The following is a 55017-nucleotide window of genomic DNA, read 5'->3' on the forward strand; positions in this document are numbered from 1 at the left end:
GACATTCTCGACAAGGTCCGTCGAGGGAAACAAGTGTTGGAGTCAGAACACTAGATCGAGAAGGGCTCGCTCCATTTGCCGGAGCGCCTGAGGGCTGGGATCGAAGCCGAGCAGTTCCGAATTGGCTTGCAGGAGGCCATCCAAGGTAGAGGAGTTGAGGAGCGGCCAACGCAGCAACGCTGCCACGGACGGAAGCATGCTGCCGGTTAGGGCGGTGGCGGCGTGCCGGTGGCCGTCTGGACAATCGGCTTGTTTGGCAATCATTCAGGCTGCGGACATCATGTGATTGAAGCTCATCAAGGACGACGGCATCCGGCTCGACTGGATTCGGGCTTTCTGGTCTAAAGGCGGAACGCTAGGTTTCCGCTTTCACCTCACTCAAGCGGTCACACAAGCGCTTTCGGATCGTGTCCGCGTGTGCCTCGACCAACTCGATCAGTGCAGCGTTCCTCCCGTGCTGCAACGCGGCCATGCCGGTCGTACCGGTGCCCGCGAAGCAGTCGAGCACCCAGGAGCCCGGCGGCGACCCCGCCAGAATGCACTTCGCCGCCAACTCGACCGGGAAGGTGGAAGTGTGGTCGCCTTTTCCGCTGGTTGGCCGGATGGTCCACACGTCCCGCCCCGTCCGCTGCCCTCCATCCACCGATCTCTCGCGCAGCGCGGATGCGTCAAAGTAGTAGCGCGGGCTCTTGGTCAACAGCAGGATGTGCTCATACGAGTGGACCGGTCGGTCGCCGACCGGCGCGGGAGCGAAGTTTGGCTTCACCCACACGATCATGGATCGAACCCACCAGCCGTCAGCCTGTAGTACGAGGGCCAGCCGCTCCGGGATGAGCATGCGGTCTTTGTCCTTTAAACCGTGCTTGGCCATCCGGCTACTGTAGAGCGTTCGACCATCGGCCGCGGCGTCCCTCCAATGTCCTTGCGAGTTCTGGCCCGAGGCCATATCGCGCGCCACGCTTCGCTTGCCGTCTGGCCGGATGGCGCGTCGGGTGCAGTAAGTGTCGTCGATGACGATCCAGACCGTGCCGTCCGGATGGAGGACCCGTCGGACCTGTCGGAACACGCCTGTGAGCGTCGCCACGTAGGCGTCAGGCGAGTCCTCAAGGCCGATCTGGTCAGCGTGGCGCTCGTCCCGGAGCCAAAAGTACGGCGGGCTGGTCACGCAGCAGTGGAAGTGGTTACTGGGCAGGCGGCGTAGCAAATCGCGGCAATCGCCAACGTGAAGGATTGCTCGGCCGCCGTCCCGGCCCAGTGTGGGGCTCGGCTTCTTTCGCGGAACGTCACGCGGCGGAGGCCCACCGTCGATCCACGCCTCTACCTCCACAAGCGTCATAGCGTATCCTTCCGGACTCCGCGGCCCGTCCACAGGGACGATCCTGTAGAGGCCGAAATCCAAAGCGCGGGCGTCGCGGCGAGGCGACTTTTCTAGGCTGTACCCCATACGGGCGAGCACGCGCCGGGCTCGGTTCTCGCGCACCTTGTATCCGGCTTCTGCATCGTCGCGCATCCGTCCAACCCGCTCGCCTTGCATATCCATGCCAGAATCGATGCCCGGACGCATGCGGGGAGGAGTGCTGCAAGACCAGTCAGAATACATCGTCGACCCCGCCACTTCACGGTCCTCGTCCTTCGCCTCATCCTGGCCCGCGCTAGTGGCCTTGGCAGCCTCGTCGACTGGGAATGATGCCGTCGTCGCGGGTGCGGTGTTGGCTGTGTCGCCCGCCGCGTCCCGATCGTCGATCACTACCGGACTGGCGGTCGGCTTGTTGGTCGTGGTGGTGGCCGACTTATCGGCGGCCGTGCTGATGGAATATTCGCCGTTCGGACGCTGAGCAGCGCTCAGGGTTTTGTCGTTGGTCATAGTTCACACAGCCTCTCTCAATCCGCTGTCGCACGCGCGCAGCGGAGGGGTCGGATAGGATTGGGGGGTCGGCGCAGGGATGACCCCGCGAGGGGTCAGGTCTCCCTAGGCTGGGGTGGTCAACGCCGCGTAGGGATGGCGATGCCCGCTTTCTTGTCTCTGCTGCTTGTCATGCTGTCCCTCTAGCTATGCGCTGGCGCATTAGTGGAACAAGGCAGGACGGCGTGCCAGGGAGGGGCGGGTCCGAGACGGGGCCTGAGCTTCGGTTGAGGGTTCGTACTCGCTGCTAGCATGCGCGGCTGCTGCCGTTGGGGAGAGTATATTCAAAGACTTAGATTGGATTCTATAACTGCACGCAGCCGTGGCTGATGTGGAGGAGAACGGATAAGAGCGGCGCCCGCACCTTCCGTTGTTGTTCACCTCGGCTTTCGCGGTCACGCTCGGGACCCTTTCCGACGGTACGTATCGTGGTCAGCGATGCGTCGCTCGTAGCGAGGAGGTGGCTGTCGTGGCCGAGCAAGTTTCCCGTCGCAACGCAGAAGCGTCGCGCTAGGCCTCGCAACACTCATGGCGGTCGGAGCTACGTGATGTATGAGACGCGCCTGAACCGTCACCACATGACGCCTGAGAGCAGACTCTAGGACCGCGACTGCCTCGGCGGTCACGCCTCTGCACCGGATCGACATCAAAGCTCGGGGCTGGCCAGCGGTGCCCCATGCGCTTCTGTGTCGGGTTCGGCCACAGACGTTGTGCAGCTCACCCTCTCTTCGTTGAGGAGATCATCTGGGAACAGCAGCCCCGCGACACCGATCAGCAGGTACTCGGCGAAAGGCAGTGGGCAGGCGCCGAACTCCCGCCAGATGTTCGGCGATCGTGGCCCCTAGGCTGCGCAGCAGAACTGCGCCTCCACACCGGGGTGCAACGCCGCGCCAGGACCCGGTGGGTTGGCCCTTGCCGACGCTCCGACCATCGGGGGGACGGGGGCCGGTCCCAGAGTGATCCCGCTCGAAGGTGGAGGCGCCACTGACCGCGGAACAGCCCTAGGAGAACGGCTTTCGCATGGCCGCGGTGAGACGACGCGAAGTCGGGTGGCTGGCCTGATGCACCGCTTCCCCCCTCGTGAAGCGAAACTCCCTCGACGAAAATCCCATATTGGTACCAAATGCCCTTCCAGGGACACCTTCCAGGGACACCATGCGGCACAGCGAGGAGCAGCAGGCCAACACAGCGGAGCGGCGGGTTCGGCGAAAGGCCGGTCGGAACAAGCTCCTTCTCTCGCGCAGCCGATCGCGCACGCAGGGGAGCAGCGACTACGGCCTTTACGAGCTTTCGGACGAAAGTGGCCAAATTCTCGCACGCGGCTTGACGATTCAGCAGGCCGAGGAGTGGTTGGAGAAGCCTCCGGAGACGACGCCGCTGCCCTTCCACTACCACACCGGCCATGCCCTCGACCGTTTGCGCCGCATGCCTTCGGACACTTTCGACTGCTGCGTGACCTCGCCTCCCTATTGGTTCTAGCGTGACAATCACCACAAGCGCCAGATCGGCCTTGAGCGCACAGTACAGCGGCACATGGCTGAACTGTGCGAGGTGTTCGACGAACTCCTCCGGGTGATGAGTCCGAAGGGGACGTTGTGGCTGAACGTCGGCGACAGCTACTCAACGCGTCGCAAGATCAAGGAGCATCGCCGCAAGGGTCAGCATCTCTCCTGGGCGGAGCAATCAAAGCGCGGCTTGACGATTAGCGGTGCCTTGGGCTTGCCACAGAAGAACCTGTTGCTTCTGCCGGAGCGCATCGTCTCCATTCTACAGGAGAGGGGTTGGACGCTGCGGTCGCGCATCACTTGGGTGAAAACGCACACGTTAAAGGACCGTGATGATGATCGACCGCGCCGCGTCACCGAGCCGGTGTTCCTGCTGACCAAGCAAGCTAGGCACTACCACTGGCGTACGGTCCGAGGCTGTGAGACCGATGTGTGGACCATCCCTCCGGCGAGCGGCCAGGACGATCACTCAGCGAGAATGCCTTTGGAGATGGCGCTGCGGTGCATCCAATGCGGCTCCCCTCCGGGCGGGCACGTCATCGACCCCTTCGCCGGATCGGGAACGACGGCCGTGGCGGCGGCGCGGACCGGGCGGGAGAGCACCAGCATAGAAATCAACAAGCGAACTGCGCAGGCCGCCCGGACGCGGTTGCGGGCGTTGATAAGCGCGGTGGCCCCACCATAGAACGCGCGTGCTCGGTTGCGCCTTCGACGCTGCATGGCCAAGCAACGCAGACGCATTCAGATCGCCCAACTAGCAGGCACGATTATAGCCCGGCCGGGCAAAGCGATGCGGGTTGGTGCGGATGGCGGAGCCAGAGCGGACGTGCCGCCCAGGCTTCCCGATTCAAAGCAACGCCGCGCGGCCCCGCTCCTCCAAGCAGTGCATCATGTGAAGCGGGCCTTCGGCGTCCTAAGGCTTCGCCGCTAGGGCCGGATCAAGGCAACGGCTGTCTAGCTATGAATCTCTTTGCCAGTTCTGTCTCGACGAGACATCCGCAAGGACGAATATCGCCACCGAGATGAAACAGCTAGCATCGTACCCTTACGGCGGCTTGCCCCCCGGACGAAATCGGAAGGCACAGTTCGAGGTAGGGATGGCAAAGGCGCGGAAAGCAGTCACCAGGGGCGTAGCAAGATCGTTTTCGGCCATGTGCAGCCAAAGAGCGCCGCGCATTGCGAGAGGGCTGGACGATTGTGCGAGGGTCAGGGAGTACTCGCCCAGCCATTCAGGACATGCCGCCATGACCGATTATTCCGCTTTCAACAGCATCGATGACGACATCCCCGGAAACGGCAATGACCTCTTTGATCACGTGGTCAAGATGCCCAAGACCATCGCCATCCTGCACGTCATGCACGTTGCTGGGTTCGTGCCGTGCGGGCTCGTGCAGCAGAGTTGGAGTTGTCGGTCATGCCTTGCACAGTGCATCACGAAGACCGGGCGAGGGCTGCTGTGGTCGTGGGCCAGAGGGGCGGCAAGACCGCGCAGCCAACCTTTAACTTCACTGCTGTGTTGGAGGGTTGCGAGGGTGTGCTGATCCTCTCGCCCTACTGGGGCAATGATGTCTGATTGAGTGATTCGATCCTCATTAGCCGGTCTCCTGAATGGTGTAGGGAGACGGCACGCACATCGCGGTGGAAACCTGACAACGAAGCTTCATAGGAGACGAGGTGACGGGAGGGCCACCTAAGTCCAAGACACTGCGGTGCGGCATCATGCGTCAGCGGCGTCACGCCTGCTGCCCGCGCCGATGTCGATCACGGCCGAGGGCGCATCCGGGAGCAGATCGCAGAGCCCTGCGTGCAGGATCGTGGGGTCGATCGCCTCGTAGTGCCACACGACCGAAGCGGCGTTGGTTAGGTACCAGTCGCGGGCATGATCCGGTGAGGAGTCGGGGCGCAGGAGAGTAAGACATCACGACGATCGTGGTCTCGCGGCCACCGGGGTAGAGCCTCGGTCGGCCGCGCAAACCTGTCCGCTGTGTGTCGGGAGGACCTGTTGCTCCGGCGGTGAGCGCAACTTCTCCTCCCAATCGGCATCCGGCTTGGCACTCGATCACGCATGACAGCCTGCCTGTTGGACCCAAGCACGAATGCGAAGTCACCGACACGACGGGCACGCCGAGCGGCGGAGCGGGCGACGCCGCGGGGCGAGGCGTAAGCCCGACCCTGTCGTGTCTGGCGCTTCCTCGGGTGGAACGCGCCTTGGGGCGCGTTGCCGCCCGCGTAAGACCGATTAGTTGTCATGCCAAATCGCGGCTCGATGTGGCGGTCCGGTATGCCAACCCATGTTGTGATCTATGCGGGACGGCGTGCTGTATGGCGTGCGGATGTGCGGTCCGTCAGGCGTATCACTATGGAGGTCAGGTCCGGCGCCGAGATTCGAACCCCCTTCAACAAAACTGCTGTAGATTCGAACCCCCTTTAATAAAAAACAGAGAAGAGTCGAACCCTCCGCAAAGAATGAGTGCCGTTAGTGAAATGACAAACGCACCATTCTCAAGAATCTAGTTGTGTCTTTTTGTTTTTTGGACCTAGAATGCTGGTCTGACCAAGCAGGATGATGCGACGTGCTGCTACGTCCGTTCCCTTGGTCCCGTCTGGTTCTCGCTTGATCGCACGTCGCTTCGGCTGTTCGCCTCGACGGGAACATCTAAATCACCCATGACGCGGTGCGTTCAGGTACCGGGCCATTGGGCGGCATACTCAACCGGCATGGTGGGAGAAGCTAGAATGACCGAATACACCGACGCTCAGGAATTGGCGGAGCAGCATGGTGGGGCCTGGGGCGAGCATCCCCAGTATCTCGTCAGCGATTGGCAGCACGAGGTCGCGGAGGGGAACACGCGGCTCGGCTACTGGGTCTGGGTGCTGCACCGCATCGAAGCGGACGAGGACGAGGACGAGGGCTAGCCGACATGGCGTCGAGGCATGACGCAGTGCGTTCAGGTGCCTGAACACTAGAGAGCCAAGCTCACTTCGTTCGCTCGTCCTGCTGTATGCGATCTCTCACTCACTGTCGCTCGCTAGAACCGATCACACGCAGCGATCAGACGGAAGAATCTCCAAGCCCTGCTCAGAGATGAACAATTCATCACAGGATTTTCCTCAAGGCTTGGCAACTGGAAAGGCGTCGCCGATCAGCGACGCCCTGGGAACAGGACTGCGGCATCATCCGGTGCCGCCTCTGTCGCCCGCCGCCTCATCGCCACAGAGATCACCGCCTACGCGGCAGCCCATCCCCCGGCGCCACTCACGACGAAGCAGCGCACCGCATTGCAGCGTCGTCGAGCGTCATCTGAGGGCTGACATGGCGAGCAGACTCGATTGGGGCCGGTTGGGGTATAAAAGACCTTGCCGGAGACCCGCTACCTCAACGGGCTGATGGTCAGCCAGAAGCCATGGTACGGCCCGGGAGACACCACCAAGCCGCCCGTCAAGACCTTCGCCCAGGAGGAAATCGCCGCCAACACGGCAGCCAACCGCCTCCGCCCGCGCCGAAGCGGAGCAGGGGAAGTGACGCCTGCACAATCCGCCTATCGAAGCCGTCAGGCCGAAGCCAAGGCGGCACGCATCGCCCGCCATCAGGGTGGGTTGGCATGGCTCCCCTTTGCATAGCCGCCGACGGCTCAATGACCACGACCTCGTGGCCGAGCAAGGCCAGCCACGCGGCGTCGCGCCCACTGCGCGCGATGATGTCGATCATGGCCGAGGGCGCATCCGGGAGCAGTTCGCGGAGCCCTGCGTGCAGGATCGCGGGGGCGATCGCTTCGTAATACGGCACGACCGAGGCGGCGTCGGCTTGGTCCAGTTGAAGGGCATGATCCGGTGCGGGGTCGGAGCGTCGGAGAATAGCACATCTCAACGGTCGTGGGCTCGCGTCCACCGCGGCAAAAGCTTGGTCGGCATGCAAACCTGTCCGCTGCGTGTCGAAAGGACCATTGCTCCGGCTACCATGTGAGTCCTTTCTTAAATCGGTCTCTGGAATGGCATTCGACATGAGGACGAGCGCCTGCCTGTGGAACCCGAGCGCGAATGCGTAGCCATGGACACGACGGAAACGCCGAGCGGCGGAGCGAGCGACGCCGCGTGGGCGAGGGCGTAAGCCCGCTTCCCGTCGTGGCTGGCGCTTTCTCGGGCGGAACGCGCCTCGGGCGCGTTCCCGCCCGTGCAAGACCATCTGATTGCCCAGACGAGTCACGGTCCGATGTGGCGGTCTGCTATGCCAACTCATGTCGTGATGTGTGCGGGACGCCGTGCGGATGTGCTGTCCATCCGGCGTATCACCATGAAGGTCAGGCCCGGCGCGGCAGCCCGCGCCCGGCCTGCGCCTGACCTCTCGGCCACCGGGCGCTGCGCGCCCTCGCTCCGGCGCGCAAGGCACGCCATCGCGTGCCCGGTCGGTCAGGCCGCGTCGCATCTGTCGTGACGAAAAGGTCGATTTCAGACGCATTGATCAGGTACAATGCATACGTGGCCACGTAGCGGACGCACTCGTGCACGAACGGCCGAATAAATACGTCACGAGCAATTCCTATATAAACACGCGTCGGACACACTATCCGACTCCACCACATTTCAGCATGTCGAGGTCACCGCGCTCGCCTGGTGACCGCATTGGAGAGAAAATTTGATTCGAGTAGAGGTGCTGGTCGGCCCGCCCGGCTGCGGCAAGACCAATGAGTTGTTGTTCGAGATGACGGCCTTACCGAGCCGCTATGTGTTCGCGCTGCCGACCACTGAACTGATCGACGAGAAGCTGCTGGACCTGAACCGCGAAGCGGCAAAGTCCGGCACCGAGCCAGTGATCAAGGCCATCCACAGTCGGGTGGCGGGCCGCCGGTCCCTAAGTGTCAGCCGCGAGATCACCGACGCCATCGACGAGTACTCGTCGCTGCCACACGTCATTCTCGTCGTAACGCATGAAGCCCTCATGCAGACCGATTTCACCTGCGTAGCGGAGAAGCAGTGGAATGCACGGATTGACGAGGTGCCCTCCGCGACCATCGCGGGCGAGTTCTGCATCCCGTCGTCGTCGCGCTTTTTCGAGGCGTGCTACACGCTGTCGGCGGTCCAGGGGACGGAATGGCACCGGGTGTCGTTGGGCAGCAACGCGCCCTCGATGAAGGACATGCTGACCGACGATCTGGTCAAGAGTCTCGCAGCGTTTCATAAGCGTGCCAAATCGCCGCACGGAATCTTCGTGGACGTAGCTGACTGGCGCGATGCGCGCGACCGCAGCGTGCGGTGGTGGTCGGCGTGGACGCCTGCTGAGTTGGCGCCTTTCGCCACATCGGTGATGGCCGCGTCGGGCTTCTTCCACAGCCTCACCCATCTGGCGGCCCGGAAGTGGTTCGGCGACGAGGTGGAGTTTGTACGTCGAGAGATCAGTGCCACTGGCTCTCGCAGGATGCCGAAGGTACACATCCGCTACTTCACGCGCTGCCACAGGGCATCGACCGAATGGTGGTTCCCCAGCGACCTCAAGAAGTCGCGCGAGGGCAAGCGCTGCCTCGCCGCTGTCTGCCGCTACCTCGAAGGGGTAGATGACCTTGGCTATTGGAGCGGCAACGCCGCCGTCGTCGATTACTTCGAGGAGCGGCTGTCGGGCGAGCAGGTGCGTCCAAAGGTGGCGGGCTCCAACAGATACCGGGGCCTGACCTCTTGCGCCTTCATCTACAGCAGCAAGGCGCGCCCTGAGGACGCCATCCTGCTGGACGTGTTCGGGCTGACGTGCGAGGAGGTTGAGCGCGCCCGCGAGCGGGAGGACATCTGGCAGTTCGTCATGCGTGGGGCGATCCGCATGGCCGAGTTCGGTGGCACCTACACGGTCCACCTTTACGATCTCTGGCAGGCCGAAGCGCTGGCGCGGATGCTCGGCGAGGAGGGCATCACAGGCGACGTGGTGCTTGAGCCCATTGAGGCGGCAGGCATCCTCGGAGTGGAGCGTCCGAAGCCCGGACCGAAGCCGGGCGCCCGGGCGGCTGCATCGGACAAGTCGTTCGAAGAGCGGGAAGCGGAGCGCCGGGTGGCCGACCGGGAGAGGAAGCGTCGCCAGCGCGAGAAGGAGCGTGCCGCGCAGGAAGCTGACGGAACCCTGCGGAGCCGTGGCCGCCCGAGAACGAACAGCGGCGCGGAGGCGAGCCCATAACGGTATAGCAGCGCGCATGGGATCGCCGCGAGGACGGTCAGTACATCTCCCTCCCGATCTCGCGGCGCGACCTCGACAAGGCACCGGCACCTCCCGGGTTTCACATTGCGGGCTCCCGGTCGCCGTCGGCCGCGCAGTCGTCCCTCGTCCAGAACACAAAATTGAACCGGCAAGGGAATGGATTGACCGGACGTGGGCTGGCGACCGATATTCGAAACGTATCGGTCGTCAGGGTCGCAGATGAGCGGAACTCCATCAGGAGCGGACGGGGGTCATGCGGCGGATGACCCGACGCTCCTGGCACTAGCCGATGCCTCCGACGGAGCACGGACGGTATCGCCGCAGGCTTTGATGGCGTGGGCTCGGGCCGAGGACTACGCCCGGGCCTCGCGCGCCTCCGCCACCCGCCGCGCCTACCGCTCCGATTGGGCGCACTTCGAGGCGTGGTGCCGGACGAACGGTCTCGCCGCCCTTCCGGCTCCGCCGCAGACCGTCGGCGCCTACCTCGCCGCCCATGCTGACGCGCTGGCCCCGACGACGCTGAGCCGTCGGCTGTCGTCGATCGCCGTCGCGCATCGTCTCGCCGGGTTTCAACTCGACACCCGGCACCCCGCAGTGCGCGACGTGATGGCGGGCATTCGCCGCGAGCGCGGGACTGCACCTCGCCGCGCCGCCCCCGCGACAACGGACATCATCCGCCGCACGGCCGCAGCCTGCGATGTGCGGACGCCGATCGGGTTACGCGACCGCGCCCTCCTCCTCATCGGCTTCGCGGGCGCGTTCCGCCGGTCCGAACTCGTCAGCCTCGACCAGCGCGACCTCGCCTTCGGACCCGAGGGCGTGCGGATCACGCTGCGCCGCTCCAAGGCGGATCAGGAGGGCGCGGGCGAGGTGGTCGGGGTCGCGCGGATCGACGGCTCGCCGACTTGCCCGGTAGCGGCACTGGAAGCGTGGCTGACTGCGGCGAGCGTCCCCGAGGGACCGGCGTTCCGATCTGTCGATCGGCATGGCAGGGTCGCCGCAACGGCGCTGGACGACCGCGCGGTCGCTCGGGTTGTGCAGAAGCTTGCCGCAGCGGTCGGGCTCAACTCATCGGCCTACAGCGGCCACAGCCTGAGGGCCGGGTTCGCCACGAGCGCCGCCATGCACGGCATTGAGGAGCGGCGCATCGCCAAGCAAACGCGCCACAAGTCGGCGGTCGTGCGCACCTACATCCGCGACGGCGAGGTGTTCGTGCGCAACGCCTCGTGTGAGGTTGGTCTTTGAACGTGGTTGAAGGAGTCGGGGACACCGGCGGCAAGTCCGGTCGGCAATTCCATGGAACACGATCGGGGCCGTGCTCAGGAATTCAATATACACGCGCTAAGAATCTCAGGGCGGTGCTGGGCAGGGGAATACCCAGGGGGCGGCACCCTAGGGTCTGGACAGCCCTGCGCGGGCAGCGCGGTCAGCTATAGCGCCGGGCGAACGCGATCCGGCGGTCGGGGAACCGCTGTCCAAGGGCAAGCGAGTAGCGTTCGAGCAGCGGGTCGGCGGTGTGCTGTGTTAAGCGGCCATCAGCGTGTTGCCAGAGCCAGTTGCCACACAGGTCTGAGTATCCCGAGAACGTCCCGTCCTCGGCCGAGATCACCGTGACCTTCGCACCGCCGCCGATCCAGATCATCGTCGCGCCCGGCGCGAGGGCGATGCTGTCGATGATGGCCCGCAGGGCTCCGTTGATCTCGGCCCTTGCCTCGGCGCGCTCCTGCCCCTCGTCAACGCTGGTCGCCATTGCGCACAGGCGCCGCACCGCCTGGATGTGCTCGCCCGCTCCGTTGGCGTTGGCCTCGGCGCGCTGACGCTCCTGGACTGTGAGGAGATCACGGTTCAGCGCGGCCTTCTCCGTGCGCCACTCGGCCAATTTGTGAGCGATGTCCTCCTCCGTAATATCGTCGCGGTCCAACAGCGCCGAGGACCGCTTGGCGATAAAGTTAAGCCGGGCGGTGATGCGCTCAGTTTCCTCCGCGATGGTCGACTCGCTCGATTTGGGAGCGAGACTTCCGGGCTCGAACAGCACACCTGTGCAGGCATCGAGCACCTGACGCTCGATCTCCAAGTAGCGGATCACCGCCTTCTGGACGCACCCGGTGCCGTTATCGGCGGACCGGCACCGGAGCCAGTGATAAACGGTCTCCCGGCCGGTCGGCCGGTGCCGCCGGAACACCATCGGACCGCCACAGGCGGCACAATGGACGAGAGACGAGAGCATGTTCGGGAACCCGTCGCCCCGCCGCCCGCCATGACCGGCCCGCCGCCCGCCGCCGAACTGCCTGCGCCGGGCTGCGATGGCCTCCTGGGCGGCCTGGAAGCGCTTCTCGGTCATTCCGGGGACCACGGGGTAGACGACATGTGTCTCGCCCTGGCGCTCCACCAAGGCGCCGGTTTCGCCATCGACCTCTGTCCATGTCAATTCGCCGAGCAGCCGCCGGTCGTGCAGCAGCGACGCCACGGTGGCGACGGACCATCCGCTGGACCCCCGCTCAGTCCTGAGGCCCCAGGGCGCGCACCGCTCGTCACCCGCGAGCCAGTCGCGGTTCAAGCCATTCACGATCGACCAGACGCCCTGCCGGTGAATCTCTCGAAACACCCGGTCGATCACGTATAGGGGGCCAGGGAGGAAGTCGTAGGTGCGCTTCGGATCGCGCTTGTCGCCGACCGTTACGAGCCAGCCCGGCGTGTTGGCCGTCGCGGGCCTCCCGGTCTCAATGGCGAGCTTCTGTTTCTCGCGTTTGGCGAACCGGACGTTGCGTGACTTGGTGGCCGACTCCTCATGACCGATACCCAACTGGATCAGCGCGAACGCCAGGATGATCGAGCCGCCCGGTCCGTCGATGACGGCGGCATTGATAAGCTGGTTCGACTTCTTGATGAAAAAGCCGATCCCCGCGTGAATCAGGTCGCTGAACAGCCGCTCGGCCCTGGAATTCTTCATTCGGGTCAGACGGGTCCATTCGTCGAGGATGATGACCACTCCGCGCGGCACTTGATTGAGGGCAATCCGCTTGAGCAGCTTGCCCATCTCGCCTCGAAAGACATTCTCGCCGCTGTAGCCGGACAAGCCGTGGTCCACCAAGGGATGGGGGTGCAGGGGCAGACCGACCTGTTTGGCGATGTCGGCGTCCGGCTTGGAGCGCTCCTGCCGGTCGAGGCCAGTACCCTCGATCTGGATGGCGGTGCTGACCCGGCGGTAAGGCTGAGCGTAGGGACGGCAGGGATCGAATGTCAGGGCATCAGCAGGCATGCGGCCCGTCATAACGATCCCTGCTGGTCTCCACAATCCTCGTTGCCTTGTTGAAGCAACCGAAGGTGACGGTGCCGCCAGCGAGCGCCGGCAGCGGCGCGACCGGCGGCGCATAGGGCGGCGGCAGGTAGCATACATAGCCGTCCGGCAGCCGCAGCAGGCGTTCGGTGTAGTGCCGCTCGAAGCCGGGCGGCGTTTCCCAACGGTCGGTCAGCATCCAGTCGCAGGCGGCGAGGCCGAGGGTCGAGAACTGCGCGCCGACCCATTTCACCTGCACCGGCGCCGGGCGGTGCGGCAGCACGAAGGGCCGGCCGCCTTCGCCGTAGCCGCCGAGTTCGATGAGGATGTCGATGCCGTCCGCAGCGATCTGCGCGGCGATGTCGGCATCCTCGAGCGCGCCGACCTCGCGCCAGCGGGCGCAGCGGGCGCGGAAGCGGGCGGCGAGCGGGTCCGTCCGCGGCTTCAGCGAGTAGGCGGTGATCTCGAAGTCGCGCTCCGGCAGCGCTTCCACCCCGGCCAGCGTCAGCCAGCCGACCGGATGCTGGCCGAGGCCGCCGGAGAGCAGGCCAAGCCGCAGCCGCCCCTCGCCCCGCCGCCGGCCGGCGACGAGCGGCGCCGCGGGCGGCAGCGCCGCGCCGATCGCCTCCGCAGCGCGGCGGAGATTGGCGGCCGTGCCGGCCTCGGGATGATAGGGCAGCACCGCGATGCGGTTGACCAGGGCGGCCACCCCTCCCCCCGCCAGCGAGGCATCGGCAGCGGCGAGCGCGGCCTCCTGCTCGCCGAGCGTGTTGAGGGCAAGGGCCTGGTTCAGCAGCAGCGTGGGGTGCGGGCCGAAATCGGCGATGGCGGCGGCGAGGATGTCGAGCATGGCCGAGAGACGGTTGGCCTTCCACAGCACCGTCGCCAGCCGGTTGCGGAGATCGAGATCGGCGGGCCGAGCCGCGATGGCGGCGCGGAGCGTGGCCTCCGCCTCGGCGCCCCGCCCGGCCTCGGCCAGGGCATGGCCGAGGGCGGCCAGGATATCCGCCTCGCCGGGTGCCAGGAGATGGGCGGCGCGCAACTCGGCCAGCGCGGCGGTGGGCCGTCCGGCGGCCTCGTGCAGCCAGGCCGCGGCGAGCGGCCAGCCGGCGGCGAAGGGCTCAGCCGTCGCGCGGGCGGCGATTTCGGCAAGGGCCGCCTCGGGGCCGAGCCAGGCGAGGCTGGCCTCGCCGAAGAGGCGGGCGGCGGCGGCATGGGCGGGGCGGGCCGCGAGGACGCCGGCCGCGCCGGCCGCCGCGGCCGCGGCCTGCCCCCCGGCAAGGTCAAGGCGGCCAAGGGCCAGGATGAGCTCCGGCTCGGCCGGATCGATTCCCCGCGCGGCACTCAGCAGGGCGCGGGCCTCGGCGGTGTCGCCGAGCATGCCCGCAAGGGCGGCATGGGCCGGGACGTGGCAGGGGTCGCGCGCCCGAGCGGCGCGGAACAGGGCTTCGGCGCCCGCCCTATCGCCGCGCAGCCCGGTGATGGTGGCGAGGCGGAAGGGCGGCTCCGCCTGCTCGGGCAGCGCCGCCATCGCCGTGCGCAGATGCGGCTCCGCCTCCGCCAGGCGACCGAGGGCATGCAGGGCGAGGCCGAGATTGAGCCCGGCCCAGGCGCCCTGGTCCGGGTCCGCCAGCGCGGCGGTGAGCGGGGCGAGCGCCGCTTCCGGCAGGCCGGCCCTGAGCGCGTCGAGCCCGGCCCGATAGGCGAGCGCGCCCATCAGTTCAGCACCGGCCGCACGAGGAGCAGCATGCCCTCGACCGCATGGTCGCTCTCGAGGCGTAGCGCCTCCGCGCGCTGCTCGATGACGGCGAGGCCGGCCTCGGCGAGGCACCGGGCGACGTAGTCGGGCGCGTGGGCGTATCGGCCGGAGGCGCCAAGCCGCCATGGCCCCTCGCCCGGCGGCAGCCGCTCCAGGCTGAAGAGCAGCGCGCCATCCGGCGCCAGCGTCGCGCGGCAGAGGCGCAGCGCCTCCTCGAGCCGGCCGAGATAGATGAAGACATCCGCGGCGACGATCAGCGCCTGCGGCGGCAGGCCCTCGCGCAGCGCGGCGGTGATCTCGGCCTGGCGCAGCTTGGCATAGAGATGCTTGGTCGCGCCCTGCTCCAGCATGCCGCGCGACAGATCGATGCCGGTGAGTGGACCGCCCAGCAGATCGGCAAGGGCGACGCCGACGAGGCCGGTGCCGCAGCCCAGGTCGAGCACGGGGCCAAGCTTGGCCGCGCCTGCGGCGACGTCCGGCCAGTGGCGCTCCACCATTCGCCGCACCAGGCCGGGCACGCGGTAGCCGAGGCCGAGGAGCGATTGCTCGAAGCGCGGCGCATAGCCGTCGAACAGGGCGGCGACGTAGTGATCCGTTGCGCGCTCCGTCCCCTCCCCCGTTGCCGCGGCGGCGAGATGGGCGAGGTAGCCGTTGCCGGGCGAGAGCCGCGCCGCGGCGGTGAAATGCGGCCCGGCCTCCTCCATCCGGCCGGCGGCGACCAGGGCATGGGCGAGGACGCTGTGCAATGAGGCGTCGGGGATGCCGGCGGCGAGGCCGGCTTCGGCGAAGGCGATGGCAGCGGCGGGGTCGCTCGCGAGCAGGGCGTTCTGCGCCTGCAGGGCGGCGAAGCGGGGCTGATCCGGCGCCTGGCTGCGGCAGAGGGCAAACGGCTCGGCCGCAGCCTCGCGCCGGCCAGCCAGCATGAAGGCCTGGCCGAGGTGGGCGCGCAGGCCTGCATCGGCAGGCTCGGCGCGCACGGCCTCGCCGAGGAACCAGATCGCCTCGTCGAAGCTGCGGATCTCAAGCAGGGCGGTGCCGAGCATGGCCTTGGCGGCGGGGTCCCAGGGCGTCGCCATCACCGCCGCGGCGGCATCGTCGACAGCGCCCCTGCCGTCGCCGCGGGCGAGGCGGATTCGCGCGCGAAGCCGGCGGGCGGCGGACCACTCGGGATCGGCGGCGACCGCCGCATCGGCGGCCGCCTCAGCCTCGGCCAGGCGCTCCAGCGTGGCGAGCGCCTCCGCCCGCATCAGCGCCGCGGCGGGGGCTAGGCCGGGCAGGCGGGAAAGGCGGTCGAGGATCGGCAGCGCCTCCTCCGCCTGGCCGTCCCGCAGGCATTGGCGGGCGCCGGCATGCAGACGGGCGCCGAGCAGCGCATCGGGCGCGGCGGGAACGGTCATCACATCCCTCCCCTCAGCGCCAGAGGGCAGCGGCGAAGTGGTCGTTCATCTCGGCGACGAAGTCGAGGTCCGGCTGCTCCGCCCCGCATTCGCGCAGCACCGCCATGGCGACGCCGGCGATGCTGGCGCGCAGCTCGGCCGGCAGGGCGTTGGTCGGATCCATCACCGATGCCTGCACGGCATCCCAGAGCCGGCGGTTGTCGGCGACGGCGCGGGCGCGGGCGAGCGGGCCGCCATCGCGGCCTTCGCGGATGGCGCGGTTGGCGCGGGCGAAGACCTCCGCCTCCATCTGGCGCGTGGAGAGGCGGCGCCGATAGGCGGCGGCGCCGCGATTAGCCTGGGTCTCGGTCTCGGGGGTCATGCGCAGCACTCCTTCCTGGAGGGGTGCGCGGTCTCAGCCGATGGCCGGCTTCCTGCCGGCCCGGCCGCCGCCTGGCTTGGCCTTGCGAAGCGGGGTGGCGCCTAGGGGCTCCTTCGCCCTTCGGCGAGCCGCTTCAGCGGAACAGGCTCAGCAGCGTCTGCGGCGCCTGGTTGGCGATGGAGAGCGCCTGGGTGCCGAGCTGCTGGCGGATCTGCAGCGACTGCAGCGTCGCCGACTCCTTCGCCAGGTCGGCATCGACCAGCGCGCCGAGGCCGGTCTGCTGCGCGTCCATCTTCGCCTTGTTGTAGTTGATCTGGTTGTCGATGTAGCTGGTGTAGCTGCCGAAGCTGTTCAGCTGGCTGAGCGTATTGGTGATCGCCTTGTTCACCGCGCCGGTCTTGGTCAGCGCCGAGGAGGCGTCGCCCCGCGTCCAGGCATTGGCGCCGGAGACGGTGTTGAAGATGTTGGTGATCGCCTTGTAGCCGCTGAAGGTGTAGAGCTCGCCCGCGCCGTTGCGCACCACCTTGTTGGCGAGCGTGGTGGGGTCGTTCAGCACGTTGGTGCCGTTGTAGCTGGCGTCCTTGATGAAGGACTGGATGTTGCTCGTCAGCTCCTTCGCGCGCGACTGGTACTGCGTGCGTTGCTCGGCGGAGATGTTGGCATCGGCCAGCTTCACCGTCACCGCCTGCAGGCTCTGCAGCGCGTCGGAGACGTTCTTCAGGCTGGCGGAGGTCACCTCGAGCAGGCCTTTGGTGCCGCCCAGCTGCTCGTTGGCGGAGGCGGTTGCCGCGATCTCGCCGCGGACGCGCTCGGCCACGGCAAAGGCGGCGCCGTCATCCTTCGCGTCGGCGACGCGGTAGCCCGTCGAGATGCGCTTCTGCGTGGCTGCCAGCGCGTCGGAGGTCTTGTTCAAGGAGGCGAGCGCCACCTGGGCGCCGGCATTGGTGTGGACGGAGTTCAGCGGCATATGGGTTTTCCCTTTGGTCGCTGGCCCGGCTCGTCCGGGACCATGCGAGCAGTCTCCGCTCCGGAAGTGAAAAGGCGGTTAAGGCGCGAGGCGAAAACGCGCGCCTCATCCCGGGTCGAAGGCATGGGCGGCGAGGTCGATGGCGAGCATCGCCGGACCGGGCGCGGGCCTCGGCGTCAGGAGGGCGAGGGTGCCGGCGCTGCCGGCCAGCTCGTAGTGGCGCAGCAGCGGGCCGCGATAGGCGGCGCGGCTCCAGAAGTCATGCACGAGCACCAGCGCGCCGGGGGCGAGGCGCGGCAGGCCGGCCAGGGCGCAGGCGACGCGGAAGCGGCCATCGACGAGCACGCAGTCGACCTCGCCGGCGGCCTCCCAGGGGTCGCGCCAGTAAGCCGGCCAGCGGGGCAGGCTGGCGGCATCGCCGGGAAAGCCCCAGGGGCCGGTCGGGCCGATATCGACATGCAGCAGGCGCAGCCGCCCTTCCGCCATGGCGGCGGCATTGGCGGCGGCGACGCGCTCCAGCCAGGCGCGGTCGCTGTCGATGGAGAGCAGGCGGAGAAGGCCGGCGGCGAGCAGCAGCCCGGTGCTGCCGCCGCAGCCGAATTCCAGGCCGGCGCGCCGGTCGGCGACGGCGGCGAGCAGGGCCTGCTCCGCCGCCGTCATGGCGGGTTGCAGCCCGGTCTCGGGGATGGCGTTCACGCGGCGGCTCCGTTTTGGGGCGCCGCCACTCTGGCTCCGCAATGGTTAGCGAAGCGCGAAGATCGCGGGGCTCAGGCGAAAAGAATGTCGCCGGGCGCGAGCGCCGCGCTGCCGGGCAGGACGGCCGAGGCCGTCACCGGGGCATGGATGGTGCCGTCGGCGGCGAGCCCATGCGCATCGACCCAGATGGGCATGCCCTGGTCGTCATAGACGGCATGGCCCTGGCCGCTGCGGTCGGCGCCGGCGAGGCGGCCGTTGCCATGGCCGTAGAACAGCCGCGCATCGGCCGGCAGCGGCGCGGCGAAGTCGAGCTGTAGCGTGCCGGGGCCGGTGACGGTGGCGGCGGTCGCGGCGGCCCTCGCCCCCGTCGCCTCGCTGATCGCGGTCCAGCCGGTGCCGCGGGCGGCATCGGCATCGAGCGGGGCAAGGCCCTGCGCCGCGTCATGCGCGACGGTGAGGGCGAGCTGGCGGTCGCCGATGCGGCTGGCCTGCACCACCTGCGGGCCGAGGTCGTCGACCTGGCCGCCGGCGAGCGCCACGGGCGAGCCGGGCCTGGCATGCTCCGCCCAGTCCTGGGCGAGCGAGAGGGCGAGGCGCTCGCCGGTCTGCATCCCGTCCGCGTCCGACTGGTGCGGGCCGCCATAGTCGAGGGTGCCCCAATCCCCGTCGAGGTTGTTGAAGCTCATGTCGGTGTCGAGGGCGCGGGCGCCGATGCGGGCGTTGAAGGCCGGGTCGGCGGCCAGCTCCTCCATGCCGATGCGGATGGCCTGGTGGCCGGCGCCCGTCCCCTCGGAATAGGGGATGGCGCTGACGAAGTGATAGGCCAGCGCCCCCGCGTCCTGGCCGAAAGCGGCGCGGAGCAGGGTGGCCTCGCCGCGGACCGCACCCTCCCATTCCGCGGGCGTCAGGCCGGCGTCGCGGCTGTCATACTCGCTGTGGAACCAGACGACGGCGGTCGGCGCCGCCTTCTGCGCGGAGGGGAGGTTGCCGACATAGTTGAGCAGGCTCTGCTCCAGCTTGGCCTCGCTCCAGCCCTCGCCGTCGGTGTCCGGCTTCAGCCATTCGCCGAGCAGGGCGGTGCCGCTGAAGACGGTGTTCGCGCTGCGCCCGTGGGCGGAATATTCCAGGCTGACCTTGTCGCTGACGCCGTCGAAGCCAAGCAACTGCTCGACCCGGTCAATCATCGCCTGGGCGCTGCCATTGTACTCGCCCATGAGCTGGGCGTTGGACTGGCCCCGGAGCAGGACATTCAACTGCAATGCAATACCTCACGATGTACCCAATTCTGGGCTGGAACGGCCCGGATGGGTGTCGTGATGGATCAATACTGCCGCGGGTCCTACACGCGATGCAGTGAGCGATTCAGGGTTGCAGCGCGGCAGAGAGGATCGCTCGCGGCGCCGCCTCCCTGCCCTCCTCCATGCGGAACAGCAGCTCGGCCGAGACCCAGGACAGGACCAGGGCCAGCATGCCGGCGAGGCAGGCCTCCTGCAGCGGCCCGAGGCCGATCACGGTGATGCGGAGGCCGCCCGCCACGGGGCCGGGCTTGGGACGGCCCGGCGGCGGGGGGATGTGGTTCGGGTCCAGCGGGGCGATCGTTGGCATGCCCCGATGAGAACAAATCCCGAACCGTGAATCAAGGATTAATGTTCGCGAGGCGTTCCCTCACTTTCCTTCGGCAGGCGGATCCCGGTCAAGGCCTGATAGGCGCGGATGACGAAGGCATCGTCCTTGCCGCCATGCCCCTGCGCGCTCGCCGCGATGAAGAGCTGCTGCGCCTGGGCGGCGAGCGGCGCCGGGAAGGCCACCTCGCGGGCCAGCTGCGTCACCAGCCCGAGATCCTTGACGAAGATGTCGACGGCCGAGCGCGGCGCCTCGTCGCCCTCCAGCACATGCGGCATCCGGTTCTCGAACATCCAGGAATTGCCGGCCGCGTTGGTGACGACGTCGAACAGCGCCTGCGGCTCGATCCCCGACTTGATGCCGAGGGCCATCGCCTCCGCCGCCACGGCGATGTGCACGCCGGCGAGGAGCTGGTGCACCACCTTCATCGTGCTGCCGAGGCCGGGCGCCTCGCCGAGGGTCCAGACCTTCTTCGCCACGGCGGCGAAGATCGGCGCGGCCCTGGCCATCGCGGCCTGGCTGCCGGAGGCCATCACCGTCATCGCCCCGGCCCGCGCCCCGACCGCGCCGCCGGAGACCGGGGCATCGACATAGAGGAAGCCGAGCCCCTCGGCCCGGGCGGCGAGGCGGCGGGCACCCTCGGGCGCCATGGTGGAGGAGACGATGAGCACCGCGCCGGGCGCGAGGCGCGGGGCGGCGCCGTCGGGGCCGAACAGCGCCGCCTCGGCCTGCTGCGCGTTGACGACGAGGACGAGCACGGCCTCGGTCCCCTCCGGCAGCTCCGCGGCGCGGGCGGCGGGGGTGCCGCCGGCGGCGGCGAACTCTGCCCGCGCCGCCTCGCGCGGATCGACGCCGGCGACCTCCATCCCCCCCGCCTTCACCAGGTTGAGGGCGGCGCCCATGCCCATGCTGCCCAGACCAATGACCCCGACGCGCATGGCGCTGCCTCCCTCTCCGCTGCGGCGGCGAGGCTCGGGTGGCGCGCGGGCAGCGTCAAGCGCTAGCCTTCCCTCGACGAGGGAGAGGAACGGCCATGAACCTGCATGCCATGCTGCGCCGCCGGGCGGCGGAGGGGCGTCCCGTGACCGTCGGCGTCATCGGCGCCGGCAAATTCGGCTCCATGTTCCTGGCCATGGCGGTGCGGATGCCGGGCGTGCAGGTGGCCGGCATCGCCGACCTCTCCATCCCCCGCGCCCGCGATGCGCTGGCCCGGATCGGCTGGGAGGCGGAGCGCCATGCCGCGGCTTCGCTCGACGCCGCCCTGGCGACGGGGGGGACGCATCTCACCGAGGATGCGATGGCGCTGATGGCGGAGCCGCGCATCGAGGTCATCGTGGAGTGCACCGGCCATCCGGCCGCCGGCATCAGCCATGCGCTGGCGGCGATCGGGCATGGCAAGCACATCGTCATGGTGAATGTGGAGGCGGACGTCCTCGCCGGGCCGCTGCTCGCCGCCCGGGCGCGGCAGGCGGGCGTCGTCTATTCGCTGGCCTATGGCGACCAGCCGGCGCTGGTCTGCGAGCTGGTCGACACCATCCGCGCCATGGGCCTGCCCGTCACCGCCGCCGGCAAGGGGACCAAGTACCTCCCCGCCTATCACGACAGCACGCCGGAGACGGTCTGGGGCCATTACGGGCTGACGGAGGAGCAGGCGCGGCTCGGGGGGATGAACCCGCAGATGTTCAACTCCTTCCTCGACGGCACGAAGTCGGGGATCGAGATGGCGGCCATCGCCAATGCCACCGGCCTCGCCCCGCCCGAGGACGGGCTCCGCTTCCCGCCCTGCGGCACCCACGACCTGCCGCGCGTCTTCGCCGGGGCGGGGGGCGTGGTGGAGGTGATCTCCTCGCTCGAGCGGGACGGGCGCCCCGTGGTGGGCGACCTGCGCTGGGGCGTCTACGCCGTCTTCGAAGGAGAGACGGACTATATCCGCCGCTGCTTCTCGGAATACGGGGTGCATTGCGACCCCTCGGGCCGCTTCGCCGCGCTCTGGCGGCCCTATCACCTGATCGGGCTGGAGCTCGGCGTCAGCATTGCCTCGGCGGCGCTGCGGCGGGAGCCGACGGGGGCGCCGGAGGCCTGGCGCGGTGATGTCGTGGCGACGGCCAAGCGCGACCTGGCGGAGGGCGAGGTGCTGGATGGCGAGGGCGGCGCCATGGTCTGGGGGAAGTGCCTGCCGGCGCAGCGCTCGCTGTCGCTCGGCGCGCTGCCGATCGGGCTTGCGCATGGGGTGCGGCTCAGGCGGGCGGTGGCGCGCGGCACCGTCGTCGGCTGGGCGGATGTCGCGGTCGACGAGGCGAGCGAGGCCGTCAGGATCCGGCGGGAGATGGAGGCGATGTAGAGCCGGGGAAGGCGCTGCCTTTTCCGGACCGCATCCGCCGGGCCGGAACCCGGCCTGGACCGGTCCGAGTTCAGGCCTGGAATGCCTCGAAGAGCGTCGAGGCGTTCGGGATGCGGTCGGGGTGGCGGGCCATGGCCCACATCCCCTCCCAGCGCGCGCCATGGGTCGGCTCGACGCTGCGACGGAATTTCTCCCGCAAGGCCGATTCCGGCAGGGGCCGGTCGGGGTCGCCGGGCGTGCCGCAGACGACCCGTTCGCGGACGCTGCCATCCGCCATGCGCAGCGTCAGGCGGCAGAGCCGCTCGGCCGGCAGCCGCGCCGTGTAGGATGGGTCCTCGGTGACGCTGACCTTCGCCGCCAGCGCCCGCGTCGCCGGATCGGCGATGGCCTCGGCCGAGAAGGCGTCGATCCAGGCATGGCTGCGGAGGAGCCGCGTCGCCACCGTGAAGGGGATGGAGAAGCGTCCGGCGATCGGCGCTGCGGGCGTGCGCTCCGCCAGCAGCGCGGCCGAGGCGAAGGTGGCGACGTCGATCGCCGCCACCCAGCCGGGATCGATGCCGCTCTCGGCCAGCAGCAGCTCCACGGCCTCCAGCGCCCCCTGCGTCTCGCGGCAGCAACTCGCCTGCTTGAGGAAGCTCTCGAGGATGAACCAGCGCCCCTCCGCGGCCGCATGCGCAGCCTCGTCGAAGGACGAGCCGATGACCTGGCCGAAGACCACGGGAATGCCGCCCGGCTCGCCGGTGACCCCGGTCTCCAGCAGGTCCACGGCCAGCACGCCGTTCTGCGCCGCCGCTCCGGCATAGGCGTTGCGCACCGAGCCGCCGCGGAGCGAGGCCGTGGCGCTCGTCGCCAGGCCGAGGCTTGCCGCCAGGTCGAGCGCCGCCCGCGTCCGGGCGGCATTGTAGCCGCGCAGGCTGGCGACGGCCGCCGCCGCGCCGATCACGCCCCAGGTGCCATGCGGGTGCGCTGCCGGCCGCAGCCGCATGGCATGGCCGACCCGGGAGCCTGCCTCGTAGCCAGCGATGACGGCGGCGAGCAGCGCCTCGCCCGAGGCGTCGCGCGCCGCCGCCTCGGCCAGGGCCGGCGCCACGGCATGGATCGCCGGGTGGCCGCCGGCCGCGTAGTTGCCCTCGTCCAGCTCCACCGCCGTCCCGGCGAAGCCGGTGAGGAAGGCCGCCATCGGCACCGGCGCGGCGAGGCGCGTCCCCAGCAGCGGCACGCCCCCCGTCGCATGCCGCGCGGCCATCGCCCGCACCTCCGGCTGCGCCTGGCCGGCGAGGATGGCGCCGAGCGTGTCGGCAAGGATCAGCCCGGCATGGGCGCGGACATGGTCGGGGATGGGCATGGGGGCGGTCCTTGGGGTACCGGGTCCTGATGAGGTTCAGAAGGCGAGCTGCACCTTCATCGCCCGGCTCCTGTCGGCTGCCAGCTCGAAGGCGGCGACGGCATCGGCCATCGGCATGGTCGCGGTCAGCAACGGCGTCGGGTCGATGGCGCCGCGGGCGAGCACGTCCACCGCCAGGGCGAATTCCTCGTGGAAGCGGAAGGTGCCGCGCAGCGAGACCTCCTTCGCCACCAGCGCCGAGAGCGGCAGGCCGACATCGCCGCCGAGGCCGAGCTGGACGATGACCGCGCCCGGCCGCGCAGCATGGATCGCCGAGGCCAGCGCCGGCCCGCTGCCCGAGGCCTCGAACACCACGTCGAAATGCCCCTTGTCGAGCGTGTAGGGCAGCAGCCCGTCCGGATCCTCGCTCATCGACAGCGTCCGGTCGGCGCCCATGCGCCGCGCGGTCATCAGCGGCGTGGAGTGCAGGTCGGTGACGACCACCTCCCGCGCCCCGGCATGGCGCGCGACGGCGATGGCGAGGTTGCCGATCGGCCCCGCGCCGGTGACGAGGACGCGGGCGCCGAGCATCGGCCCGGCCTGACGGGCGGCATGCAGGCAGACTGCCAGCGGCTCGGCGAAGGCGGCGAGTTCGGGCGTCATCCCCTCCGGCAGGGGAACGGCGCGGGCGGCCTCGCAGACCAGGCGCTCGGAGAAGCCGCCCTGGACATGCGGCATGCGCATCGCACTGCCGTAGAAGCGCATCTCGAGGCAGTGGTTCGGGCGCCCGGCGAGGCATTGGCGGCAGGCGCCGCAGGGCAGGCTGGGATTGACCGCCACGGCCTGGCCGGGCGAGAGGCCGGAGACCCCCTCCCCCAGCGCCTCGACCACCCCGGCGATCTCGTGCCCGAGCACCATCGGCTCCCGCAGCCGGACGGCGCCGAAGCCGCCATGCAGGTAGTAGTGCAGGTCGGAGCCGCAGATGCCACCCGCCTTGATGCGGATGGCGACCTCGCCGGGGCCTGGCGCGTCGGCGGCGCGCTCCTCGACGCGGAGGTCGCGCGGGGCGTGGATGACGACGGATTTCATGGCCTGATCTCCGTCGGCAGGGGCTGGCCGGCGAAATGCGCGGCCAGGTTCTGCTGCATCAGGGCGCCCATGGCGCGGCGCGTCTCCTCCGTGCCGCTCGCCGCATGGGGCGCGAGGACGACATGGGCAAAGGTGGCGAAGTCCGCATGGATGTCGGGCTCGTTCCAGAAGACATCGAGGCCCGCCATGGCGATGCGCCGGCTGCGCAGCGCATCCAGCAGCGCCGCCTCGTCCACCACCGAGCCGCGGCTGACATTGACGAAGATGGCGCCTGGGCGGAGCGCCTCGATCGCCGCGCGGTCGATCAGGCCCTGCGTCGTCGGCCCGCCCATGGCGCAGCAGACCATGATGTCGACCTCGGGCGCGAGCGCGGCCGGGCTCGGGTAGTAGGCATACGGCACCCCCGGCTTCGGGCTGCGGCCGCTGTAGCTGATCGCCATGCCGAAGCCCTCGGCCCGCTTCGCCACCGCCGAGCCGATCCGCCCGAGGCCGACGATGCCGAGGCGCTTGCCCCAGACGCGGGTGGTGAGCGGCATGGAGCCCTCCCGCGCCCAGCGGCCCTCCCGCACCCAGGCATCGGCGAAGGGAATGCGCCGGGCGGCGGCGAGCAGCAGGGCGAGGGCCAGGTCGGCCACGTCCTCGGTCAGCACGTCGGGCGTGTTGGTGACGGGGATCCCTCGCCGGGCGCAGTAGGCGCGGTCGATGGCGTCCACCCCGACGCCGTAGCAGGCGACGATCTCGAGCCGCGGCAGCCGGTCCATCAGGGCAGCGGAGGCGCCGATCTCGCCCTTGGTGACGATGCCGCGGATGGCGGGGCCGTGCTCGGCGACGAAGGCGGCCTCGTCCGGCGCCTCGTAGAGCAGGCGGAGGGTGTAGCGCTCCGCCATCGAGGCGAGATCCCAGTCGGGAAGGACGCCCATGACGAGAAGCTCCGGCTTGTCCAACTACGCCTCCGCTGCGACTGTCCGCACCGGTGTTAGGGGATGGGACCATGTCGCTCAAGCTCTTCGACCTCACCGGACGCCGTGCCCTCGTCACCGGATCGAGCCAGGGGATCGGCCTGGCCCTCGCCCGGGGCGTGGCGCAGGCGGGTGCGGCGGTGGTGCTGAACGGGCGGGACGGCGCGAAGCTGGAGCGGGCGGCGGCCCAGCTCGTGGCGGAGGGGCTGAGGGCGGAGATCGCCGCCTTCGACGTGACCGATCCGACGGCGGTGGAGGCGGGCGTCGGACGCATCGAGGCGGGGATCGGCCCGATCGACATCCTCTTCAACAATGCGGGGGTCAACCTGCGCGGCCCGCTCGACGAGATGCCGGACGAGACCTGGCGGGCGGTGATGGCCACCAATCTCGACAGCGCCTTCTACTGCGCCCGCGCGGTGGCGAAGCGGATGATCCCGCGTGGCCGGGGCAAGATCGTCAACACCTGCTCGGTGATGAGCATGCTCGGGCGGCCTGGTACTGGCCCCTACACGGCGACCAAGGGGGCGCTCGGGATGCTGACCAAGGCGATGTGCGCCGATTGGGCGCGGCACGGCATCCAGGCCAACGGCATCGCGCCGGGCTATTTCAGCACCGAGCTGACGGCGCCGCTGCGCGCCGACCGCGAGTTCAACGACTGGCTCTGCAAGCGCACGCCGGCCGGCCGCTGGGGCGAGCTGCCGGAGCTGGTGGGGGCGGCGATCTTCCTCGCCTCCGACGCCTCGGCCTATGTGAACGGGCACCTGCTCTATGTCGATGGCGGGCTGACGAGCGTGGTGTGACAGCAGGCTGGGGCTCACGATGCAAGGCAGGAACGAGCAGGCTGCCCTGCCTTGCACTCCTTGCCGCGTCGGCGTCCCTACCAAGCCTCGTCCTCCTCTCGTGGCAGGCGGAGGCGCAGCGACCCAACATCATCGGGCGCGGCAAGCGGCGCATCGCGGCGTCGCCGGCGCGCCGCCCTTCGGCATGGTGGATGCGGCGGGCCACGCGCTCGGCCACGACCCCGATGTCTCCAAGCCGCTGGCGGAGATCTCCTCGCTCACCCCGCCGCCGCGCATCCAGGCGCCCGGGCCCCGGCCGAAATAGGCCCCTCCCCGCTTGACGGCGCGGCGGGTTGGGGGAACCCTTCGCTTGCTATCGATCGAAGAGGGAGGGCGGCCAGCCCCATGAGCATCAACGGCAAGGCCTATATCGTCGGGGCCTTCGAGCACCCGACGCGCAAGGCCGACGACAAGTCCGTGGCGCAGCTCCATGCCGAGGTCGCCTACGGCGCCCTGCAGGATGCCGGCCTCACCAAGGACGACGTCGACGGCTTCTTCTGCACCGGCGCCGCGCCCGGCCTCGGCCCGCTGAACATGGCGGACTATCTCGGCCTCACCAAGCTGCGGCATTTCGACAGCACGGATGTCGGCGGTTCCTCCTATGTCATGCATGTCGGGCATGCGGCGGAGGCGATCTCGATGGGCCTCTGCGACATCGCCCTCGTCACCCTCGCCGGACGGCCGCGGGCGGAGGCGATGGCGACCGGCACGGCGCCGCGCAGCTGGGGCGTCAACGTCCCCGACGATCCGTTCGAGATCCCCTACGGCCGCACCGTCGCCAATGCCTATGCGATGTGCGCCATGCGGCACATGTACGAGTTCGGCACCACCTCGGAGCAGCTCGCCTGGATCAAGGTGGCGGCGAGCCACCATGCCCAGTGGAACGAGCATGCGATGCTCAGGAAGGTCGTGACCGTCGAGGATGTGGTCAACTCCCCGATGGTCTCCGACCCGCTGCACCGGCTCGACTGCTGCGTCATCTCCGATGGCGGCGGCGCGCTGATCATCACCAAGCCGGAGATCGCCCGCTCGCTGAAGCGGCCCTTGGTGAAGGTGCGCGGCCATGGCGAGGCGACTAAGAACCAGAATGCGGGCTATACCGACCTGACCTATTCCGGCGCCCGCTGGTCTGGCCCGCGCGCCTTCGAGGAGGCGGGCGTGCGGCCTGCGGACATCCAGTACGCCTCGATCTATGACAGCTTCACCATCACCGTGCTGATGCAGCTGGAGGATCTCGGCTTCTGCGAGAAGGGCCAGGGCGGCAAGTTCGTCGCCGACGGCAACCTGATCTCGGGCGTCGGCAAGCTGCCCTTCAACACCGATGGCGGCGGGCTCTGCAACAACCACCCGGCGAACCGCGGCGGCATGACCAAGGTGATCGAGGCGGTGCGCCAGCTCCGCGGCGAGGCCCACCCCAAGGTCCAGGTCCCCGGCTGCACGCTTGCGCTGGCGCATGGCACGGGCGGGCTGCTCGGCACCCGCCATGGCAGCGCCACCGTCATCCTCGAGCGGGAGTAATCACCCATGGCAACCCCTGCCTCCAACCGCGCCCTCCCCGCCATCGCGGTGGACCCGACCAACAAGCCCTATTTCGACGCCGCCCGCGAGGGCCGCATGCTGATCGGGCTCTGCAAGGACACCGGCAAGCATTTCTGGTACCCGCGCGGCTGCTCGCCCTTCACCCTCTCGAACAATGTCGAGCTGGTGGAGGCCAAGGGCACCGGCACCGTCTATACCTTCACGGTGATGCGGACGAAGGAGCCCTATTGCGTCGCCTATGTCGAGCTGGACGAGGGCATCCGCGTCTTCACCAACATCGTCGATTGCGACCTGGACGAGGTGAAGATCGGCCAGAAGGTGAAGGTGGTGTTCAAGCCGACCACGGGCGACAGCCCGCCGGCGACCATGTTCACCCCCGCCTAGCCCTTGCCGGCGCTGCCCTCCCAGGCAATATCCCCACCATTGTCAGGGAGGCAGCGATGGCTCAAGCGGGTGACAACACCCCCCCGGTGGCGCGGCGCGACGAGGGTGCCGTCGCCATCGTCACCCTCGACCGGCCAGCGGCGCGCAACAGCCTCTCCCGCGCCATGCTGGCAGCGCTGCAGTCGACGCTGGACGAGGTGGCGGCGGAGGATGGTGTCCGCTGCGTGGTCCTCACCGCCGAGGGGCCGGCCTTCTCCGCCGGGCATGACCTGAAGGAGATCGCCGCCCGCCGCGCCGATCCGGATGGCGGCGCCGGCTTCTTCGCCGAGACCATGGATGCCTGCGCCGCGGTGATGCAGCGCGTCGTCACGCTGCCGCAGCCGGTGATCGCGGCGGTGGAGGGCATCGCCACCGCCGCCGGTTGCCAGCTCGCCGCAAGCTGCGACCTGGTGGTGGCCGCGGCCTCGGCCAAATTCTGCACGCCGGGGGTCGATATCGGCCTCTTCTGCTCGACGCCAGGCGTGGCGCTGGCGCGCGCGGTGCCGCGCAAGTCGGCGATGGAGATGCTGCTGCTCGGCGAGATGGTCCCGGCGGAGGAGGCGCATCGCATGGGCCTCGTCAACCGCGTCGTCGAGCCGGGCATGGCGCTGCCCGTGGCGCTGGAGCTGGCCCAGCGCATCGCCGCCCGTTCGGCGGTCGCGGTGCGGATGGGCAAGCGCGGCTTCAACGCCCAGGCCGGGCTGCCGCTCGCCGAGGCCTATGCGGCGGCCGGCCGGGTGATGGTGGAGAACCTGCTGGCCGAGGACGCGGCGGAGGGCATCGGCGCCTTCCTCGGCAAGCGCCGGCCGGAATGGGGGCATCGCTGAGGGAGGACGGGCCATGGCCGCCGAGGATTTCGACACGGGGCTGGAGCGCCGCGCCGCCAACCACCAGCCGCTGACGCCGCTGCTCTTCCTCGAGCGCGCGGCCGCGACCTTCCCCGACCATGTCGCCGTGGTGCATGGCGCGTTGCGGCGGCCCTACCGCGCGCTCCGCGAGCGCTGCGTGCGGCTGGCCTCGGCGCTCGCCGCCCGCGGCATCGGCCGCGGCGACACGGTCGCGGCGCTGCTGCCCAACATCCCGTCCATGGTCGAGGCGCATTACGGCGTGCCGATGGCGGGCGCCGTGCTCAACACCATCAACACGAGGCTCGATGCCGACACCATCGGCTATATCCTGGCCCATGGCGAGGCGAAGGCGATCCTCGTCGACCGCGAATTCGCCCCCGTGCTGCGCGCCGCGCTCGCCATCAGCGGCGCCTCCCCCCTCGTCATCGAGGTCGACGATCCGGAGGCGCCCGAGGCTGCGCGCGCCGGGACCCTCGGTGGCCTCGATTACGAGGCGCTGCTGGCCGAGGGCGATCCTGCATTCGCCTGGCCCATGCCGGCCGATGAGTGGGATGCGATCGCGCTGAACTACACCTCCGGCACGACGGGGAGGCCCAAGGGCGTCGTCTACCACCATCGCGGCGCGCAGCTCCTCGCCACCGGCAACGTGCTCTCGGCGAGCATGGCGCGGCATCCGGTCTATCTCTGGACCCTGCCGATGTTCCACTGCAACGGCTGGTGCTTTCCCTGGACGGTCTGCGCCGTCGCCGGCACGCATGTCTGCCTCCGCGTCGTTCGCGGCCCGGCCATGTGGGCGCTGATGGCGGAGCATGGCGTGACGCATATGTGCGGCGCCCCGGTCGTCATGGCGACGCTGCTCGACACGCCGGAGGCGGAGAAGCGCCCCCTCCCTCACCAGGTGCAGTTCGTCACCGCCGGCGCGCCGCCGCCCGAGGCGGTGCTCGGCCGCATGCGCGAGGCGGGCTTCGCCGTGCTGCATGTCTACGGCCTGACGGAATGCTACGGCCCCGCCGTCGTCAACGAGTGGAACCGCGCCTGGGATACGTTGCCGCCGCCCGAGCAGGCGCGGCTGATGGCGCGGCAGGGCGTGCGCTACCTAGCGCTCGAATCCCTCGAGGTCCTCGACCCGGTGACGATGCGGCCCGTTCCCGCCGACGGCACGACCATGGGCGAGGTGATGATGCGCGGCAACGTCGTGATGAAGGGCTATTTCAAGGATCGCGCCGCGACCGAGGCCGCCTTCGCCGGCGGCTGGTTTCATACCGGCGACCTCGCCGTGCGCTACCCGGACGGCTATGTCCAGCTTCGCGATCGCTCCAAGGACATCATCATCTCGGGCGGCGAGAACATCTCCTCGATCGAGGTGGAGGATGCGCTCTACAAGCACCCGGCCGTTGCCCTCGCCGCCGTCGTCGCCCGGCCCGACGACAAATGGGGCGAGGTGCCCTGCGCCTTCGTCGAGCTGAAGCCGGGGATGACGGCCAGCGAGGCGGAGCTGATCGCCCATTGCCGCGAGCGCCTGGCCGGCTTCAAGGCGCCGAAATCCGTCGTCTTCGCCGAGCTGCCGCGGACCAGCACGGGCAAGATCCAGAAGCACGTCCTGCGCGGGCAGGTTCGCCCCGCGTGACAACCGGGCGTTAACCCGGGCGCGTCAGGCTGGGGCGGATTGAACGCAAGGTTCCGCCATGGATGGGATGAACGTCACCGAGGAGGCCGCCACGCCCGAGCGCGTCCTGGCGCTCGCCGAACGGGCGGAGGCGCTGGCCGCCGGCAAGGTCCGGGCGATCCAGGCCATCACCGGGCAGACGCGCATCCTGGCGCTGAACGCCACCATCGAGGCCGCGCGCGCCGGCGAGCATGGCCGCGGCTTCGGCGTCGTCGCCGGGGAGGTGAAGTCCGTCGCCGCCGAGGTCGCTCGCCTCGCCGCCGAGATGGATGGCGAGCTGCGCGGCGCCTTCGCCGCCCTCCGCCGCATCGGCGCCCGCATGGCGGAGGAGGTCGGCGGGCAGCGGCTGGTCGGGCTGGCGCTGAACGCCATCGAGCTCATCGACCGCAACCTTTACGAGCGCAGCTGCGACGTCCGCTGGTGGGCAACCGACGCCGCCCTGGTCGAGGCCGCCGCCGACCCGGCGCCGGAGCGCCTGGCCCATGCCGAGCGGCGGCTCGGCGTCATCCTCTCGGCATATACGGTCTATCTCGACCTCTGGCTCTGCGACCTCTCCGGCCGCGTCATCGCCCATGGGCGGCCCGACCGGTATGCCGGGGTCCGCGGGCATGATGCGGGTGCCGCGCCCTGGTTCCGCGCGGCGCTCGAGACGGCGAGCGGCGAGGATTATGCGGTCGCGGACATCGCCCGCTGCGGCCCGCTCGAGGATGCGCCGGTCGCCACCTATGCCACGGCGGTGCCGGAGGGCGGCGCGACCCACGGCCGGCCGGTCGGCGTGCTCGGCATCCATTTCGACTGGGCCCCGCAGGCCGAGGCGGTGGTGCGGGGGATCCGCCTCGCGCCGGGGGAGCGGGCCCGCACCCGCGTGCTGCTGCTAAATGCCGCGGGGCGGGTCCTTGCGGCCTCCTCGGGCGGCGGGGTGCTGGCCGAGACCCTTCGCCTCGAGCATGACGGGCGCCACTCCGGCAGCTACCGGGATGCGCAGGGGCGCGTCATCGGCTTTCATCGGACGCCCGGCTACGAGACCTATGAGGGGCTCGGCTGGTACGGGGCCTTGGTCCAGGACCCCGGCAAGAGCGAACTCCGCCAGGTGGAATCACCCGTTCGGAGTAATTCGCTCGATTGGACAACAAGTTCGAGCGGGTTCCGTGAGCCGATGCGGACGGAACCCGCTCCGGGGCAAGGCCGGCGCGCCGGTCAGCGGCCCGAAGCGGAGCTGCGCCGACGCCAAGCCGGCGAGGAACGGGCAGTGACCGATGCCGCGCAAGGCCAGGACGGGCGTGATGCGCCGCCTGGGGAGGCCATCTCCTGGGATGCCTGCACCCTCGCCCGCTGCCGCCCCGGCGGATGACCCGGCCTGCGCGGCAGGCTATGAGGGCACGGCCACGGAGACCGAAGCGATGCCCGACCAAGCCGCCATCGACGCGCTGTTCCTTCAGGCGCGCAGCCAGAACAAGTGGACCGAGGAGCCCGTCTCCGAGGCGCAGCTGCGGCAGATCTACGACATCCTGAAGATGGGCTCGACCTCGGCCAACTGCTCGCCGGCGCGCTTCGTCTTCGTCACCACGCAGGAGGGCAAGGAGCGGCTGGCCCCCTGCCTCTCCTCCGGCAACCTCGCCAAGACGATGAGCGCGCCGGTCTGCGCCATCGTCGCGCAGGACATGGAATTCTACGAGAAGCTGCCGCAGCTCTTCCCGCATGCCGATGCGCGCTCCTGGTTCACCTCGAGCCCGGAGCTGGCGGCGGAGACGGCCTTCCGCAACGCGACCTTGCAGGGCGCCTACCTGATGATGGCGGCGAAGCTGGTCGGCCTCGATGTCGGCGCCATGTCAGGCTTCGACAAGGCGAAGTGCGACGAGGCCTTCTTCGCCGGCACCAAGGTGAAGTCGAACTTCCTCGTCAATATCGGCCATGGCGACCCGAGCGGCGTCTTCGGCCGCCTGCCGCGCCTGGCCTTCGAGGAGGCGTGCAGGATCGCTTGAGCCGCCGGACTCAGCGCTGGTCGATCGCCGGGCCGGCCAGCGCCGCCACCTCCAGCAGCGCGGCGTCGCCGAAGCGCGGCCCGACGAGCTGCACCCCGACCGGCGCCCCATGCGGCCCCGTCGTGCAGGGGATGGCGATGCAGGGCACGTGCAGCAGCGTCCACATGCTGTTGAAGACCGGGTTGCCGGTATCCTGCCGGCCGAGCGGCGCCTCGTCGACGGCGGCCGGCGTCAGCACCGCGTCGAAGCGCGGGAAGAGCGCGTCGAAGAGCTTCCGGCAGTCGGCCGCCAGGTCGTAGGCGCCGGCCAGCTGCGCCGCGCTGATGCCGGCGAAATTCTCGACGCGATCGCGGAAGTCGGCATGCAGCCTGCCATGCGCCGTGACATATTCCTGCAGGAAGGCGCCGCGCGCCTCGCCGAACAGCACCACGCGCTGCGCCTCGGTGATGCCCTCGAAGGGCTGCGGCAGCGCCAGCATCTCGACCGCGGCGCCCACCGCCTCCAGCCGCCGCCCCGCAAGCTCCAGCGCCGCCCGGGTCGCCGGCGCCGCCAGGTGCCAGTTCGGCCCCCCACACAGGCCGATCCGCAGCTCGCGCAGCTCCTTCCCCAGCGGCCGGTCGAGGTCAAAGAGGCGGAAGGCCTCCGCCACCAGCCGCAAATCCTCGGGCGCCCTGCCGTACCAGCCGATCGTGTCGAGCGTGTGCGAGTAGCGCTTGGCGCCCTCGGTGCTCACCACCCCATGCGTTGGCTTCAACGCATAGACGCCGCAGAAGGAGGCCGGGCGGATGATGCTGCCCCCGGTCTGGGTCCCGAAGGCAAGCGGCACCATGCCGTCGGCGACCGCGGCCGCCGAGCCGGAGGAGGAGCCGCCCGGCGTCCGCGCCTGGTCAAGCGGGTTGCGGGTCAGCGCCCGGCGGCCGGCGGCGGCGAATTCCACCGTATCGGTCTTGCCGAGGACCACGGCGCCCTCGCCGCGGGCGACGCCGACGCAGGCCGCATCCCGCCCGTGCCGCAGCCCCTGGTAGATCGGCGAGTTGTAGGTGGTCGGCATGTCGGCCGTCTCGATCATGTCCTTCACGCCGACCGGCAGGCCGTGCAGCGCGCCCATGGTGTAGGTCTTGTCCACCTCGCGGGCGCTGGCGATGGCGAGCAGCGGGTCGAGGAAGGACCAGGCCTTCACCACCGGCTCCCGCTCGGCGATGCGCTCGAGGCAGGAGCGCGTCAGCGCCTCGGCGGTGAGGCGGCCTTCGCGGAGCTTCGCGGCGGCGGCGGCGGCGGTGAGCTGCCAGGGTTCCATGCCTCTCTCCCCTCGGCCGCAGGCCCGGAGGGGGCAGCGGCGCCTCGAACATGTCGGAGGGCCCCGCCATGCGCGCCCGGCGCCGCGACGTCAATCCGCGGCGGACAGGGGCGACTGTATGCAATCGACGTGCCGGAAGGTGGCACGGCCGCCACGGCAAGCCGAAGCGGCGCCCAGGTGCCGAAGCCACCGGGCGCCGCCCCGCCACGCCCCGTCACCGGCCCGAGGCACCGGTGACGGGGCGCCGTCCTCAGCCCGCCTTTAGCGGCAGGGCGACGAAGGCCCGGCCTCCCTCGCGCTCGATCTGCAGCGCGATGGCCGGCTTGCTGTCGCGCCGCGCGGCGCCGACGGCCTCCGCCACGTCGCGCGGCGCGTTCACCGCCCGCCCCCCGGCGCGGAGGATGACATCGCCCGGTTGGAGGCCCTGGGCCGCAGCCACGCTGTCCGGCTCCACCGCGGCGACCAACGCGCCCTGCCCGCCGCGGTCATGCGGCGCCAGCGCCAGGCCGAGATTGGCCGGGGACTGCGACTGGCCGGGCCCGCCCTTCGCCTCCTGCTGGTCGGGAAGGCTGGCCAGCGTCACCCGCTGCTCCACCGACTTGCCGTCGCGCAGCAGGGCGAGGGTGACGGTGGCGCCCGGCTTCTGCTCGCCGACCGCCTCAGCCAGGTCCCGCGGCACGGCGACCGCATGGCCGTTCACGCCGGTGACGACGTCGCCCGACTGCAGCCCGGCCTTGGCCGCAGGCCCGTCCGGCTCCACCGCGCCGATCAGCGCGCCCTTGCTGTCCGGCAGGCCGAGCGCGCTCGCTAGCGTCGGGTCGATCCGCTGCATGGAGACGCCGAGCCAGCCGCGCTCCACCCGCCCATGCTCCTTCAGCTGGGTGATGACCGACTGCGCCAGCGAGGAGGGGATGGCGAAGCCGATACCGATATTGCCGCCGGAGGGGGAGAAGATCGCCGAATTGACGCCCACCACCTGGCCCTGCGCGTTGAACAGCGGCCCGCCGGAGTTGCCGGGGTTGATCGAGGCGTCGGTCTGGATGAAGTCGTCATAGGGCCCGGCGCCGATCTGCCGCCCGCGCGCCGAGACGATGCCCGCCGTCGCCGTGCCGCCCAGGCCGAAGGGGTTGCCCATGGCCAGCACCCATTCGCCGACGCGCAGCTGGTCGCTGTCGCCGAAGGCGACGGTCGGCAGGGTGCCGCCGGCATCGATCTTGATGAGGGCGAGGTCGGTCTTCGGGTCGGTGCCGACCACGCGGGCCGGCAGCTGCCGGCCATCCGCCAGCTCCACCTTCACCGAATCCGCCTGGCCGACGACATGGTTGTTGGTCACGACAAAGCCGGCCGGGTCGATGATGAAGCCGCTGCCCTGGCCCATGACCCGCCGCTCGGCCGGGCCCTGGCGCTGCTGGAAGAAGCGCTCGAAGGGCGTGCCGCGCAGCTCGGGCGGCGTCTGCACCGGCGTCGCCTCGGTATGGCCGGTGATGCTGATGCGCACGACCGCCGGCGCCACCCGCGCGGCGAGGTCGGCGAAGTCGGGGCCGACCGGGCGCGGCAGGGCGACGGCCGTCGCCGGCTGGTTGGCGGATTGGGCGGTCGCCTGGGGCGTGAAGGGCGTCAGCGCCGTGGTGCCGAGGGCCAGCGCCAGGGCGCCTCCGGCCATGATCTTGGTGATGCGGGACATCGATGGAGGCTCCTCTTCAGGGGCTGGCCGCTTGCGGCGGCCGGCATGCCAGCATCAAAGCCCATGGCACCTGCGGGCTTCCTGCCCCGAACCATACGGATCGGTATGGTTCCGCCGCGACGGGGCTGCGCCTATCTTGCCGCCCGCGAACGGGGCGCGGAGGCGGCGTGAAGATCCTGCTGGTGGAGGACGATGCGGAGACCGCGGGCTTCATCCGCCGCGGCCTCACCGAGGCCGGCCATGTGGTCGACCATGCCGCCGACGGGCCGGACGGCCTCCACCTCGCCATGCAGGCCAGCCACGACCTGCTGGTGGTCGACCGCATGCTGCCGAGGCTGGACGGGCTCGGACTGGTCCGCGCGCTGCGGGCCGCCGGGCTGCGCACGCCGGTCCTGTTCCTCACCGCCCGCACCGGCATCGGCGACCGCGTCGAGGGGCTGGAGGCAGGCGCCGACGACTATCTCGGCAAGCCCTTCGCCTTCGCCGAGCTCGTGGCCAGGCTCAATGCCCTGGCCCGCCGCCCGCCGATGGCAACCGAGGCGACGGCGCTCCAGGTCGGCGACCTCGAGATGGACCTGCTGCGCCGCCAGGTGGCGCGCGCCGGCCGGCGGATCGAGCTGCAGCCGCGCGAGTTCCGCCTGCTGGAATACCTGATGCGCCGCGCCGGCCAGGTGGTGACGCGGACCATGCTGCTGGAGGGCGTCTGGGATTTCCATTTCGACCCGAAGACCAGCGTGGTCGAGACGCATGTGAGCCGGCTGCGCGCCAAGCTCGGCGAGCCGCCGCTCATCCACACCATGCGGGGCGCCGGCTATGTCATCCGCGCCGCCGATTGAGCGCGCCACCCGCTGGTGGCGCACCACCGCCTTCCGCGTCACCCTGTTGCACCTGCTGCTGACGCTGCTCGGCACCGCCGCGCTCTCCGGCATCGCCTGGTGGGCGACCACGGGCTATGCGCTCCGCCAGCTGGCGCAGGAGGTCGACCGCGACCGTGGCCTGCTGGTCCAGGCCGCGCGGCTCGGCGGGCCGCGCTCGGTCGCCGTCTCGGTCGAGGCCCGGCTCGCCGCCGACCGCAGCGGCACCCAATACTACCTGCTCGCCTCGCCGGAGGGCGAGCGCCTGGCCGGCAACCTCGCCAGCGCGCCCGAGGCGCCGGGCTGGGCGACGCTCCGCCTCGAAGGCGTGCGGGAGGCCGAGCTGCTGGCCCTCGGCACCCCGCTGCCGGGCGGCGGCTTCCTCGTCGTGGCGCGCGACGTGGCGCCGGTCCGCCAGCTCGAGGCGCTGCTGCTCGGCGCCGCCGGCTGGGTGGGCGGCGGAGCGGCGCTGCTCGGCCTGCTCGGCGGGCTGCTGATGGGCCGCGGCGTCACCCGCCGCGCCGCCGCGATGGATGCGGCGCTGGCCCGGGTCGAGGCCGGGGAGATCGGCCACCGCCTGCCGATCCGGCCCGGCGGCGACGAGTTCGACCGGCTGGCGCGGCGCATCAATGCCGCGCTCGACCGGGTGCAGGGGCTGATGCAGACCCTCCGCCAGGTGACGGACGACATCGCCCATGACCTGCGCACCCCCCTCACCCGGTTGCGCGGCCGGCTGGAGGCCGCCCTCCGCGCCGAGGGCGATGCCGGGTGGCGCCCCGCCACCGAGGCGGCGCTGCGGGAGTGCGAGCAGCTGCTCGAGATCTTCGCCGCCCTGCTGCGCATCGCCCAGGTCGAGAGCGGCGCCCGCCGCGCCGGCTTCGCCCGCCTCGACCTCTCGGCCCTCGCCGCCACCGTCGCCGAGGTCTACGCCCCCTCCGCCGAGGAGCGCGGCCAGCGGCTGGAGGCCGACATCCCGCCCGGCATCCACGGCTTCGGCGACCGCGAGCTGCTGACCCAGGCCCTGGCCAACCTGCTTGAGAATGCGGTGAAGCACGGGCGCGAGGGCGGGCGCATCCGCCTCGCCCTGACCCCGGCGCCGAGCCTCGTCGTCGAGGATGACGGCGAGGGCATCCCGCCCGGCGAGCGGGAGGCCGCGCTGCGCCGCTTCCACCGGCTGGATGCCGCCCGCAGCCGCCCCGGCGCCGGGCTCGGCCTCGCCCTGGTCGCGGCGGTGGCGGAGCTGCACGGCGCCCGCCTCACCCTCGGCGATGCCGGGCCCGGCCTGCGGGTGGAGCTCGCTTTGCCGGCCGCTCCCGCCGGCCCATAGTGCGGCGCATGACGGATCGGGAGCATATGGCCGCGGCGCTGGCGCTCGCGCGGCGGGGGCTCGGCAGTACCTGGCCGAACCCGGCGGTGGGCTGCGTGCTGGTCAAGGACGGCCAGGTGATCGGCCGCGGCTGGACCCAGCCCGGCGGCCGCCCGCATGCCGAGACCCAGGCGCTGGACCGCGCCGAGGCCATGTCCCCCGGAGCGGCCCGCGGGGCGACGGCCTATGTCACCCTTGAGCCCTGCTCCCATTGGGGCCGGACGCCGCCCTGCTGCGACGCGCTGATCCGCGCCGGCGTCGCGCGCGTGGTCGTCGCCACCGGCGACCCGGACCCGCGCGTCGACGGGCGCGGACTGCAGCGCCTGCGCGAGGCCGGCGTCATCGTCGAGCTCGGCCTGATGGGCGAGGAGGCCCGCCGGCAGAATGCCGGCTTCGCCCGCCGCATCACCCGCGGCCTCCCCCTTGTCACGCTGAAGCTGGCGACGACGCTCGACGGCCGCATCGCCACCTCGAGCGGCGAGAGCCAGTGGATCACCGGCCCTGCGGCCCGGCGCGAGGCGCATGCGCTGCGCGCCCGGCACGACGCCATCCTCGTCGGCAGCGGCACGGTGCTGGCCGACGATCCGGAGCTGACCGCCCGCCTCCCCGGCACGGCCCGAGTGCCGCTGGCGCGTGTCGTGGCCGACAGCCGCCTCCGCACCCCGCTCGACTCGCGCCTGGTGCGGACGGCCCGGGCGGTGCCGACCTGGATCGCCACGCGGACCAACCAGCGCCCCGCCGCCCTCGCCCCCTACCAGGGGGCGGGGGTGCAGATCCTCTCCGTCCCCCGCGCCAAGCCCGGGCTCGACCTCGCCGCCCTGCTCGGGGCGCTGGCGCAGCGGGGGGTGACGAGGGTGCTGGCCGAGGGCGGCGCGGGGCTGGCGGCCGGGCTACTCCGCGGCGGCTTCGTCAACCGGCTGGCCTGGTTCCACGCCCCCGGCATCATGGGCGGCGACGGACTGCCCGCCGTCCAGCCCTTGCCGGTTGTTCTGCTTTCCGCCATGCCCAAGTTCCAGAGGGTTGCAAGCCGCCCGCTGGGCGATGACTGGCTGACCGAGTTCGAGGAGTGCGGGCCATGTTCACCGGGATCGTGACCGATCTGGGGACGGTGCGGGAGATCCAGCCGATGGGCGAGGGCCCCAACGGGGTTGGCCATGACATGCGCCTCGTCATCGGCACCTCTCCCGCCTTCCTCGCCGAGCCCGCCCCGGTGGCGATTGGCGCCTCCATCGCCTGCTCGGGCTGCTGCCTGACGGCGGTGCAGCTCGGCGGCGACTGGTTCGCGGTCGATGCCTCGGCGGAGAGCCTGTCCAAGACGACGCTGGGCCGCCTCGCCCCCGGCAGCCGGATCAACCTCGAGCGCTCGCTCCGCATGGGCGACGAGCTGGGCGGGCACCTCGTCTCCGGCCATGTGGACGGCGTGGCGGAGGTGCTCTCGGCGGTGCCGGAGAACGGCTCCGTCCGCTACCGCTTCCGCCTGCCGGAGCACCTGGCCCCCTTCGTCGCCGCCAAGGGCTCGGTCGCGGTCGACGGCATCTCGCTGACGGTGAACGAGGTCGAGGGCGCGGTCTTCGGCGTCAACGTCATCCCGCATACGGCAGCGGTGACGACCTTCGGCACGCTGCAGCCGGGCGGCTTCGTCAATATCGAGATCGACACGTTGGCGCGCTACGTTGCCCGGCTCGTCTCCTTCAAGGGGCTCCAGTCATGACCGGCGCGGTGGCGACGAAGACCGTCAACTTTTCGGACTTCATCTCCCCGACCGAGGAGCTGATCGAGGAGGCCCGCCGCGGCCGGATGTTCATCCTGGTCGACGACGAGGACCGGGAGAACGAAGGCGACCTCGTCATCCCCGCCCAGTTCGCGACGCCGGATGCGATCAACTTCATGGCCCGCTTCGCCCGCGGCCTGATCTGCCTGGCGATGGACCGCAGGCGCGTGGAGCAGCTCGGCCTGCCGCTGATGGCCCAGGCCAACGGCACCCGGCACGCGACGGCCTTCACCGTCTCGATCGAGGCGAAGGACGGCGTGACGACCGGCATCTCGGCCGCCGACCGGGCGCATACCGTGGCCGTTGCGATCAATCCGGAGATGGGGCGTGAGCATATCGTGACCCCGGGCCACGTCTTCCCGCTCGTCGCCCGCGACGGCGGCACGCTGGTCCGCGCCGGGCATACCGAGGCCTCGGTCGACCTCGCCCGCCTGGCGGGGCTGAACCCCTCCGGCGTGATCTGCGAGATCATGAACGACGACGGGACCATGGCGCGGATGCCGGACCTCGTCGCCTTCGCCCAGCACCACGGCCTCAAGCTCGGCACCATCGCCGACCTGATCGCCCACCGTCGCCGGACGGAGCGCCTGGTCCGGCGCCTGTCGGAGGGGCATATCGACCACCCGATCGGCGGCGACTGGCGCCTCGTCGTCTATGGCAACACCCTCTCGCCCGGCGAGCATCTGGCCCTGATCCGCGGCGACGTGGCGGCACCCGGCCCCGTGCATGTGCGGATGCATGCCGCCAACCTGCTGCACGACATCGTCCTCGGCGCCGGCACCGGCGATCTGCACGACGCGATGCACATGATCGAGGCGGCCGGGCGCGGCGTCGTCGTCATCATCCGCGACTGGCGGCCGGACGGCATGAGCGAGCAGGTGAGGAACAATCGCGACCGACAGGTAGCGCCGCCGGAGATCCGGGACTATGGGATCGGCGCGCAGATCCTCGCCGATCTCGGGGTGCGCGACATGGTGCGGCTGTCGAACAACCCCCGGCCCATCGTCGGCCTGGAGGGTTATGGCCTGCGGGTGGTGGAAACCCGCCCGCTGGCCGGGAAAGGTGACTGACTGAATGAGCACGATCGATGCGCCGGAGCGCCAGGCGCGGCCGTTGGAGGGGCCGGCGCCGCATCTGCTGGTGATCCAGGCGCCCTATTACGCTGATGTGGTGGGCGGCATGCTCCGCGGCGCCCAGCGCGTCTTCGCCGCGGCCGAGGCGACGGCCGATGTGGTCGATGTCGCCGGCGCCTTTGAGCTGCCGGCCGCGCTGCGGATGGTCCTCAGCCAGCCTGCCAAGGGCGGCAAGGCGGTGCGCTATGACGGCTTCCTGCTGCTCGGCTGCGTGGTGAAGGGCGAGACGGACCATTACGACTTCATCTGCTCGGCGGTCTGCCAGGGGGTGATGGACGTCTCGACCGAGCGGGGTGCGGCCATCGGCTTCGGCCTGCTGACGGTCGACACCCTCGCCCAGGCCGAGGCGCGCTCGGCCGATGACCGGCACAACAAGGGGGCCGAGGCAGCGCATGCGCTGCTCGGCCAGGTGGCGCTGCGGCGCCGCTGGGGCCTGGCGTGAGCGGGACCTGGAAGACCACCGGCCTCGGCACCAGCGAGCTCGACAAGCTCCGCGCCGAGATGGAGGCCGAGCAGGCCGGCACGCCCGAGGCGCCGAAACCCGCGGCGAAACCTGCCGCAAAGCCCGGTGGGAAATCTCGCAACCGCCGGCCCGGCCAGGGCCCGGGCGGTCCGCAGGTCCGCGGCGGCCGGCCGCGCACCGGTGCCCGCGTCGCCGCCGTCCAGGCGCTCTACCAGAGCGAGCATACAGGCGAGCCGGCCGAGGCCGTGATCCAGCAATTCCTCAGCCACCGCATCGGCGGCGGCTACGAGGAGGGCGGCGTGCCGGAAGCCGACCGCCCGCTCTTCGGCACCATCGTCCGGACGGCCGCGAAGAATGGCGAGCGGCTGGACGGGCTGATTTCTCAGCACCTCGATGCCGACTGGCCGCTGATGCGGCTCGACCCGGTGCTGCGCGCCCTGCTCCGCGCCGCCAGCGCCGAATTCGCCGAAGGCGGCGGCCAGCCGCCGGCGCGCGTCGTGATCAACGAGTATCTCGACATCGCGCATGGCTTCTTCGGCGGCGAGGAGCCGCGCTTCGCCAATGGCGTGCTCGACGCGCTGGCCCGCGCCCTGCGGCCGGAGGAATTCGCCGCCGGCCGGAAGTAGCGCGATGGCCGGGCCGCCTGCCGAATTCGCCCTCATCGCCCGGCATTTCCTGCCGCTGGCCGGGCCGGGGGCGCTCGGCCTGGCCGATGATGCGGCGCTGCTCGACCCGCCGCCGGGGCGGCAGCTGGTGCTCGCCGCCGATGCCATGGTGGCGGGCGTCCATTTCCTGCCGGAGGACCCGCCGGAGACCATCGGCCGCAAGCTGCTGCGGGTGAACCTCTCCGACCTCGCCGCCATGGGCGCGGCGCCGCTCGGCTACCTGATGACCACCGCCCTGCCCCGCGACCTGCCGACAGGCTGGCTCGAAGGCTTCGTGGCGGGGCTGGCGGAGGACCAGGCGCGCTTCGGCCTTTCCGTCCTCGGCGGCGACACGGTCTCCATCCCGGGCCCCATCAGCCTGTCGCTCACCATCCTCGGCAGCGTCGCGCCCGGCGCCGCCCTCCGCCGCGCCGGCGCCCGGCCGGGGGACGGGCTCTGGGTCTCCGGGACCATCGGGGACGGGGCGCTCGGCCTCCGCGTGCTGCAGGGGCGGCTGCCGGGCGATGCCGGGGGCCATCTCGCCCGCCGCTACCGCCTGCCGGAGCCGCGCCTCGCCCTCGGCACCGCGCTCGCCGGGCAGGCCCATGCGGCCATGGATGTCTCCGATGGCCTCGTCCAGGACTGCGGCCATCTCTGCCGCGCCGCCGGCTGCGGCGCGATGATCGAGGCCGGCCGCGTGCCGCTCTCGCCCGCCGCCCGCGCCCTCGTCATGGCCGATCCGGCGCTGCTGCCGCTGGTGCTGACGGGCGGCGACGACTACGAATTGCTCTTCGCCGCCCCGCCCGGCGCCGGCATCGAGGCCCTGGCCTCCGCCGCCGGCACCCCGGCCACCCGGATCGGCGAATTCGTCGCAGGACCCGCCGAGGTCCAGGTCAAGGATGCGGAGGGCGCCCCGCTCGCCCTCCCCGCGGGAGGATGGTCGCATTTCTAGCGAAGAGGGGCGCATGAAGCGCCAGGTCTGGCTGCTCTTCTGCTGCCAGGCCCTGATGCAGGCCGCGACCGTCGGCCAGGCGGTGATGGCAGCGCTGATCGGGCACAGCCTGGCCGAGGACAAGTCGCTCTCGACGCTGCCCGTCGCCATCCAGATGACGGCGACCATGGCGGCCTCCATCCCGGCCGGGATGGTCTTCGCCCGGCTCGGCCGCAAGCCGGGCTTCATCCTTGGCGCGCTCGGGGCGATGGCGGGCTCGCTCACCTTCGCTGCCGGCGTCTGGACCGGCAATTTCGTCCTCTACTGCGCGGGCGCGGTGCCGGCGGGCCTCGGCTTCGGCATCGCCCAGCACTACCGCTTCGCCGCGGCCGAGGTCGCCTCGCCCGGCTATCGCCCGCGCGCCATCAGCCTGGTGATGACCGGGGGCATCCTCGCCGCCAGCCTCGGGCCGGAGCTGGTGAAGGCGACGCGGGACAGCGTCCCGCCCTACCTCTTCCTCGGCACCTACCTCGTGCTGGCCTGCCTGCCGGTGCTCTGCATGGCGCTGCTCTCCTTCACCCGCCTGCCGCCGCCGCCCGCCCGTCATGCCGGCGGCGCCTCGGTCTGGGAAATCATCGCCCGCCCGGCCTTCCTCACCGCCGCCGTCACCGGCATGGTGGCCTATGGCACGATGAACCTGCTGATGACCTCGACGCCGGTCGAGATGATGCTCTGCGGCTTCGGCATCGGCGCCTCGGCGACCGTCATCCAGATCCATGCGGTGGCCATGTTCGGCCCCGGCTTCTTCACCGGCCGCCTCATCACCCGCTTCGGCGTGCGCCCCGTGATCGTGGCGGGCGCGGCCCTGACGGCGCTCTGCGTGGCGATCGGGCTGATGGGCGAGAGCTTCGCCCATTTCGGCCTGGCGCTCGGCCTGCTGGGGCTCGGCTGGAACTTCATGTTCGTCGGCGCGACGACCCTGCTGGCGACCGCCCATGCGCCGGAGGAGCGGGTGCGCGCCCAGGCGGCGAACGACACCATCGTCTTCGGCACCGTGGCCTGCACTGCCTTCCTCTCCGGCGCGGTGCACGCGCAGGCGGGATGGGCGGTGCTGAACCTCACCGTGCTGCCGGCCCTGGCCCTCGCCCTCGGCGCTATCGCCTGGCAGCAGCTGCGCGGGGCGCGGACCGCCGCGGGCTGAGCGCCAGGACCCCGGCCAGGGTCCGCGCCGCAAGCCGGCCCCTCCGCAAAGCCGCGAAGGGGCCCTCAGTGGATGGGTCAGCGCCCCGTCCCCGACCCCGGGGCGCCCGGGCTGGTCGGGATGGACGCACCCGGCCCGATCCGCCCGACATTGCCGAAGAGCGCCTGCAGCAGGGAGCGGTCGTTGCCTGGCGTCGGCGTCACGCGCGAGACCATGTCGACCGGCTTGCCCTCTTCCTCGCCCACCATCTTCACATCGCGCACGACGCCGCCCGCATCGAAGGACACGACGACCGTCTGCTGGTCGGTCACCAGCAGCTCCCGCCCCGGGCGCTGCCGGGTCTTGCTGCTTATGTAGTACCAGACGGGGTCGCCGAAGCTGCTGGTCTGGGTCGGGGAGCCGAGCAGCGCCTGCACATCCTGGCGCGTCTGCACCCCGGGCGTGATCTCCTTCAGCTGGTCCTCGGTTACCCGGTTGCCGCGCTGCACCACCGGCGCGTCGAAGACGCTGCAGCCCGGCAGCGCCAGCAGCACGCCAAGGGCCAGGGCCGCCGCGCGCAACCGTGGCGCGGCGGGCCGATTGACCGGATGGCAGGGGCGATCCATGTCTGGTCCCACTCTCGATCTCCGCCCGGGGCATGGTGCCGCGGGCCGCGCATGACTGTTCCGGCGCGAATGCCACCATGCCACGGCAGGGTCAACCGCGCCGTGGCCGGACCACAGAAGAGGACCGACCGACCATGGGCCTGCTCGCCCTGTTCCGCCGCAAGCCGCATGAGCGGATCGGCTTCGAGCTCTACGGCGCCGCCGTCTCGGCGGCGCGCGATCCATGGTTCTTCGAGAGCCTCGGCATCCCGGACACGCTGGACGGCCGCTTCGACGTGGTCGGGCTGCATGTCGCCCTGCTGATCCGGCGCCTGCGCACCGACCGGGACAAGCGCGGCGCCGGCCTGGCCCAGGCCGTCTTCGACGCAATGTTCGCCGACATGGACATCAACCTGCGCGAGATGGGCGCCAGCGACATGAGCATCGGCAAGCGGGTGAAGCGGATGTGGGAGGCCTTCCATGGCCGGTGCATCGCCTATGAGGCGGCGCTCGATGCCGGCGATCTGCCCGCCCTGGCCACCGCCCTCGAGCGCAATGTCTGGCGCGAGGCGGCCGAGGCGCCGCGGGAGCCAGCCCTCCGCCTCGCCCGCCACGCCCTCCGCGGCGCCGAGGCGCTGGCGGGCATTCCCTTCGGCACCCTGCTGCGCGGCGAGGCGCCCTTCCCCGCCCCGCTGGAGGCCGCCGATGCCGCCTGACCCGGCTCCGGAATTCTCCCGCCCCCTGCCGCTCGGCACCGTCTCCCAGGCCGGACGCCGCCTGTCGCTCACGGCCACCCCGGGGGAATGCGCAGCGCTGGCGGACCGCTTCGGCATCCTCTCGATCGAGAGCCTTGCCGCCGAGCTGCGCCTCGGCCTTGAGGCGGAAGGGACGGTCCTGGCCGAGGGCCGGATCGCCGCCAGCCTCACCCAGGCCTGCATCGTGACGCTGGAGCCTGTGGCCCAGGCGGTGGACGTGCCGGTCGCCTTCCGCCTCCTCCCCCCGGGCCGCGAGCCGCAGGACGGGCCGGAGGACATCGACGAGATCGAATGCCCGGACGGCGTCGCCGATCTCGGCGAGGCGGTGGCCGAGCAGCTTGCCCTGGCCATCGACCCCTATCCCCGCGCCCCGGGCGCCGAGCTTCCCGAGGAGGCGACCGACCGTTCCGCCGACGCCTTCGCCGCCCTGGCCGCGCTCCGGAAGAACTAGCTGCGGGGCCGGAGATGCGCTTGCACCCCGGGGGGTGCGGTGCTACAGCCCCGCCCTCCCGTTGAAACGCCTTGCGTGTTGCAAAGAAAGGCTCGGCGCCATGGCCGTCCCGAAGAAAAAGGTTTCGCCCTCCCGTGCCGGCATGCGGCGGAGCCACCAGGCCCTGACCAGCATGGCCCATGCCGAGTGCTCCAACTGCGGCGAGCTGAAGCGCCCGCACCACGTCTGCTCCTCTTGCGGGCATTATGACGGCCGCGAGGTCGTGCCTGCCGGGGATGCGCTGAAGGCCGCCATCCGCCACTGAGCCGGAACGGGCATACGGGCGGGGATCGGCAGACCGTGTCGCAGAGCACTGGTGCCTCGGGCTTCTCCCTGGCGATCGACGCCATGGGCGGCGACCATGCGCCCGACAGCGTCCTCGACGGGCTGGAACTGGCCGCGGAGCGTCATCCGCAGGCCCGCTTCCTGCTGGTCGGCGACGAGGCCCGGATCGGCGGGATGCTGGCTCGCCGCCCCCGTGCCGCCAAGGCCTGCAGCCTGCGCCATGCGCCGGATGTCATCTCCTCCGAGATGAAGCCCACGGCGGCGCTGCGCCAGGGCCGGCAGAGCTCCATGCGCATCGCGATCGACGCGGTCGCCGGCGGCGAGGCGGCCGGCGTGGTCTCGGCCGGCAATACCGGCGCGCTTATGGCGCTGGCCAAGATCGTCATCAAGACTCTGCCGGAGATCGACCGGCCGGCGCTCGCCGCCATCGCCCCCTCGGCGCGCGGCGACGTGGTGCTGCTCGACCTCGGCGCCAACGTGCAGTGCGATGCCCGCAACCTCGTCGAATTTGCCGTCATGGGCGACAGCTTCGCCCGCGCCGTGCTTGGCCTGACGACGCCGAGCTTCGGCCTGCTCAATGTCGGCTCCGAGGAGCTGAAGGGCGACGACCGGGTGCGCGCCGCCGCCGAGACGCTGCGCGAGAGCCATATCGGCCCGAATTTCCACGGCTTCATCGAGGGCCATGACATCGCCGCCGGCACCGTCGACGTGGTGGTGACGGACGGCTTCACCGGCAACGTCGCCTTGAAGACTGCCGAGGGCACGCTGAAGCTGATGCGCGACCTGCTGCGCCAGGTCTTCACCAGCAGCATCCCGGCGCGGGCCGGCTACCTGCTCGCCCGCCCCGCGCTCGACCGCCTGCGCGAGTGGATGGACCCGCGCCGCTACAACGGTGCCATCCTGCTCGGCCTCAACGGCGTGGTGGTGAAGTCGCATGGCGGGACGGATGCGCTCGGCTTCGCCCATGCCGTCGACGTCGCCATGGACATGGTGACCCACCGCTTCAACGACCGCATCCGCGAGGGCCTGGCGCAGATCGGCAAGCCGGTCGCCGCAGCCTGAAGGAGGGCGCCCCGATGCTCCGTTCCGTGATCGCCGGCTGCGGCGGCTACCTGCCGGAGCGCTGCGTGCCCAATGCCGCGCTCGCCGCCGAATTCGGCATCGAGACCTCGAACGAGTGGATCATCGAGCGCACCGGCATCCGCCAGCGCCACATCGCCGCGCCGGGCGAGACCGCCTCCGCCATGGGCGCCGCCGCTGCCCGCCAGGCGCTCGAGCGTGCCGGCATGGAGGCCGGGCAGGTCGATGCCATCATCGTTGCCACGGCGACGCCGGACAGCGCCTTCCCGGCGACCGCCGTCCGCATCCAGCAGCAGCTCGGCATCACCGGGGGCTTTGCCTTCGACATGGCGGCCGCCTGCACCGGCTTCGTCTATGCGATGGGCGTGGCCGATGCGCTGCTGAAGACCGGCCAGGCCCGCTGCGCCCTGGTCATCGGCACCGAGGTCTTCTCCCGCATCCTCGACTGGACCGACCGCGGCACCTGCGTCCTCTTCGGCGACGGCGCCGGCGCGGTGGTGCTGACCGCCGAGGCGGGCACCGATCGCGGCATCCTCTCCACCCACCTGCACTCCGACGGGCGGCATGGCGACATCCTCCTGGTCGATGGCGGCGCCGGCTCCACCGGCGGCACCGGCCTGCTGCGGATGGCGGGGAAGGAGGTCTTCCGCCACGCCGTCTCCAAGCTCGCCGCCGTGGTCGACGAGGCGCTGGCCGCCAATGGGCTGAGCCATGCCGACCTCCGTTGGCTGGTGCCGCACCAGGCCAATCTCCGCATCATCGAGGCGATGGGGAAGAAGCTGAACTTGCCGCGGGAGCGCGTGGTGGTGACGGTCGACCGCCACGCCAATACCTCCGCCGCCTCCATCCCCCTGGCGCTGGCGGATGTTGCCGGCCGCGGCATGATCGAGCGCGGCGACCTGGTGGTGCTGGAGGGCATCGGCGGCGGCCTCACCTGGGGCGCCTGCCTCCTCCGCTTCTGACCACTGCGACATTCCAGCCACGCTGTGGCGCTTTCGCCAGAGCGTGATTGACGCCCGCGGTGGATACCGGTTTCCTAACGGTCAGAATGGCTTGCGGGAACCGGTTGCCAGATGAATACGCTCACGCGCGCGAACCTGGCCGAGGCGATCTATAGCCAGGTCGGGCTGTCGCGGAACGAATCCGCGGCCCTGCTCGAATCGGTCCTGGAACGCATCTCCGGCGCCCTTGAGGCCGGCGAGGCGGTGAAGATCTCCGCCTTCGGCACCTTCATGGTCCGCCAGAAGGGCCAGCGCGTCGGCCGCAACCCGAAGACCGGGGTGGAGGTGCCCATCCTGCCGCGCAAGGTGCTCTCCTTCCGGCCCTCCCAGGTGCTGAAGGCCCGCATCAACGGCCAGGCCACGCCGGCCACGGACAGCGCGGCGTGAGCGACCCGCTTGCCCCGCGCCCCCGCAAGGCGCCGACCGCGTTCCGCACCATCAGCGAGGTGGCGGACGACCTGCACATCCCGCAGCACGTCCTGCGCTTCTGGGAAACGAAATTCCCCCAGCTCAAGCCGCTGAAGCGCGGCGGCGGGCGGCGCTACTACCGGCCGGAGGATATCGGCCTGCTGCGGCGCATCGCCGACCTGCTCTACACCCAGGGCTACACCATCAAGGGCGTGCAGCGGCTGCTGCGCGAGGGCGGCCTCGGTGAGGCGGAGCTCTCCCTGCCGGAACCCGCCGAGGCCCCGCCCGAGAGCCTCCGCAGCATCATCGAGGAGCTGGAGGACATCGCCGAGGAGCTGCACAGCCTCGCCGGCCGATAATGGCGGAAGGGCTCTAGCCTCCGCCCTGACGCGGTGCTATCCCGGCGCCCGGCACGGATCGTAGCGCAGCCTGGTAGCGCACTTGTCTGGGGGACAAGGGGTCGTGGGTTCGAATCCCGCCGGTCCGACCACCTCCAGCTTGCCGAACTTGCCCCAGCCCTCGGCATCCGCGCCTGAGCCCTTGCATCCGCCGCCGCTGCCGATACGTAAGATCAGCAGGAGATCGCCATGGCCGAGGACGAGGATATCCCCCTGAGCGGCGGCATCCGCCAGAAGCTGGTTGACACCAAGCAGGCCTGGGCCCGGGACGGCCGCCTCCTCACCGGGACCCATGGCGACCCGACGCGGGACCGCCTGCCGCCCGGCCAGACGCTGGTGAAGGACTGGCCGGTGCTTGACCTGGGCGTGCAGCCCGATGTCTCGCCGGAGCGCTGGCGGCTGCGGGTGGAGGGGCTGGTGCAGGCGCCGGTGCGCCTCACCCTCCCCGAATTCATGGCCCTGCCGCAGACCGAGCTGGTCAACGACATCCACTGCGTCACGCAGTGGAGCCGCTACGACAACCGTTGGCAGGGCGTCCGCGCACGCGACCTGATTGAGATGGCCCGGCCGAAGGAGGAGGCGCGCTTCGTCTCCTTCACCTCCTATGACGGCTACACCACCAATGTCCCACTGGCCGAGTTCACCCGCGACGAGGTGCTGCTCGCCCATAGTTGGGAGGGCGCGCCGCTGGCCCGCCAGCATGGCGGGCCGGTGCGGGTGGTGCTGCCCCGCCTCTATTTCTGGAAGAGCCCGAAATGGGTGACCCGGATCGAGCTGCTGCGCGAGGACCGTCCCGGCTTCTGGGAGGTCCGTGGCTACCACAACAACGGCGACCCCTGGGCGGAGGAGCGGTATGGCTGAGTTCGGACGACGTGCGGCGCTGGCCCTCGGGGCAATGGCCATGAGCGGCCTCGCCGGCGCGGCGGAGCCGACCGCCTTCGACTTCCGCATGGACTCGATCGATGGCGGCCCGCTCGACCTCGGCGGCTTCCGCGGCCGGCCGATGCTGGTGGTGAACACCGCGAGCTTCTGCGGCTTCACCCCGCAATATGCCGGGCTGCAGAAGCTTTACGACCGCTTCTCAGGCCGCGGCCTGGTGGTGCTCGGCGTCCCCTCCAACGACTTCAACCAGGAGAGCGCGGACGCCCGCACCATCAAGCATTTCTGCGAGGCGACTTACGCCGTCGCCTTCCCGATGACCATGCCAGCCCGCGTGCGGGGCGCGCAGGCGGCACCGCTCTTCGCCTTCCTCGCGGCGCATGGCGGCGGGGCGCCGCGCTGGAACTTCCACAAATACCTGGTCTCGCGCGACGGGCGCCGGGTGCAGGGCTTCCCCACCGCGACGGAGCCGGATGCGCCGGCGCTGATCCGCGCGGTGGAGGCGGCGCTGGCCGCACCTCCTACAGCCTGACCGCCGAGATGATCACTACGGCGCTGGCATAGGGGTATTCGTCTGTCATGGTCAGCGCCACCTCCGCCCGGTGCCCGGGCGGGGTGATGCGCGCCAGCCGTTCCGCCGCACCGCCCGTCATGCGGAGCGTCGGCTGCCCGCTCGGCAGGTTGACCACGCCGAGGTCGCGGAAGAAGACCCCCGCCCGGAACCCCGTCCCCAGCGCCTTGGAGGCCGCCTCCTTCGCCGCGAAGCGCTTGGCGTAGGTGCTCGCCTGCAGCCTCTCCGTCCGCCGCTCCGCCTTGGCGCGCTCTGTCTCGGTGAAGACCCGCTCGAGGAAGCGCTCGCCGTACCGGGCGATGCTCTGCTCGATGCGCCGGATGTCGACGATATCGTTGCCGAGGCCGAGGATCATCCGCGCGCCCGCTCCACCCGGAGGTTGTCGGCCGGCGCCCGCAACGCCCCCATGATGCGCTCGAGGTGCCTGAGGTCCCGCACCTCGACATCGAGCGCGACCTCGCAGCTCTCCGGGTCGCGGTGGTTCACCTTGAGCCCCGCCAGGGCCCCGTCCTGCTGCGCCACCGTCTCGGTCAGCGCGGCCAGGGCCGAGGGCTTGTTGCGCGTCTCGACGATGATTCGCCCGACATGGTGGCCGACCGCCCCCTCGTCCCAGTCGATGTCGAGGAAGCGCTCGGGGGCGGCGGCGAAATTCTCGAGGCTCCGGCAATCCGCCGCATGGATGCTGACGCCCTTGCCGGTGGTGACGATGCCGAGGATACGCTCGCCCGGCAGTGGGTGGCAGCAGCCGGCGAAATGATAGGGCATGCCGCTGACGAGGCCCGTCACCGGCATCCCCGCCGGCACCGGCCCCCGCGGTGCCCCCGTCCTGTCGGCTCGCCCGAGCGTCGGCCCGGCGCCGAGCCGCCCGCGCGGCCGCGCCAGCGGCAGCGGGTCCGCGATGCGGGGCGGCGTGCGCAGCTCCGGCACCGCCGCCTGCACCACCTCCCGCGCCGAGAGCGAGCCAGAGCCGACCAGCAGGTAAAGCTCGTTCAGCCCCGGCTGCTTGAAGGCCTTCAGCGCCCCTTCCAGCTGCTTTTCGGAGAAATCCAGCCCCTCCTGCCGGAAGGCCTTGGTGATGGCCGCCCGCCCGCTCTCCTGGTTCTCCTCCCGCTGCCTGGCATGGACGAAGCGGCGGATGCGCGCCCGCGCCTTGCCGGTGACGACGAAGCGCTCCCAGGCCGGGTTCGGCTGGCCGCCGCGGGCGGTGATGATCTCGACCTGGTCGCCATTCTCCAGCATATGGCGGAGCGGCACGATCTTGCCGTTGACCTTGGCGCCGACGCAGGTGTCGCCGACCTGGCTATGCACCTCATAGGCGAAGTCGACGGGCGTCGCGCCGCGCGGCAGCTCGATCAGGTCGCCCTTGGGGGAGAAGCAGAAGACCAGCTCCCGGTGCAGCTCGAGCTTGGTATCGTCGAGGAATTCCTGGACGCCCTCGGCATTCTCGAGGATGTCGAGCAGCGCCCGCACCCAGGGGTAGCGCTTGCGCGTCGTGCCGGCGCCGGCCGTCTCCGGCCCCTGCTTGTAGATCCAGTGCGCCGCAACGCCGTACTCGGCGACCTCGTGCATCTCCCGCGTGCGGATCTGCACCTCGATCTTGGCGTTGCGCCGCTCCGGCACCGTCACGCCGGTATGGAGCGACTGGTAGCCGTTTGTCTTCGGCGTCGAGATGTAGTCCTTGAAGCGCCCGGGGACGACGCGATAGGCGTCGTGCACTGCGCCGAGCGCCATGTAGCAGGCGTTGCGGTCATCGACGATGACGCGGAAGGCCATGACATCCGAGAGCGCCTCGAAGGCCACGTTCTTCTTCTGCATCTTCAGCCAGATCGAATAGGGCGACTTCTCCCGCCCCAGCACATCGAGCGCATTGACGCCATGCTTCGCCAGCACGCGTCGCAAATCCTGCTCGATCTCGCGGATCAGGTCGGCGCCCTGCCCGCGGAGGAAGGTGAGCCGCGCCGCGATGGTCTGCCGCGCCTCCGGGTGCAGCGCCTGGAAGGCGAGCGTCTCCATCTCCGTCTTCAGCGCGTCCATGCCGATGCGCTCGGCGAGCGGGGCGAAGATCTCCAGCGTCTCGCGCGCCGTCTTCTGCCGCCGTGCCAGTTGCGGCACGAAATGCAGCGTCCGCATGTTGTGCAGCCGGTCGGCGAGCTTCACGAGCAGGACGCGGATGTCCTCGCTCATGGCCAGCACCAGCTTGCGGAGGTTCTCCGCCTGCTTGGTCCGCTCCGACTGCAGCTCGATCCGCGTCAGCTTGGTGACGCCGTCGACCAGCCGCGCCACCTCGGCGCCGAAGCGGCGCTCGATCTCCTTCAGCCCGACCGCCGTGTCCTCGGCGACGTCGTGGAGCAGGGCGGTAGCGATGGTCGCGCTGTCCAGCCGGTAGTCGGCCAGGATGCCGGCGACGGCGAGCGGGTGGGTGATGTAGGGCTCGCCATTCTCCCGCTGCTGTGTCGCATGCGCCTCGGCGGCGAGTTGCCCGGCGCGGGTGATGAGGCCGATATCGGCCCGCGGATCATAGGCAAGGACCCGCTCGGCAAGCGCGGTCGCTTCGCCATAGCCCGGCGGCAGGCCGGGCACGGCGGCGGAGACGGCTCCGGTGGCCGGGCCCTCAGGGGCGCGCGGCACCGGGGCGAGAGCGGGCCCGGCGTCGCGCGGCGTCAAGGGGCCCGTCTCAGCGGCGGCCGCCGCCCAGCTCGGCGGCGATCGCAGCCTCGAGGTCGTCCGGCGACATCTCCTCGAGGCCGGCGCCATCGACTGGCAGCTCCTCGTTGACGTCCATGACGCCGAAGATGTTCTCGTCGGTGGCGATGAGGTCGAGCACCTCCTCCTCCGCCGGCTCCGGCTCCGGGGCCCGCTGGAGCGACTTGATGAGGTCCGCCTCGACCGAGGGGAGGTCGATGGTCTGCTCGGCGATCTCGCGGAGCGCAACGACGGTGTTCTTGTCGTTCTCGCGCTCGAGCGTCAGCTCCTCGCCGCGGCCGATGTTGCGGGCCCGCTGCGCGGCGGTGAGCACGAGCTCGAACCGGTTCGGGATCTGGAGAATGCAGTCTTCGACGGTGACGCGCGCCATCTCGGCCTCATGAACTGGATCGGCCGCCCCCGTCGGGGCAGCGCGGATGAACACTCCAGATAGCCACGCAGCCCTGCTTTCGCAAGCGCCGTGCGGCCATCAACCCCCGATGGGCACGGGCAGGTCCTCCTCCGGCAGCCCCGCCAGCAGCGCCTCCACCGTGCTGCCGAGCACTGGATGCATCCAACCGGGCGCCACGTCGGCGAGCGGCTGCAGCACGAAGCGGCGGAGATGCGCGCGCGGATGCGGCAGCACCGGGTCCGGCGCCTGCCGCACCAGCCCGTCGATCGCCACGATGTCGAGGTCGAGCGTCCGCGGCGCGTTGGGATAGGGCCGCTGCCGTCCCGCCGCCGCCTCCAGCCCCTGCAGGGCCGCGAGCAACGCCGCCGGCTCTGGCGCCTCGCCCTCCAGCCGCGCGACGCCGTTGACGAAGCGCGGGACGCCGGGGAGCGTCGGAACCGGCACCGTTTCATACCAACGCGAGACGGCAGCAAGCCGCAGCCTGCACAACCCTTCGAGTGCCTCGGCTGCCGCGCGACACGTCTCGATTGGTGCTTTTCCATCATATCCGGGCAAATTCGCGCCAATGGCGATGAGTGCCACGCTTTGTCGCTTAACCACCTGCAACCTTCGCCTAAACTGCCGGATGCGCAGACTGGCGCGACCCATATTTCGAAAGCAACGACCTTGCAGCCCGACCGGATCGAACGCCTCGCCGTCTTCATCGACGGGGCCAATCTCTACGCCGCCTCGCGTACCCTTGGCTTCGACGTAGACTACAAGAACCTGCTGGCGCATTTCCGGAGGCAGGCCTACCTCATCCGCGCCTATTACTACACCGCCCTGCTCGAGACCGAGGAGTACTCCCCGCTCCGCCCGCTCGTCGACTGGCTCGGCTACAACGGTTACTCCGTCGTCACCAAGCCTGCCAAGGAATTCACCGACGCCACCGGCCGCCGCCGCGTCAAGGGCAGCGTCGACATCGAGATGGCCGTCGACGTGCTCGACCTCGCGCCGCATCTCGACCATGTCGTCATCTTCTCGGGCGACGGCGACCTCCGCCGCCTGGTCGAGGCGGTGCAGCGGCGCGGCGTGCGCGTCACCGTCATCTCCTCCATCCGCACCCAGCCGGCGATGATCGCCGACGAGCTGCGCCGCCAGGCGGATGCCTTCATCGACCTCTCCGAGCTCGCTGAGCACATCACCCGGCGCCAGGTGGAGCCGCGGCAGCGCCAGGCCGGCGCGGCCGGCAGCGCCCCGCCCAAGCTCACGTCGATCCGCGCGACGCCGGCCGAGCCCTTCCGCGAGACGCCGGAATTGCCGGAGTGAGGGGGCCGGAGTGAGCAATCCGGCACCGCAGCCGGACCGCGACTGCCCGCTCTGCCCCCGCCTCGTATCCCTCCGCGAGGCGAACCGGGCCGCCTGGCCCGACTGGCACAATGCCCCGGTCCCCTCCTGGGGGCCGCGCGGGGCAGG

The 55017-nt window shown here is 70.6% G+C and carries 55 protein-coding genes, 1 tRNA gene and 1 pseudogene (1 of these 57 only partly in view); 36 read left to right on the forward strand and 21 right to left on the reverse strand.

Annotated elements, in window-relative coordinates:
• Positions 1-355 precede the first annotated feature (355 nt).
• Entirely contained in the window at positions 356-1864 is a 1509-nt protein-coding gene (locus AC5JJ1_RS26975; RefSeq protein ID WP_495788216.1) for a DNA-methyltransferase, read from the reverse strand.
• Positions 1865-3058: 1194 nt separating this feature from the next.
• Here AC5JJ1_RS26975 and AC5JJ1_RS26980 point away from each other — a divergent pair.
• The gene (locus AC5JJ1_RS26980) at positions 3059-3382 is read left to right on the forward strand and encodes a hypothetical protein (protein ID WP_495788217.1); all 324 of its coding nucleotides are present in this window, start codon (positions 3059-3061) and stop codon (positions 3380-3382) included.
• A 24-nt stretch (positions 3383-3406) separates the two neighbouring features.
• A complete protein-coding gene (locus AC5JJ1_RS26985; protein ID WP_495788269.1) occupies positions 3407-4093 on the forward strand; it encodes a DNA-methyltransferase in 687 nt (228 codons plus the stop codon).
• 544 nt (positions 4094-4637) lie between these two features.
• On the opposite strand, the gene AC5JJ1_RS26990 is transcribed toward AC5JJ1_RS26985, so the two are convergent.
• Positions 4638-4769 carry a hypothetical protein gene (locus AC5JJ1_RS26990; RefSeq protein WP_495788218.1) on the reverse strand — a complete coding sequence of 44 codons (132 nt, stop codon included), beginning with the start codon at positions 4767-4769 and terminating at the stop codon, positions 4638-4640.
• A gap of 1375 nt (positions 4770-6144) precedes the next feature.
• Between AC5JJ1_RS26990 and AC5JJ1_RS26995 the strand changes: the two genes are divergently transcribed.
• From AC5JJ1_RS26995 to AC5JJ1_RS27010, 4 genes are all read left to right on the forward strand, one after another.
• Positions 6145-6324: a hypothetical protein gene (locus AC5JJ1_RS26995; protein WP_495788219.1), complete on the forward strand. Its 180-nt coding sequence runs from the start codon at positions 6145-6147 to the stop codon at positions 6322-6324.
• A gap of 441 nt (positions 6325-6765) precedes the next feature.
• The gene (locus tag AC5JJ1_RS27000; RefSeq protein WP_495788220.1) at positions 6766-7029 is read left to right on the forward strand and encodes a hypothetical protein; all 264 of its coding nucleotides are present in this window, start codon (positions 6766-6768) and stop codon (positions 7027-7029) included.
• Between the two features lie 1027 nt (positions 7030-8056).
• On the forward strand, positions 8057-9562 hold the full coding sequence (locus AC5JJ1_RS27005; protein ID WP_495788221.1) for a hypothetical protein: 1506 nt from the start codon (positions 8057-8059) through the stop codon (positions 9560-9562).
• 351 nt (positions 9563-9913) lie between these two features.
• On the forward strand, positions 9914-10828 hold the full coding sequence (locus AC5JJ1_RS27010) for a tyrosine-type recombinase/integrase (RefSeq protein ID WP_495788222.1): 915 nt from the start codon (positions 9914-9916) through the stop codon (positions 10826-10828).
• A gap of 181 nt (positions 10829-11009) precedes the next feature.
• Here AC5JJ1_RS27010 and AC5JJ1_RS27015 read toward each other — a convergent pair whose 3' ends face one another.
• The 9 genes from AC5JJ1_RS27015 to ltnD all read right to left on the reverse strand — a co-directional run bounded on the left by AC5JJ1_RS27015 (position 11010) and on the right by ltnD (position 20601).
• Positions 11010-12842: a recombinase zinc beta ribbon domain-containing protein gene (locus AC5JJ1_RS27015; RefSeq protein WP_495788223.1), complete on the reverse strand. Its 1833-nt coding sequence runs from the start codon at positions 12840-12842 to the stop codon at positions 11010-11012.
• The gene (locus AC5JJ1_RS27020) at positions 12832-14577 is read right to left on the reverse strand and encodes an O-linked N-acetylglucosamine transferase family protein (protein WP_495788224.1); all 1746 of its coding nucleotides are present in this window, start codon (positions 14575-14577) and stop codon (positions 12832-12834) included. The genes AC5JJ1_RS27015 and AC5JJ1_RS27020 overlap by 11 nt, the downstream gene beginning before the upstream one ends.
• Positions 14577-16016, reverse strand: a complete 1440-nt coding sequence (locus tag AC5JJ1_RS27025; RefSeq protein ID WP_495788225.1) for a tetratricopeptide repeat protein — start codon at positions 16014-16016, stop codon at positions 14577-14579. The genes AC5JJ1_RS27020 and AC5JJ1_RS27025 overlap by 1 nt, the downstream gene beginning before the upstream one ends.
• Positions 16017-16029: 13 nt before the next feature.
• A complete protein-coding gene (locus AC5JJ1_RS27030; protein WP_495788226.1) occupies positions 16030-16377 on the reverse strand; it encodes a flagellar biosynthesis regulator FlaF in 348 nt (115 codons plus the stop codon).
• Between the two features lie 133 nt (positions 16378-16510).
• Positions 16511-17344, reverse strand: coding sequence for a flagellin (locus AC5JJ1_RS27035; RefSeq protein ID WP_495788227.1), 834 nt, complete (start codon positions 17342-17344; stop codon positions 16511-16513).
• A 105-nt stretch (positions 17345-17449) separates the two neighbouring features.
• Positions 17450-18040, reverse strand: coding sequence for a hypothetical protein (locus tag AC5JJ1_RS27040; protein WP_495788228.1), 591 nt, complete (start codon positions 18038-18040; stop codon positions 17450-17452).
• 71 nt (positions 18041-18111) lie between these two features.
• Positions 18112-19293 (reverse strand): hypothetical protein, encoded by a 1182-nt coding sequence (locus AC5JJ1_RS27045; RefSeq protein ID WP_495788229.1) that lies wholly within the window; start codon positions 19291-19293, stop codon positions 18112-18114.
• Between the two features lie 109 nt (positions 19294-19402).
• Positions 19403-19645 (reverse strand): hypothetical protein, encoded by a 243-nt coding sequence (locus AC5JJ1_RS27050; protein WP_495788230.1) that lies wholly within the window; start codon positions 19643-19645, stop codon positions 19403-19405.
• A 38-nt stretch (positions 19646-19683) separates the two neighbouring features.
• The gene (gene ltnD, locus AC5JJ1_RS27055; RefSeq protein WP_495788231.1) at positions 19684-20601 is read right to left on the reverse strand and encodes an L-threonate dehydrogenase; all 918 of its coding nucleotides are present in this window, start codon (positions 20599-20601) and stop codon (positions 19684-19686) included.
• Positions 20602-20696: 95 nt separating this feature from the next.
• Here ltnD and AC5JJ1_RS27060 point away from each other — a divergent pair, with 95 nt between their 5' ends.
• Positions 20697-22004 carry an NAD(P)H-dependent oxidoreductase gene (locus AC5JJ1_RS27060; protein ID WP_495788232.1) on the forward strand — a complete coding sequence of 436 codons (1308 nt, stop codon included), beginning with the start codon at positions 20697-20699 and terminating at the stop codon, positions 22002-22004.
• 70 nt (positions 22005-22074) lie between these two features.
• Here the strand turns inward: AC5JJ1_RS27060 and AC5JJ1_RS27065 are convergent, their stop codons facing one another.
• Genes AC5JJ1_RS27065 through AC5JJ1_RS27075 form a run of 3 tightly spaced genes read right to left on the reverse strand, consistent with a single transcriptional unit; the run spans position 22075 to position 25361 of the window.
• The gene (locus AC5JJ1_RS27065) at positions 22075-23349 is read right to left on the reverse strand and encodes an MmgE/PrpD family protein (RefSeq protein ID WP_495788233.1); all 1275 of its coding nucleotides are present in this window, start codon (positions 23347-23349) and stop codon (positions 22075-22077) included.
• Positions 23350-23385: 36 nt separating this feature from the next.
• On the reverse strand, positions 23386-24417 hold the full coding sequence (locus AC5JJ1_RS27070; protein WP_495788234.1) for an L-idonate 5-dehydrogenase: 1032 nt from the start codon (positions 24415-24417) through the stop codon (positions 23386-23388).
• Positions 24414-25361 (reverse strand): 2-hydroxyacid dehydrogenase, encoded by a 948-nt coding sequence (locus AC5JJ1_RS27075; protein ID WP_495788235.1) that lies wholly within the window; start codon positions 25359-25361, stop codon positions 24414-24416. Before AC5JJ1_RS27075 ends, AC5JJ1_RS27070 begins: the two co-directional genes overlap by 4 nt.
• 47 nt (positions 25362-25408) lie before the next feature.
• On the opposite strand from AC5JJ1_RS27075, the gene AC5JJ1_RS27080 reads away from it, so the two are divergent.
• From AC5JJ1_RS27080 to AC5JJ1_RS27115, 8 genes are all read left to right on the forward strand, one after another.
• Positions 25409-26176, forward strand: a complete 768-nt coding sequence (locus tag AC5JJ1_RS27080; protein WP_495788236.1) for an SDR family oxidoreductase — start codon at positions 25409-25411, stop codon at positions 26174-26176.
• A gap of 100 nt (positions 26177-26276) precedes the next feature.
• Positions 26277-26480 carry a hypothetical protein gene (locus AC5JJ1_RS27085; RefSeq protein ID WP_495788237.1) on the forward strand — a complete coding sequence of 68 codons (204 nt, stop codon included), beginning with the start codon at positions 26277-26279 and terminating at the stop codon, positions 26478-26480.
• 80 nt (positions 26481-26560) lie between these two features.
• Complete coding sequence (locus tag AC5JJ1_RS27090; protein WP_495788238.1) at positions 26561-27733, forward strand: thiolase family protein; 1173 nt, start codon at positions 26561-26563, stop codon at positions 27731-27733.
• 6 nt (positions 27734-27739) lie between these two features.
• Entirely contained in the window at positions 27740-28138 is a 399-nt protein-coding gene (locus AC5JJ1_RS27095; RefSeq protein WP_495788239.1) for a Zn-ribbon domain-containing OB-fold protein, read from the forward strand.
• A gap of 56 nt (positions 28139-28194) precedes the next feature.
• Positions 28195-29004 carry an enoyl-CoA hydratase gene (locus tag AC5JJ1_RS27100; RefSeq protein ID WP_495788240.1) on the forward strand — a complete coding sequence of 270 codons (810 nt, stop codon included), beginning with the start codon at positions 28195-28197 and terminating at the stop codon, positions 29002-29004.
• A gap of 13 nt (positions 29005-29017) precedes the next feature.
• Complete coding sequence (locus AC5JJ1_RS27105) at positions 29018-30652, forward strand: acyl-CoA synthetase (protein WP_495788241.1); 1635 nt, start codon at positions 29018-29020, stop codon at positions 30650-30652.
• Positions 30653-30710: 58 nt separating this feature from the next.
• Complete coding sequence (locus AC5JJ1_RS27110; RefSeq protein ID WP_495788242.1) at positions 30711-32042, forward strand: cache domain-containing protein; 1332 nt, start codon at positions 30711-30713, stop codon at positions 32040-32042.
• Positions 32043-32091: 49 nt separating this feature from the next.
• On the forward strand, positions 32092-32673 hold the full coding sequence (locus AC5JJ1_RS27115; protein WP_495788243.1) for a malonic semialdehyde reductase: 582 nt from the start codon (positions 32092-32094) through the stop codon (positions 32671-32673).
• 10 nt (positions 32674-32683) lie between these two features.
• On the opposite strand, the gene AC5JJ1_RS27120 is transcribed toward AC5JJ1_RS27115, so the two are convergent.
• Positions 32684-33970, reverse strand: coding sequence for an amidase (locus AC5JJ1_RS27120; protein WP_495788244.1), 1287 nt, complete (start codon positions 33968-33970; stop codon positions 32684-32686).
• Between the two features lie 250 nt (positions 33971-34220).
• Positions 34221-35654, reverse strand: a complete 1434-nt coding sequence (locus AC5JJ1_RS27125) for a DegQ family serine endoprotease (protein ID WP_495788245.1) — start codon at positions 35652-35654, stop codon at positions 34221-34223.
• A gap of 167 nt (positions 35655-35821) precedes the next feature.
• Here AC5JJ1_RS27125 and AC5JJ1_RS27130 point away from each other — a divergent pair, with 167 nt between their 5' ends.
• From AC5JJ1_RS27130 to AC5JJ1_RS27170, 9 genes are read left to right on the forward strand one after another with little or no spacing between them, the layout of a single operon-like run.
• Entirely contained in the window at positions 35822-36490 is a 669-nt protein-coding gene (locus tag AC5JJ1_RS27130) for a winged helix-turn-helix domain-containing protein (RefSeq protein WP_495788246.1), read from the forward strand.
• Positions 36468-37835: a sensor histidine kinase gene (locus AC5JJ1_RS27135; RefSeq protein WP_495788247.1), complete on the forward strand. Its 1368-nt coding sequence runs from the start codon at positions 36468-36470 to the stop codon at positions 37833-37835. The genes AC5JJ1_RS27130 and AC5JJ1_RS27135 overlap by 23 nt, the downstream gene beginning before the upstream one ends.
• 8 nt (positions 37836-37843) lie before the next feature.
• A complete protein-coding gene (ribD, locus tag AC5JJ1_RS27140; RefSeq protein ID WP_495788248.1) occupies positions 37844-38968 on the forward strand; it encodes a bifunctional diaminohydroxyphosphoribosylaminopyrimidine deaminase/5-amino-6-(5-phosphoribosylamino)uracil reductase RibD in 1125 nt (374 codons plus the stop codon).
• Positions 38950-39585, forward strand: coding sequence for a riboflavin synthase (locus tag AC5JJ1_RS27145; RefSeq protein ID WP_495788249.1), 636 nt, complete (start codon positions 38950-38952; stop codon positions 39583-39585). Before ribD ends, AC5JJ1_RS27145 begins: the two co-directional genes overlap by 19 nt.
• Complete coding sequence (gene ribB / locus AC5JJ1_RS27150) at positions 39582-40715, forward strand: 3,4-dihydroxy-2-butanone-4-phosphate synthase (protein WP_495788250.1); 1134 nt, start codon at positions 39582-39584, stop codon at positions 40713-40715. Before AC5JJ1_RS27145 ends, ribB begins: the two co-directional genes overlap by 4 nt.
• A gap of 4 nt (positions 40716-40719) precedes the next feature.
• On the forward strand, positions 40720-41220 hold the full coding sequence (gene ribH / locus AC5JJ1_RS27155; protein WP_495788251.1) for a 6,7-dimethyl-8-ribityllumazine synthase: 501 nt from the start codon (positions 40720-40722) through the stop codon (positions 41218-41220).
• Positions 41217-41867, forward strand: a complete 651-nt coding sequence (gene nusB / locus AC5JJ1_RS27160; protein ID WP_495788252.1) for a transcription antitermination factor NusB — start codon at positions 41217-41219, stop codon at positions 41865-41867. Before ribH ends, nusB begins: the two co-directional genes overlap by 4 nt.
• Positions 41868-41871: 4 nt before the next feature.
• Positions 41872-42837 carry a thiamine-phosphate kinase gene (thiL, locus tag AC5JJ1_RS27165; RefSeq protein ID WP_495788253.1) on the forward strand — a complete coding sequence of 322 codons (966 nt, stop codon included), beginning with the start codon at positions 41872-41874 and terminating at the stop codon, positions 42835-42837.
• A gap of 13 nt (positions 42838-42850) precedes the next feature.
• A complete protein-coding gene (locus tag AC5JJ1_RS27170; protein WP_495788254.1) occupies positions 42851-44017 on the forward strand; it encodes an MFS transporter in 1167 nt (388 codons plus the stop codon).
• A gap of 77 nt (positions 44018-44094) precedes the next feature.
• On the opposite strand, the gene AC5JJ1_RS27175 is transcribed toward AC5JJ1_RS27170, so the two are convergent.
• On the reverse strand, positions 44095-44622 hold the full coding sequence (locus tag AC5JJ1_RS27175) for an outer membrane protein assembly factor BamE (RefSeq protein ID WP_495788255.1): 528 nt from the start codon (positions 44620-44622) through the stop codon (positions 44095-44097).
• A gap of 134 nt (positions 44623-44756) precedes the next feature.
• On the opposite strand from AC5JJ1_RS27175, the gene AC5JJ1_RS27180 reads away from it, so the two are divergent.
• From AC5JJ1_RS27180 to AC5JJ1_RS27225, 10 genes and pseudogenes are all read left to right on the forward strand, one after another.
• Positions 44757-45317 carry a ubiquinol-cytochrome C chaperone family protein gene (locus AC5JJ1_RS27180; protein ID WP_495788256.1) on the forward strand — a complete coding sequence of 187 codons (561 nt, stop codon included), beginning with the start codon at positions 44757-44759 and terminating at the stop codon, positions 45315-45317.
• The gene (locus tag AC5JJ1_RS27185) at positions 45307-45807 is read left to right on the forward strand and encodes a YceD family protein (protein WP_495788257.1); all 501 of its coding nucleotides are present in this window, start codon (positions 45307-45309) and stop codon (positions 45805-45807) included. Before AC5JJ1_RS27180 ends, AC5JJ1_RS27185 begins: the two co-directional genes overlap by 11 nt.
• Before the next feature lie 100 nt (positions 45808-45907).
• Positions 45908-46111: a 50S ribosomal protein L32 gene (rpmF, locus tag AC5JJ1_RS27190; protein ID WP_043341472.1), complete on the forward strand. Its 204-nt coding sequence runs from the start codon at positions 45908-45910 to the stop codon at positions 46109-46111.
• A 35-nt stretch (positions 46112-46146) separates the two neighbouring features.
• On the forward strand, positions 46147-47193 hold the full coding sequence (plsX, locus tag AC5JJ1_RS27195) for a phosphate acyltransferase PlsX (protein ID WP_495788258.1): 1047 nt from the start codon (positions 46147-46149) through the stop codon (positions 47191-47193).
• A gap of 14 nt (positions 47194-47207) precedes the next feature.
• On the forward strand, positions 47208-48173 hold the full coding sequence (locus AC5JJ1_RS27200; RefSeq protein WP_495788259.1) for a beta-ketoacyl-ACP synthase III: 966 nt from the start codon (positions 47208-47210) through the stop codon (positions 48171-48173).
• Between the two features lie 111 nt (positions 48174-48284).
• Positions 48285-48599, forward strand: a complete 315-nt coding sequence (locus tag AC5JJ1_RS27205) for an integration host factor subunit alpha (RefSeq protein WP_495788260.1) — start codon at positions 48285-48287, stop codon at positions 48597-48599.
• Positions 48596-48955: pseudogene (locus tag AC5JJ1_RS27210) on the forward strand (MerR family transcriptional regulator); the annotation flags it as partial. The gene AC5JJ1_RS27205 and the pseudogene AC5JJ1_RS27210, both read left to right, overlap by 4 nt.
• Positions 48956-49033: 78 nt before the next feature.
• A tRNA-Pro gene (locus AC5JJ1_RS27215) sits at positions 49034-49110 on the forward strand.
• Positions 49111-49207: 97 nt separating this feature from the next.
• The gene (locus AC5JJ1_RS27220; RefSeq protein WP_495788261.1) at positions 49208-49879 is read left to right on the forward strand and encodes a sulfite oxidase-like oxidoreductase; all 672 of its coding nucleotides are present in this window, start codon (positions 49208-49210) and stop codon (positions 49877-49879) included.
• On the forward strand, positions 49872-50429 hold the full coding sequence (locus AC5JJ1_RS27225; protein WP_495788262.1) for a glutathione peroxidase: 558 nt from the start codon (positions 49872-49874) through the stop codon (positions 50427-50429). The genes AC5JJ1_RS27220 and AC5JJ1_RS27225 overlap by 8 nt, the downstream gene beginning before the upstream one ends.
• Here AC5JJ1_RS27225 and acpS read toward each other — a convergent pair.
• The 4 genes from acpS to folK all read right to left on the reverse strand — a co-directional run bounded on the left by acpS (position 50419) and on the right by folK (position 54339).
• Positions 50419-50823 (reverse strand): holo-ACP synthase, encoded by a 405-nt coding sequence (acpS, locus tag AC5JJ1_RS27230; RefSeq protein WP_495788263.1) that lies wholly within the window; start codon positions 50821-50823, stop codon positions 50419-50421. The two genes, AC5JJ1_RS27225 and acpS, sit on opposite strands and share 11 nt — an antisense overlap.
• Entirely contained in the window at positions 50820-53132 is a 2313-nt protein-coding gene (locus tag AC5JJ1_RS27235) for a RelA/SpoT family protein (RefSeq protein WP_495788264.1), read from the reverse strand. The genes acpS and AC5JJ1_RS27235 overlap by 4 nt, the downstream gene beginning before the upstream one ends.
• 10 nt (positions 53133-53142) lie before the next feature.
• On the reverse strand, positions 53143-53541 hold the full coding sequence (gene rpoZ / locus AC5JJ1_RS27240) for a DNA-directed RNA polymerase subunit omega (RefSeq protein WP_495788265.1): 399 nt from the start codon (positions 53539-53541) through the stop codon (positions 53143-53145).
• Positions 53542-53640: 99 nt separating this feature from the next.
• Positions 53641-54339, reverse strand: coding sequence for a 2-amino-4-hydroxy-6-hydroxymethyldihydropteridine diphosphokinase (gene folK, locus AC5JJ1_RS27245; RefSeq protein WP_495788266.1), 699 nt, complete (start codon positions 54337-54339; stop codon positions 53641-53643).
• Here folK and AC5JJ1_RS27250 point away from each other — a divergent pair.
• Positions 54229-54870, forward strand: a complete 642-nt coding sequence (locus tag AC5JJ1_RS27250; RefSeq protein WP_495788267.1) for a LabA-like NYN domain-containing protein — start codon at positions 54229-54231, stop codon at positions 54868-54870. The two genes, folK and AC5JJ1_RS27250, sit on opposite strands and share 111 nt — an antisense overlap.
• Positions 54871-54880: 10 nt before the next feature.
• On the forward strand, positions 54881-55017 hold the 5' end (the start) of the coding sequence (locus AC5JJ1_RS27255) for a uracil-DNA glycosylase (RefSeq protein WP_495788268.1). 502 nt of this gene lie beyond the right edge of the window; only the first 137 of its 639 coding nucleotides appear in the window; its start codon is at positions 54881-54883; its stop codon lies off the right edge, out of view.

Source organism: Belnapia sp., assembly GCF_059504005.1.

Excerpts from the sequence above, each read along its gene's own strand:
- AC5JJ1_RS27070 (WP_495788234.1), bottom strand. The coding sequence starts at position 24,417 with ATGAAATCCGTCGTCATCCACGCCCCGCGCGACCTCCGCGTCGAGGAG.
- AC5JJ1_RS27010 (WP_495788222.1), top strand. The coding sequence starts at position 9,914 with ATGGCGTGGGCTCGGGCCGAGGACTACGCCCGGGCCTCGCGCGCCTCC.
- AC5JJ1_RS27200 (WP_495788259.1), top strand. The coding sequence starts at position 47,208 with ATGCTCCGTTCCGTGATCGCCGGCTGCGGCGGCTACCTGCCGGAGCGC.
- thiL (WP_495788253.1), top strand. The coding sequence starts at position 41,872 with ATGGCCGGGCCGCCTGCCGAATTCGCCCTCATCGCCCGGCATTTCCTG.
- AC5JJ1_RS27090 (WP_495788238.1), top strand. The coding sequence starts at position 26,561 with ATGAGCATCAACGGCAAGGCCTATATCGTCGGGGCCTTCGAGCACCCG.
- AC5JJ1_RS27060 (WP_495788232.1), top strand. The coding sequence starts at position 20,697 with ATGAACCTGCATGCCATGCTGCGCCGCCGGGCGGCGGAGGGGCGTCCC.
- AC5JJ1_RS27020 (WP_495788224.1), bottom strand. The coding sequence starts at position 14,577 with ATGGGCGCGCTCGCCTATCGGGCCGGGCTCGACGCGCTCAGGGCCGGC.
- AC5JJ1_RS27035 (WP_495788227.1), bottom strand. The coding sequence starts at position 17,344 with ATGCCGCTGAACTCCGTCCACACCAATGCCGGCGCCCAGGTGGCGCTC.
- AC5JJ1_RS27185 (WP_495788257.1), top strand. The coding sequence starts at position 45,307 with ATGCCGCCTGACCCGGCTCCGGAATTCTCCCGCCCCCTGCCGCTCGGC.
- AC5JJ1_RS27080 (WP_495788236.1), top strand. The coding sequence starts at position 25,409 with ATGTCGCTCAAGCTCTTCGACCTCACCGGACGCCGTGCCCTCGTCACC.
- ltnD (WP_495788231.1), bottom strand. The coding sequence starts at position 20,601 with ATGCGCGTCGGGGTCATTGGTCTGGGCAGCATGGGCATGGGCGCCGCC.
- AC5JJ1_RS27050 (WP_495788230.1), bottom strand. The coding sequence starts at position 19,645 with ATGCCAACGATCGCCCCGCTGGACCCGAACCACATCCCCCCGCCGCCG.
- AC5JJ1_RS27175 (WP_495788255.1), bottom strand. The coding sequence starts at position 44,622 with ATGGATCGCCCCTGCCATCCGGTCAATCGGCCCGCCGCGCCACGGTTG.
- folK (WP_495788266.1), bottom strand. The coding sequence starts at position 54,339 with ATGCGCCAGCAGGTTCTTGTAGTCTACGTCGAAGCCAAGGGTACGCGA.
- AC5JJ1_RS27015 (WP_495788223.1), bottom strand. The coding sequence starts at position 12,842 with ATGCCTGCTGATGCCCTGACATTCGATCCCTGCCGTCCCTACGCTCAG.
- AC5JJ1_RS26975 (WP_495788216.1), bottom strand. The coding sequence starts at position 1,864 with ATGACCAACGACAAAACCCTGAGCGCTGCTCAGCGTCCGAACGGCGAA.
- ribH (WP_495788251.1), top strand. The coding sequence starts at position 40,720 with ATGAGCACGATCGATGCGCCGGAGCGCCAGGCGCGGCCGTTGGAGGGG.
- AC5JJ1_RS27125 (WP_495788245.1), bottom strand. The coding sequence starts at position 35,654 with ATGTCCCGCATCACCAAGATCATGGCCGGAGGCGCCCTGGCGCTGGCC.
- ribD (WP_495788248.1), top strand. The coding sequence starts at position 37,844 with ATGACGGATCGGGAGCATATGGCCGCGGCGCTGGCGCTCGCGCGGCGG.
- rpoZ (WP_495788265.1), bottom strand. The coding sequence starts at position 53,541 with ATGGCGCGCGTCACCGTCGAAGACTGCATTCTCCAGATCCCGAACCGG.
- AC5JJ1_RS27205 (WP_495788260.1), top strand. The coding sequence starts at position 48,285 with ATGAATACGCTCACGCGCGCGAACCTGGCCGAGGCGATCTATAGCCAG.
- AC5JJ1_RS27180 (WP_495788256.1), top strand. The coding sequence starts at position 44,757 with ATGGGCCTGCTCGCCCTGTTCCGCCGCAAGCCGCATGAGCGGATCGGC.
- AC5JJ1_RS27100 (WP_495788240.1), top strand. The coding sequence starts at position 28,195 with ATGGCTCAAGCGGGTGACAACACCCCCCCGGTGGCGCGGCGCGACGAG.
- AC5JJ1_RS27120 (WP_495788244.1), bottom strand. The coding sequence starts at position 33,970 with ATGGAACCCTGGCAGCTCACCGCCGCCGCCGCCGCCGCGAAGCTCCGC.
- AC5JJ1_RS27065 (WP_495788233.1), bottom strand. The coding sequence starts at position 23,349 with ATGCCCATCCCCGACCATGTCCGCGCCCATGCCGGGCTGATCCTTGCC.
- acpS (WP_495788263.1), bottom strand. The coding sequence starts at position 50,823 with ATGATCCTCGGCCTCGGCAACGATATCGTCGACATCCGGCGCATCGAG.
- AC5JJ1_RS27145 (WP_495788249.1), top strand. The coding sequence starts at position 38,950 with ATGTTCACCGGGATCGTGACCGATCTGGGGACGGTGCGGGAGATCCAG.
- ribB (WP_495788250.1), top strand. The coding sequence starts at position 39,582 with ATGACCGGCGCGGTGGCGACGAAGACCGTCAACTTTTCGGACTTCATC.
- rpmF (WP_043341472.1), top strand. The coding sequence starts at position 45,908 with ATGGCCGTCCCGAAGAAAAAGGTTTCGCCCTCCCGTGCCGGCATGCGG.
- AC5JJ1_RS27170 (WP_495788254.1), top strand. The coding sequence starts at position 42,851 with ATGAAGCGCCAGGTCTGGCTGCTCTTCTGCTGCCAGGCCCTGATGCAG.
- AC5JJ1_RS27105 (WP_495788241.1), top strand. The coding sequence starts at position 29,018 with ATGGCCGCCGAGGATTTCGACACGGGGCTGGAGCGCCGCGCCGCCAAC.
- AC5JJ1_RS27025 (WP_495788225.1), bottom strand. The coding sequence starts at position 16,016 with ATGACCGTTCCCGCCGCGCCCGATGCGCTGCTCGGCGCCCGTCTGCAT.
- AC5JJ1_RS27135 (WP_495788247.1), top strand. The coding sequence starts at position 36,468 with ATGTCATCCGCGCCGCCGATTGAGCGCGCCACCCGCTGGTGGCGCACC.
- AC5JJ1_RS27095 (WP_495788239.1), top strand. The coding sequence starts at position 27,740 with ATGGCAACCCCTGCCTCCAACCGCGCCCTCCCCGCCATCGCGGTGGAC.
- AC5JJ1_RS27115 (WP_495788243.1), top strand. The coding sequence starts at position 32,092 with ATGCCCGACCAAGCCGCCATCGACGCGCTGTTCCTTCAGGCGCGCAGC.
- AC5JJ1_RS27110 (WP_495788242.1), top strand. The coding sequence starts at position 30,711 with ATGGATGGGATGAACGTCACCGAGGAGGCCGCCACGCCCGAGCGCGTC.
- AC5JJ1_RS26980 (WP_495788217.1), top strand. The coding sequence starts at position 3,059 with ATGCGGCACAGCGAGGAGCAGCAGGCCAACACAGCGGAGCGGCGGGTT.
- AC5JJ1_RS27220 (WP_495788261.1), top strand. The coding sequence starts at position 49,208 with ATGGCCGAGGACGAGGATATCCCCCTGAGCGGCGGCATCCGCCAGAAG.
- AC5JJ1_RS26995 (WP_495788219.1), top strand. The coding sequence starts at position 6,145 with ATGACCGAATACACCGACGCTCAGGAATTGGCGGAGCAGCATGGTGGG.
- AC5JJ1_RS27225 (WP_495788262.1), top strand. The coding sequence starts at position 49,872 with ATGGCTGAGTTCGGACGACGTGCGGCGCTGGCCCTCGGGGCAATGGCC.
- AC5JJ1_RS27030 (WP_495788226.1), bottom strand. The coding sequence starts at position 16,377 with ATGACCCCCGAGACCGAGACCCAGGCTAATCGCGGCGCCGCCGCCTAT.